The sequence below is a fragment of the Ruegeria sp. D4 genome (genome assembly GCF_056534475.1).
Genome location: NZ_JBQFPJ010000014.1, coordinates 1 through 57,671, shown reverse-complemented (window position 1 = coordinate 57,671; position 57,671 = coordinate 1). Strand labels below are relative to the sequence as shown.

General features: G+C 58.0%; 48 protein-coding genes and 1 pseudogene. 21 read left to right on the top strand and 28 right to left on the bottom strand.

The window, feature by feature from the left end; genetic code table 11:
- The first annotated feature begins 12 nt into the window (after positions 1–12).
- From ACR0MI_RS17350 to ACR0MI_RS17335, 4 genes are read left to right on the top strand one after another with little or no spacing between them, the layout of a single operon-like run.
- Positions 13–1,062, top strand: a complete 1,050-nt coding sequence (locus tag ACR0MI_RS17350) for an FHA domain-containing protein (protein ID WP_170611171.1) — start codon at positions 13–15, stop codon at positions 1,060–1,062.
- A gap of 3 nt (positions 1,063–1,065) precedes the next feature.
- Positions 1,066–1,851, top strand: a complete 786-nt coding sequence (locus ACR0MI_RS17345) for a PP2C family protein-serine/threonine phosphatase (RefSeq protein WP_170611173.1) — start codon at positions 1,066–1,068, stop codon at positions 1,849–1,851.
- A gap of 22 nt (positions 1,852–1,873) precedes the next feature.
- On the top strand, positions 1,874–3,136 hold the full coding sequence (locus tag ACR0MI_RS17340; RefSeq protein WP_170611176.1) for a transporter substrate-binding domain-containing protein: 1,263 nt from the start codon (positions 1,874–1,876) through the stop codon (positions 3,134–3,136).
- A 45-nt stretch (positions 3,137–3,181) separates the two neighbouring features.
- Positions 3,182–4,291 (top strand): transporter substrate-binding domain-containing protein, encoded by a 1,110-nt coding sequence (locus tag ACR0MI_RS17335; RefSeq protein ID WP_170611179.1) that lies wholly within the window; start codon positions 3,182–3,184, stop codon positions 4,289–4,291.
- Between the two features lie 470 nt (positions 4,292–4,761).
- Here ACR0MI_RS17335 and ACR0MI_RS17330 read toward each other — a convergent pair whose 3' ends face one another.
- The 7 genes from ACR0MI_RS17330 to ACR0MI_RS17300 all read right to left on the bottom strand — a co-directional run bounded on the left by ACR0MI_RS17330 (position 4,762) and on the right by ACR0MI_RS17300 (position 13,397).
- The gene (locus ACR0MI_RS17330; RefSeq protein ID WP_480855009.1) at positions 4,762–6,975 is read right to left on the bottom strand and encodes an NADP-dependent isocitrate dehydrogenase; all 2,214 of its coding nucleotides are present in this window, start codon (positions 6,973–6,975) and stop codon (positions 4,762–4,764) included.
- Positions 6,976–7,206: 231 nt separating this feature from the next.
- Positions 7,207–8,232, bottom strand: coding sequence for a trans-3-hydroxy-L-proline dehydratase (locus ACR0MI_RS17325; protein ID WP_170611185.1), 1,026 nt, complete (start codon positions 8,230–8,232; stop codon positions 7,207–7,209).
- Between the two features lie 9 nt (positions 8,233–8,241).
- Positions 8,242–9,483 (bottom strand): NAD(P)/FAD-dependent oxidoreductase, encoded by a 1,242-nt coding sequence (locus tag ACR0MI_RS17320; protein WP_170611188.1) that lies wholly within the window; start codon positions 9,481–9,483, stop codon positions 8,242–8,244.
- The gene (locus ACR0MI_RS17315) at positions 9,480–10,412 is read right to left on the bottom strand and encodes a 4-hydroxyproline epimerase (RefSeq protein WP_170611191.1); all 933 of its coding nucleotides are present in this window, start codon (positions 10,410–10,412) and stop codon (positions 9,480–9,482) included. Before ACR0MI_RS17315 ends, ACR0MI_RS17320 begins: the two co-directional genes overlap by 4 nt.
- A complete protein-coding gene (locus ACR0MI_RS17310; protein WP_170611194.1) occupies positions 10,403–11,362 on the bottom strand; it encodes a dihydrodipicolinate synthase family protein in 960 nt (319 codons plus the stop codon). The genes ACR0MI_RS17315 and ACR0MI_RS17310 overlap by 10 nt, the downstream gene beginning before the upstream one ends.
- Before the next feature lie 173 nt (positions 11,363–11,535).
- Positions 11,536–12,594 carry a sn-glycerol-3-phosphate ABC transporter ATP-binding protein UgpC gene (locus ACR0MI_RS17305; RefSeq protein WP_170611197.1) on the bottom strand — a complete coding sequence of 353 codons (1,059 nt, stop codon included), beginning with the start codon at positions 12,592–12,594 and terminating at the stop codon, positions 11,536–11,538.
- Positions 12,591–13,397 (bottom strand): IclR family transcriptional regulator, encoded by an 807-nt coding sequence (locus tag ACR0MI_RS17300; RefSeq protein WP_170611200.1) that lies wholly within the window; start codon positions 13,395–13,397, stop codon positions 12,591–12,593. The genes ACR0MI_RS17305 and ACR0MI_RS17300 overlap by 4 nt, the downstream gene beginning before the upstream one ends.
- Positions 13,398–13,537: 140 nt before the next feature.
- Between ACR0MI_RS17300 and ACR0MI_RS17295 the strand changes: the two genes are divergently transcribed.
- The 10 genes from ACR0MI_RS17295 (at position 13,538) to ACR0MI_RS17250 (ending at position 24,810) form a co-directional block, all read left to right on the top strand.
- Positions 13,538–14,797: an ABC transporter substrate-binding protein gene (locus ACR0MI_RS17295; protein ID WP_170611203.1), complete on the top strand. Its 1,260-nt coding sequence runs from the start codon at positions 13,538–13,540 to the stop codon at positions 14,795–14,797.
- Between the two features lie 97 nt (positions 14,798–14,894).
- Positions 14,895–15,818 carry a carbohydrate ABC transporter permease gene (locus tag ACR0MI_RS17290; protein WP_170611206.1) on the top strand — a complete coding sequence of 308 codons (924 nt, stop codon included), beginning with the start codon at positions 14,895–14,897 and terminating at the stop codon, positions 15,816–15,818.
- Position 15,819: 1 nt separating this feature from the next.
- Positions 15,820–16,668 (top strand): carbohydrate ABC transporter permease, encoded by an 849-nt coding sequence (locus ACR0MI_RS17285; RefSeq protein WP_170619379.1) that lies wholly within the window; start codon positions 15,820–15,822, stop codon positions 16,666–16,668.
- Positions 16,665–18,005, top strand: a complete 1,341-nt coding sequence (melA, locus tag ACR0MI_RS17280) for an alpha-glucosidase/alpha-galactosidase (protein ID WP_170611212.1) — start codon at positions 16,665–16,667, stop codon at positions 18,003–18,005. The genes ACR0MI_RS17285 and melA overlap by 4 nt, the downstream gene beginning before the upstream one ends.
- Before the next feature lie 58 nt (positions 18,006–18,063).
- Positions 18,064–19,770 carry an IlvD/Edd family dehydratase gene (locus ACR0MI_RS17275; RefSeq protein WP_170619381.1) on the top strand — a complete coding sequence of 569 codons (1,707 nt, stop codon included), beginning with the start codon at positions 18,064–18,066 and terminating at the stop codon, positions 19,768–19,770.
- Positions 19,770–20,537 carry an SDR family oxidoreductase gene (locus ACR0MI_RS17270; protein WP_170611218.1) on the top strand — a complete coding sequence of 256 codons (768 nt, stop codon included), beginning with the start codon at positions 19,770–19,772 and terminating at the stop codon, positions 20,535–20,537. The genes ACR0MI_RS17275 and ACR0MI_RS17270 overlap by 1 nt, the downstream gene beginning before the upstream one ends.
- Before the next feature lie 4 nt (positions 20,538–20,541).
- Complete coding sequence (locus ACR0MI_RS17265; protein WP_170611221.1) at positions 20,542–21,435, top strand: 2-dehydro-3-deoxygalactonokinase; 894 nt, start codon at positions 20,542–20,544, stop codon at positions 21,433–21,435.
- Positions 21,432–22,037, top strand: coding sequence for a 2-dehydro-3-deoxy-6-phosphogalactonate aldolase (locus ACR0MI_RS17260; RefSeq protein ID WP_170611223.1), 606 nt, complete (start codon positions 21,432–21,434; stop codon positions 22,035–22,037). Before ACR0MI_RS17265 ends, ACR0MI_RS17260 begins: the two co-directional genes overlap by 4 nt.
- Positions 22,034–22,894, top strand: coding sequence for an SMP-30/gluconolactonase/LRE family protein (locus tag ACR0MI_RS17255; protein WP_170611226.1), 861 nt, complete (start codon positions 22,034–22,036; stop codon positions 22,892–22,894). The genes ACR0MI_RS17260 and ACR0MI_RS17255 overlap by 4 nt, the downstream gene beginning before the upstream one ends.
- The gene (locus ACR0MI_RS17250) at positions 22,891–24,810 is read left to right on the top strand and encodes a beta-galactosidase (RefSeq protein ID WP_170815945.1); all 1,920 of its coding nucleotides are present in this window, start codon (positions 22,891–22,893) and stop codon (positions 24,808–24,810) included. The genes ACR0MI_RS17255 and ACR0MI_RS17250 overlap by 4 nt, the downstream gene beginning before the upstream one ends.
- A 38-nt stretch (positions 24,811–24,848) precedes the next feature.
- Here ACR0MI_RS17250 and ACR0MI_RS17245 read toward each other — a convergent pair whose 3' ends face one another.
- From ACR0MI_RS17245 to ACR0MI_RS17205, 9 genes are all read right to left on the bottom strand, one after another.
- The gene (locus tag ACR0MI_RS17245; protein WP_170611232.1) at positions 24,849–26,126 is read right to left on the bottom strand and encodes an ABC transporter permease subunit; all 1,278 of its coding nucleotides are present in this window, start codon (positions 26,124–26,126) and stop codon (positions 24,849–24,851) included.
- Entirely contained in the window at positions 26,123–27,043 is a 921-nt protein-coding gene (locus ACR0MI_RS17240) for an ABC transporter permease (protein ID WP_170611235.1), read from the bottom strand. The genes ACR0MI_RS17245 and ACR0MI_RS17240 overlap by 4 nt, the downstream gene beginning before the upstream one ends.
- Positions 27,044–27,055: 12 nt before the next feature.
- On the bottom strand, positions 27,056–28,168 hold the full coding sequence (locus tag ACR0MI_RS17235) for an ABC transporter ATP-binding protein (RefSeq protein ID WP_170611238.1): 1,113 nt from the start codon (positions 28,166–28,168) through the stop codon (positions 27,056–27,058).
- Positions 28,169–28,284: 116 nt separating this feature from the next.
- Positions 28,285–29,409, bottom strand: a complete 1,125-nt coding sequence (locus ACR0MI_RS17230; protein ID WP_170611241.1) for an extracellular solute-binding protein — start codon at positions 29,407–29,409, stop codon at positions 28,285–28,287.
- Positions 29,410–29,551: 142 nt separating this feature from the next.
- A complete protein-coding gene (locus tag ACR0MI_RS17225; protein WP_480441565.1) occupies positions 29,552–31,525 on the bottom strand; it encodes a beta-galactosidase in 1,974 nt (657 codons plus the stop codon).
- Positions 31,522–33,168: an amino acid ABC transporter permease gene (locus tag ACR0MI_RS17220; protein WP_170611248.1), complete on the bottom strand. Its 1,647-nt coding sequence runs from the start codon at positions 33,166–33,168 to the stop codon at positions 31,522–31,524. Before ACR0MI_RS17220 ends, ACR0MI_RS17225 begins: the two co-directional genes overlap by 4 nt.
- Positions 33,169–33,242: 74 nt before the next feature.
- Positions 33,243–33,992, bottom strand: a complete 750-nt coding sequence (locus tag ACR0MI_RS17215; protein ID WP_170611251.1) for a basic amino acid ABC transporter substrate-binding protein — start codon at positions 33,990–33,992, stop codon at positions 33,243–33,245.
- Between the two features lie 22 nt (positions 33,993–34,014).
- Positions 34,015–35,061, bottom strand: coding sequence for a LacI family transcriptional regulator (locus tag ACR0MI_RS17210; RefSeq protein WP_170611254.1), 1,047 nt, complete (start codon positions 35,059–35,061; stop codon positions 34,015–34,017).
- The gene (locus ACR0MI_RS17205; protein ID WP_170611257.1) at positions 35,061–35,813 is read right to left on the bottom strand and encodes a sugar phosphate isomerase/epimerase family protein; all 753 of its coding nucleotides are present in this window, start codon (positions 35,811–35,813) and stop codon (positions 35,061–35,063) included. The genes ACR0MI_RS17210 and ACR0MI_RS17205 overlap by 1 nt, the downstream gene beginning before the upstream one ends.
- 213 nt (positions 35,814–36,026) lie before the next feature.
- Between ACR0MI_RS17205 and ACR0MI_RS17200 the strand changes: the two genes are divergently transcribed.
- The 3 genes from ACR0MI_RS17200 to ACR0MI_RS17190 are packed head-to-tail and all read left to right on the top strand — an operon-like array spanning position 36,027 to position 39,860.
- Complete coding sequence (locus ACR0MI_RS17200; protein WP_170611260.1) at positions 36,027–38,225, top strand: family 1 glycosylhydrolase; 2,199 nt, start codon at positions 36,027–36,029, stop codon at positions 38,223–38,225.
- Between the two features lie 25 nt (positions 38,226–38,250).
- On the top strand, positions 38,251–39,177 hold the full coding sequence (locus ACR0MI_RS17195; RefSeq protein WP_170611263.1) for a carbohydrate kinase family protein: 927 nt from the start codon (positions 38,251–38,253) through the stop codon (positions 39,175–39,177).
- Between the two features lie 17 nt (positions 39,178–39,194).
- Positions 39,195–39,860, top strand: coding sequence for a D-lyxose/D-mannose family sugar isomerase (locus ACR0MI_RS17190; RefSeq protein WP_170611266.1), 666 nt, complete (start codon positions 39,195–39,197; stop codon positions 39,858–39,860).
- A gap of 1 nt (position 39,861) precedes the next feature.
- Here the strand turns inward: ACR0MI_RS17190 and ACR0MI_RS17185 are convergent, their stop codons facing one another.
- The gene (locus ACR0MI_RS17185; protein ID WP_170816903.1) at positions 39,862–41,571 is read right to left on the bottom strand and encodes a hypothetical protein; all 1,710 of its coding nucleotides are present in this window, start codon (positions 41,569–41,571) and stop codon (positions 39,862–39,864) included.
- A gap of 252 nt (positions 41,572–41,823) precedes the next feature.
- Between ACR0MI_RS17185 and ACR0MI_RS17180 the strand changes: the two genes are divergently transcribed.
- Positions 41,824–43,878 (top strand): alkyl sulfatase dimerization domain-containing protein, encoded by a 2,055-nt coding sequence (locus tag ACR0MI_RS17180; protein WP_170619386.1) that lies wholly within the window; start codon positions 41,824–41,826, stop codon positions 43,876–43,878.
- A 255-nt stretch (positions 43,879–44,133) separates the two neighbouring features.
- Here ACR0MI_RS17180 and ACR0MI_RS17175 read toward each other — a convergent pair whose 3' ends face one another.
- On the bottom strand, positions 44,134–45,186 hold the full coding sequence (locus ACR0MI_RS17175) for a Hint domain-containing protein (RefSeq protein ID WP_170611272.1): 1,053 nt from the start codon (positions 45,184–45,186) through the stop codon (positions 44,134–44,136).
- Between the two features lie 216 nt (positions 45,187–45,402).
- Between ACR0MI_RS17175 and ACR0MI_RS17170 the strand changes: the two genes are divergently transcribed.
- Both ACR0MI_RS17170 and ACR0MI_RS17165 read left to right on the top strand, forming a co-directional pair.
- Entirely contained in the window at positions 45,403–45,681 is a 279-nt protein-coding gene (locus ACR0MI_RS17170; RefSeq protein WP_170611274.1) for a hypothetical protein, read from the top strand.
- 9 nt (positions 45,682–45,690) lie between these two features.
- Complete coding sequence (locus ACR0MI_RS17165) at positions 45,691–46,197, top strand: phage holin family protein (protein ID WP_170816902.1); 507 nt, start codon at positions 45,691–45,693, stop codon at positions 46,195–46,197.
- 131 nt (positions 46,198–46,328) lie between these two features.
- Here the strand turns inward: ACR0MI_RS17165 and ACR0MI_RS17160 are convergent, their stop codons facing one another.
- The 9 genes from ACR0MI_RS17160 to ACR0MI_RS17120 all read right to left on the bottom strand — a co-directional run bounded on the left by ACR0MI_RS17160 (position 46,329) and on the right by ACR0MI_RS17120 (position 56,822).
- Positions 46,329–47,576: a Tm-1-like ATP-binding domain-containing protein gene (locus tag ACR0MI_RS17160; protein ID WP_170611277.1), complete on the bottom strand. Its 1,248-nt coding sequence runs from the start codon at positions 47,574–47,576 to the stop codon at positions 46,329–46,331.
- Positions 47,577–47,654: 78 nt separating this feature from the next.
- On the bottom strand, positions 47,655–50,117 hold the full coding sequence (locus tag ACR0MI_RS17155) for an FAD-dependent oxidoreductase (protein ID WP_170816901.1): 2,463 nt from the start codon (positions 50,115–50,117) through the stop codon (positions 47,655–47,657).
- Positions 50,118–50,289: 172 nt separating this feature from the next.
- Positions 50,290–51,042, bottom strand: a complete 753-nt coding sequence (locus ACR0MI_RS17150) for an IclR family transcriptional regulator (RefSeq protein WP_170611280.1) — start codon at positions 51,040–51,042, stop codon at positions 50,290–50,292.
- Between the two features lie 81 nt (positions 51,043–51,123).
- Positions 51,124–52,179, bottom strand: a complete 1,056-nt coding sequence (locus ACR0MI_RS17145) for an aldolase/citrate lyase family protein (protein WP_170816900.1) — start codon at positions 52,177–52,179, stop codon at positions 51,124–51,126.
- Positions 52,180–52,191: 12 nt separating this feature from the next.
- Complete coding sequence (gene hpaH, locus ACR0MI_RS17140; protein WP_170611284.1) at positions 52,192–52,992, bottom strand: 2-oxo-hept-4-ene-1,7-dioate hydratase; 801 nt, start codon at positions 52,990–52,992, stop codon at positions 52,192–52,194.
- On the bottom strand, positions 52,989–53,843 hold the full coding sequence (locus ACR0MI_RS17135) for a fumarylacetoacetate hydrolase family protein (protein WP_170611286.1): 855 nt from the start codon (positions 53,841–53,843) through the stop codon (positions 52,989–52,991). The genes hpaH and ACR0MI_RS17135 overlap by 4 nt, the downstream gene beginning before the upstream one ends.
- Positions 53,844–53,912: 69 nt before the next feature.
- On the bottom strand, positions 53,913–54,755 hold the full coding sequence (hpaD, locus tag ACR0MI_RS17130) for a 3,4-dihydroxyphenylacetate 2,3-dioxygenase (protein ID WP_170611288.1): 843 nt from the start codon (positions 54,753–54,755) through the stop codon (positions 53,913–53,915).
- A gap of 141 nt (positions 54,756–54,896) precedes the next feature.
- Positions 54,897–56,405 carry a 5-carboxymethyl-2-hydroxymuconate semialdehyde dehydrogenase gene (hpaE, locus tag ACR0MI_RS17125; RefSeq protein WP_170611290.1) on the bottom strand — a complete coding sequence of 503 codons (1,509 nt, stop codon included), beginning with the start codon at positions 56,403–56,405 and terminating at the stop codon, positions 54,897–54,899.
- Between the two features lie 3 nt (positions 56,406–56,408).
- Positions 56,409–56,822 carry a 5-carboxymethyl-2-hydroxymuconate Delta-isomerase gene (locus ACR0MI_RS17120; RefSeq protein ID WP_170619387.1) on the bottom strand — a complete coding sequence of 138 codons (414 nt, stop codon included), beginning with the start codon at positions 56,820–56,822 and terminating at the stop codon, positions 56,409–56,411.
- Between the two features lie 109 nt (positions 56,823–56,931).
- Here ACR0MI_RS17120 and hpaR point away from each other — a divergent pair, with 109 nt between their 5' ends.
- On the top strand, positions 56,932–57,372 hold the full coding sequence (gene hpaR, locus ACR0MI_RS17115) for a homoprotocatechuate degradation operon regulator HpaR (RefSeq protein ID WP_170611294.1): 441 nt from the start codon (positions 56,932–56,934) through the stop codon (positions 57,370–57,372).
- Positions 57,373–57,405: 33 nt separating this feature from the next.
- On the opposite strand, the pseudogene ACR0MI_RS17110 reads toward hpaR, so the two are convergent.
- Positions 57,406–57,671: pseudogene (locus ACR0MI_RS17110) on the bottom strand (aminotransferase class III-fold pyridoxal phosphate-dependent enzyme); the annotation flags it as partial.

Here is a 57,671-nt window from a genome sequence, read left to right as displayed (position 1 = left end):
GGTGTCGACACCATGTTCAAATATAAAAGCCCTCTCAGCCGGCTTCTCGAAGGTGCCGGCAAAGCAAGAGAAACCGAAACCGAAGACGTTGCCGCCCCGGCGGAAGAAAGCCCGGAAAACAAGCAGCCGATCGCGGACTTCAACGCACTGCGCGCAGCGTTGGGCGGTGGAAACCTCTCGGCCGAAAGCTACGAAGAAGCCGACGAACTGATCCCTGAAGAAAAAATGCCAGACTTCGCTGAAGGCGAAACTGAAGTGGACTCCTCGGATGACGAAGCGCAGGTCGAAGTAGAAGACGCGGTAGCAGAACCGGAAGCCCCACAGCCCGAAGAGACACAGGATGATCAAGTTGTAACTCTGCACTTGACGACTGAAGTTACCAAAGTTGAGGCGGTTGAAGAAACCCCTGAGGCCGACGAAGCCGCAGTTGAAGTAATCGAAGACCCTGAAGAGCCGGAAACTCAGCCGGAACCGGAAGCCGTGCAGTCACACGAACCTCAAGTGATGCAGGTCGCCGAACCGGAAATCGTCCAGGTGCCTGAAACGGAAGTTGCACAGGCCCCGGAGGTCGAGGAAACCCCGGCAGCGCCCGTTGCCGCCGATGATCGCCGCAGCCGCGTGAAGACAACCTTCCTGGGGTTTGAGCGTGCCGACACACATGTGCAGGATCTGATGGAAACGGCCGAACCGGTCGCCAAATCCGAAGCTGCACAGGAGACCTTTCCTGTTGGCTGGCTGGTTGTCACATCCGGCCCAGGTCGTGGTGCGTGCATCACGCTGACTGAAGGCCTGATGCAGATCGGCCGCAATGACGATCAGGCCATTCAGCTGGACTTCGGCGACACAGGTATTTCGCGCAGCAACCACGCCGTGATCGCCTATGACCCCGAAGATCGCAAATGCTACCTGGGGCACGGCGGCAAGGCCAATCTTGTGCGCCTGAACGGCAAGCCGGTGCTCAGCACTGTGGCTCTGTCCAGCGGCGACCTGATCCGGATCAGCGAAACTTCGATCCGTTTCGCTGCTTTCTGTGATGACGGCTTTGACTGGCGGGATTCCTGATAGATGCTGGCGACCCCGGCATATGATATTGCACTGATCCTGGATCAGGGTCAGCGCGACACGCAGGAAGATGCGATTGCATCGCGCATGTTTGACGCGTGCAACGCAGGTTACGTGATCGTGGCCGACGGAATGGGCGGTCACGCTGCAGGTGAAATAGCTTCGGAGTTGGTGATCGCCGCCTGGCGCGGGGCACTGGACGCCGAGCTTGAGGCGGACACTCCAAGCGAAGCTGACCTGATCGACGCCCTGCCTCTGGCCGCCATGCAGGCCAATGCCGCTATCGCCAACCACAGCGAAGAACAGGGCGACGGATTCAACATGGGCTCGACCCTGCTTGGTCTTCTGCTGCTGGGCCAACGCGCGTTCTGGATTTCGATCGGTGACAGTCCGCTTTATTTGTTCCGGAATGGCCAGCTGACCCAGATAAATGAAGATCACTCGATGGCGCCCGTGATTGACGCACAAGCTGCCGAAGGTGCTCTGACCCTGGCCGAAGCGCAGGCTCACCCTGACCGCAATCAACTGACTTCGGTGGTCATGGGCGCCGCTATTCCCAAAGTCGATTGCCCTGAACAGCCTTTGAAGCTGGAAGCCGCTGATATCCTGATATTGGGCAGCGATGGGCTGCAATACCTCAACGACGCGGAAATTCGGTCCATCGTGACCGACAATGCGCAGGCCTTGGCACAGGATCTGGCGGATGCGTTGCTTCGCGCCCTGCAAGCCAAAAACGACCCCGATCAGGACAACGTATCAATCGCCGTGGTGAAACCGGCAATACCCTAACACAGGCAAAGCAACAGGACCCATGAGAAACCATCTGATCATATCAAGCCTGGCTCTCGCAGCCGCGACGGGCGCGGCCTCGGCGCAAGAGGCGTGCAGTACCTACGAGATTCAGCGAGGCGACAGCCTGCGGGAACTAGCGATACAGGTCTATTCGACTGAAGACTATCGGTTTATCTACGACGCGAACCGGGATGTCATCGGCTCGAACCCGAACATCATTCGGGTCGGCGATATTCTGACTTTCCCCTGCCTTGAAGAGGTCGGACGCGAGGCAGCAGTGCCGGATACCGAAGCCGGACGCATCGCCGCGGAAATGGCTGCCGAGTTGGTGAAAGCCGCAGAAGAGCGGGCCGAAAAAGCCATTGCCGACGCCGAAGCCCGCGTTGCAGCAGCCGAAGCCGAGGCCAAGAAGGCCAGCGAAGACGCTGTGATCGAGGCCAAAGCGGCGGCCAAAGAAGAAATTGAAGCCGCACGCGCCGAAGCTGCAGCGCTGATCCGCAACGCAGGCGACAATGAGCGGCCCGAGGTTCGGGATCGCCAGATTTTGCTGATCACCGGCGGAAATTATGCACCCTTCACGGATGAGGCACTGCCGAACCGAGGGTTATATACCTATCTGGTCGAAACCGCGATGCTGCGGGCCGCGCCCGAGCAATCCTACAAGATCCAGTTCGTCAACGACTGGTCGTCGCATCTGGATCTGCTGATGCCGACGCTGGCGTTCGACGCGACATTCCCCTGGTCGCGCCCCAATTGCGAAGAGGCCGAAGCCCTTTCGGACAAGGACCGTTCGCGGTGTGAGACCTACAATTTTTCCAACCCATTCTACGAGGTTGTTGACACCTTCTTTGCCCGCGAAGGTTCGGGCTATGAACAGACACTGACCTACGCGGATTTCGCGGGCACCACGATCTGCCGCCCCGAAGGCTGGTCTCTGTCGCACATGGATACGGTCGGCCTTTACGAGCCGGCGATCAAGTTGATGCGTCCGGTTTCGCCGGATGACTGCTTTCACGCCGTCATGGAAGGCACCGCCGACATCGTCGCCATCGAGGCACACCTGGCGGTCGAGGCAATCGGTCGGCTGGGTTACGAACACCGCATCATCGAAAACCCCAATCTGGCGGCGATCAAGTCGCTTAACATCATGACCCACAAGGACAATCCTGACGGGGAGGCAATCCTTGAGACGCTGAACCAGGGTCTGGCAATCATGCAGCAATCGGGCGAATGGCGCGACATCGTGTCGACCGCCCTGCGTCACCAAATGGAAAATGGCTAAGGCCGCAATCGGCCTGACACACAAGAAAGTCTGGAGGAAGTGGACATGTTTAATATTGATCTGAAGAAAGTGGTAATGTCGGCCACCGCCGTCACAGCACTGAGCGCAACCGCGGCGGCGGCACAGGAAGCCTGTACCAACTACACCGTCGAGGATGGCGATACGATGGCAACCATCGCCATCGCGGCTTATGGAACGTCGAACTATCAGCCGATCTTCAACGCGAACCGCAACGTCATTACGAACCCGAACGCACTGGAACCGGGCCTGGTTCTGGCCCTGCCCTGTGAGGACGGCAGCCTGCCCAACGGTCAGACCGCACAGGAAATCATCGCGGCGGAAGAACAGCGCGCGGCCAGCGTCAAGCGGTCGAGCGTCTACCAACCGCCGATCAAACTGGTCACCGGCAATGGCTGGGCACCGTTTGCCGATGAATCGCTGAACGGCGGCGGTGCAATCACCCGCCTGGGCACCACTGCCCTGCAGCGTGGCGGCAACGCCCGCGACTATTCGGTCAGCTTCGTGGACGACTGGAACTCGCACCTGGAAACGCTGCTGCCTTTGGGGGCATTTGACGTATCCATGGCGTGGAACATGCCCGACTGCACCAACCGCACCTACGAATGGTCGTGGGAAACTGAAGTGCGCTGCACCCAGTTCGACTCGTCCGTTCCGGTTTATGACATCGTGGTCGGGTTCTACACCCTGCCGGAAAGCAGCTATGCAAGCGCGACAACTTTCGAAGAGCTGAAAGGGTCCACCATCTGCCGCATGGACGGCTGGTTCATCCACGATCTGGAACAGGAAGGCCTGCACAACGGCGAATCCATGACCCTGATGCAACCCATCACCGCGCGCGAATGCCTCGACGCTGTTCTGACAGGTACCGCCGACGTCGCGACGTTCGAAGTTCAGTTGTTCTCGGACACCATGGTCGAAATGGGCCTGAACCAGAACGACATGGTGGAAAACCCCTTCGTGACCTCGCTGTCTTCGCTGCGCTTCATCAGCCACCGGAGCAACCCGTTCGGCAAGCAGTATCTGGCGATGCTGAACAAGGGCCTGAACGAAATGCGTGAATCCGGCGAATGGTACGCCATCGTTTCTGACACGCTGCGCGAGCACAACGAGAAACTTATGGCAGCTTCGAACTGATCCCTCGGTTCAGCTGATACACTGGGGCCGGTTCCGCAACCGGCCCCTTTTTTGTTCGTGATAACCCAGTGCCCTGGCCTGGACATGGTGGTTGGGCGCCGCATCACGGAACTGAAAGAAGCCTAAGCTGATCGCCTTTTTGTCCTTTGTATCCGGGATTATTCTGGACACGGTGACCGTCGGACGGCGGGAAATGAAGCGGCTGCATTATCTCAGCCTGCCAGCGCCAATATCCAAATAACGGCACTCGGTCTGCTTTCGGACGGGCAAAAAACACCCCAACTACGGGAAACCCCCAATATCGGAAGCTGCCGGGTTTGATATTCTGACCCCAACAGCACCGGTGAGGCCTGAGCCTCTCCACTCACTTGAAAAGGGACTGACTTTGGGGGTCAGTCCCTTTTTACTTGGCTCATTGGATATTTACTATCCGTAAAGGGCCGCACAGGTACGCGCGGCCCTGGATAGTTTTACCCGATAATGGCGTTCAACGTCGCGCTGGGGCGCATGACCGCGGCTGCCTTCGTCGGATCTGCGTGATAGTATCCACCCAGATCGGCGGGCGCGCCTTGCGCCGCAGCCAGTTCGGACAGGATTTGCTCTTCCTTGTCGGCAAGTTCTTTGGCAACCGGGGCAAATTCGGCGGCCAGATCGGCGTCATCGGATTGCGCAGCCAGCGCCTCGGCCCAATATCGTGCAAACCAGTAGTGGCTGTCGCGGTTGTCGGGCTGGCCAACCTTGCGGCTGGGCGATTTGTTGTTGTCCAGAATGCCTTGCGTCGCGGCTTCGGCTGCAGCACCCAGAACCCCGGCCTTAGTATTGCCCTTGCTGTCGGCCAGGAAGTTCAGCGATTCACCCAGCGCACAGAACTCACCCATCGAGTCCCAGCGCAGGTGGTTTTCCTCCACCAACTGCTGCACGTGTTTGGGCGCCGAGCCACCCGCACCGGTCTCAAACAGACCGCCGCCATTCATCAGTTTGACGATCGACAGCATCTTGGCCGACGTGCCCAGTTCAAGGATCGGGAACAGGTCGGTCAGGTAGTCACGCAGGACGTTGCCGGTGATCGCGATGCTATCCTTGCCTGCTGTAATGGTCTCCAGCGACTGACGGGTCGCCTCACGCGGGGCCATGATCAGGAACTTGTCCGCGACGCCAGCCGCCTCAAGCGCCGGTTTGACGTATTTGATCAGCTCTGCGTCATGGGCGCGGTTTGCGTCCAGCCAGAAGATCGCCTCGGAACCGGTCAGGCGCTGACGATCCTTCGCCAGCTCAATCCAGTTTTCGATCGGAGCCATTTTGACGGTGCAGGACCGCCACATATCGCCCTTTTCGACCTCATGCGAATGCAGCGTCTCACCATTGGCCAATACGATACGGATCGTGCCATCGGCGGGTGCTTGGAAGGTGGTCGGGTGCGAGCCGTATTCTTCCGCCTTCTGCGCCATCAAGCCCACATTGGCCACGGCACCGGCAGTTGCCGGGTTCAGCGCGCCGTTGGCTTTGAAGAAGTTGATGGCCTCATCATAGACGGGCGCATAACAGCGGTCGGGAATCACGCAGTTGGTGTCACCCTTCGCGCCGGTTTCGTCCCAGCCCTTGCCGCCTGCACGGATCACGGCGGGCATCGACGCGTCGATAATCACGTCCGACGGGACGTGCAAGTTGGTGATGCCCTTGTCGCTATCGACCATGTACATCGACGGACGGTCCGCCTTGATCGCGTCGATCGCGGCCATGATGTCGGCGTTGCCCTTCACGCGATCCAGAAGATCACCCAGACCAGAGTTCGGGTTCACGCCCAAAGCGTCCAGTTCCGCGCCAAACATCTCGAACACCGGTGCCAGCCATGCCGTGACCGCATAGCCGAAGATGATCGGGTCCGAGACCTTCATCATCGTCGCCTTCATGTGCAGCGAGAACATGGTGCCATCTTTTTTAGTGTCCTCGATGGCGTCCGCCAGGAACGAAGACAGTGCCTTGACCGACATGAAGGTCGCGTCGGCAACAGTGCCTTCGGCCAGAGGCCAGGCATCTTTCAGAACGGTCACGCTGCCGTCCTTGCCAACAAATTCGATCTTGGCATCACCCGCCTGAGCAGCCGTGATGGTGGCTGATTTCTCATTGGCATAGAAATCGTTGCCAGACATGGAAGACACTTTGGTTTTGCTGTCCGACACCCACTCACCCATCGAATGCGGGTTCTTCTGAGCGTAGTTCTTGACCGCACGGGCCGCGCGACGATCCGAGTTGCCCTCACGCAGAACCGGGTTAACAGCCGAACCTTTGATGGCATCATAACGTGCGCGGATCGCCTTTTCCTCGTCAGTCGAAGGCTCTTCCGGGTAGTCCGGAATATTGTAGCCCTGCGATTGCAGCTCTTCGATGGCTGCAACCAGCTGCGGGACCGACGCCGAGATATTCGGCAGCTTGATCACATTGGCATCCGGCGTCTTCACCAGCTCACCCAGTGCGGCCAGATCGTCTGTGATGCGCTGATCTTCGGTCAGGTTCTCGGGGAAGGTTGCCAGAATGCGGCCCGCCAGCGAAATATCCTTGGTGCCGACACTCACGCCAGCGGCCGAAGCGAACTTGCGAATGATGGGCAGGAACGATGCGCTCGCCAGCTCCGGCGCTTCGTCTACAATGGTATACAATATATCGAAGTTCGATTTTTCTGCCATATTCCCTTACCTTTTTTAAGCCTTTCAGGGGCGTGCGATCCAAGAGTTGATGCCACATCAACGTGGCGCGGCAGGGGCACGATCAGGATGCTGCCCCTTGGTTACTCTGATTTGACAGGGCCTCCCATAAAACAGGATGGCCCCGGGATCAATCACCGGAACGCGCGCAAATTGACACGGGGTTGGGTGAACCAGATGAAACGGCGCAGAAAAAGGGTCGGCCTTGCTGCCTCAGACGCCCCAGGTGTCGCTCAGACGATAGCCGCCCGGCCAAGGGTCATCGGGATCCAGCATGTGTTGGTGAATGCCGGTAATCCAGCCCTGGCCGCTGATCTCCGGGACAATAGCCGCGCGATCGCCCAGCCGTGTTGCCTCGACGATTCGACCGGTAAAACGCGAACCGATGATGGAAATGGCTTCGAACGTTTGGCCGACCTGCATCTGTCCTTTGGCGGCCATCAACGCCATGCGTGCCGAGACCGCCGTGCCGGTGGGTGAGCGATCGACTTTACCCGGTTGAATGGCCACGGCGGACTTGCCGCGCACCCCTTCGGGAGCTTCCTCCAAAGGACCGCAGAAGGCACAGAAGGAGATGTGATCCCAATCCGGGTTTTCGGGATGGGAAAAACCAATCTGTTCATTCGCCGCATTTGTGATTGCAACACCCATACGCGCGATATCACGCGCCTCATCTTCGGTGATCTCAAAGCCCAGAGCGGCGGTATCGACGACAACGAAACTGTCGCCTCCAAAGGCCGTATCGACCTGCAACGTTCCGACGCCCGGAACTTCGAGTGGAACGCCGAGCTTGTCGGCAAAGCTGGGCAGGTTCTGCACAAAGATACGTCTGGCCTTGCCGCCCTCGCACTCGGCCCGGACACGGACCAGGCCGCCGGGCGCCTCCAGCGTCAGATGGGTTTCGGGCTCCTGCATCGGGATGATGCCGCCATCCAGCAACACGGTCGATACGCAGATCGAATTCGATCCGGACATCGGCGGCGTATCTTCAGGTTCCATGATGATAAAACCCGCATCAGCGTCAGGATGTTTGGGCGGCACCAGCAGGTTTACATGCCGAAATACTCCGCCCCGCGGTTCGTTCAGGACAAAATTTCGTAAGGTCTGATCATTTGCGATGAATGAACGCTGGTCCCACAGCGTGTCGCCCGGGGGCGGCGCGACACCGCCAACGATCACATCCCCGACCTCGCCTTCGGCATGGGCTGAAATCACATGAATTGTCTTCACGCTGCGCATGAGGGCTCCTTAAAACCGGGTGGCAGAAAAGGGATCAGGGGAAATCTCAGGAGTATTATCGACAAGGATGTCGGCAACCATTTCAGCGGTCCCTGCTGACTGGGTCAAACCCAGATGACCATGGCCAAACGCATAGATCACATTGCGTGAACGGCGTGCAGGGCCAATCACCGGAATACTGTCGGGCAGCGACGGGCGGAATCCCATCCATTGCGTGCCACCTTCGGTCCTGAGCCCCGGCAGAAACTGCGTCGCCTTTTGCAAAAGGGTGTCCGCCCGCCGGAAGTTCGGAGGCAGCTTCAGCCCACCAAGCTCGACAGCACCCCCGATGCGCACGCCGCCGTTGATGCGACTGGCCACGAATCCGTGGCGGGAAAAGGTCAGATGCATCCGCAGATCGAAGGCGCCTTCTGGCAAGGTCGTGTTATAGCCGCGCTCGGTCTCCAGCGGGATGTGATCGCCCAGAGTGCGCGCCAGTTCATGCGACCACGCACCGGAAGCGACGACAACTTTGTCGGCCTCAACCGTTCCACCGGCATGGCTCAAGTGCACCGATGTGTCCCGGGGAGTAACGGCGCGAATTTCCATTTGCTCGATCCGGCCGCCGCGATCCAGAAACGCTTGCGCCAGATGGCCTACCCAAGTTTTTGGATCGACCGTGTTCATCCAACCCGGTGTGAAACCGGCATGAGTAAAGCGGGGGCTGAGACCAGGCTGCAACTCGGCAATGGCTTCACGGTTTTCCAGCAGTTCAAACGCGATCCCGTGACGGCGGCGTGTTTCCCATCCGGGCAGGCTGGCACGAAACTCTGCCTCGCCTTCATAAAGCTGCATCTGACCATCCCGCTGAATCAGCGCGTCGCCATCGACGTCCGAAATCAGACGCTCCAGCGCAGCGCCCGACAGGCGCATGAGGCCCGCCTGTGCGGCCAGAAGCTCGTGATACCGGCGCGGACGGCTGGCCTGCCAGAACCGCATCATCCAGGGCGTGATCTTCAGGGCATATGCAGGGGGAATTGACAAAGGCCCCAGCGGATCCAGCAACCATTTGGGTGCCTTGCGCATGATGCCCGGCGTCGCCAGCGGCTCGACCTCGGTCAGGGCAAACGCTCCGGCATTGCCGGCAGAAGCCTGCGCCGCGACGCCTTCGCGGTCCAGCACGCGAACATTATGACCCCGACGCTGCAGCTCAAGCGCAGTTGTTATGCCGATGACACCGGCACCGATTATCACAACATCCGAATGCTTCACGTCGCAATCCCGGCTTTGAACCGATCATTTTCGGCAAAGATCAGCTTCGCCTCGGCCATGACATGGGCCTGCCCGGTAATCGAGGGTATGACACCTCCATTCGGGCCCGGCTGATAAGACAGGCGATAGGTGCTTCCGATCACAGATTCCTGCACGATCTCCTCGCCCGGGGCCAGTTTTCCATCCGCCGCCAAACAGGCCAGCCGTGCCGAACTACCGGTGCCGCAGGGCGAGCGGTCGTAATTGTCATCCGGACACAGAACAAAGTTGCGGCTATGAACGCCATCCGTCGAAGACGTTCCCTGAAAGATCACATGATCAACCGGTTCACCCTGTTCGCCGCCAATACCCTGCGCGATCGAGGCTTCGCGGATGGCCACGGCCATATTCGTCAGCTTTGCGATATTCCCGACACAAACCGGAATTGGACTGGGATCGACAATAAAGAACCAGTTGCCACCATAAGCCAGATCGCCCGTCACCGGCCCGTACGCTGGCACGTCCAGGGTGACAGAGCGCTGTACCCGGCGGCTTTCGATGTTTGTCACGGTCACTGTGTTTGCGTCATGCAATTCGACCGTCACCACCCCCGCAGGAGTTTCGATGCGATGGGTGCCCTGCCCGATCCGACCCAAGTGGGCCAATGTCACGGTCAGACCAATGGTGCCATGACCACACATGCCAAGCACTGCGTCTACGTCAAAATAGATCACGCCGGTCACACAAGTCGGATCAACCGGTTCGACCAGCAATGCGCCGACCATGGCCGGTTGCCCGCGCGGCTCGAGCATGATGGAGCGGTAAAACTCCTCATGCTCGGTTGCCAGTCGCCGGGCTCGTTCGGCCATGGGGCCATTGCCCAGATCAGGTGCGCCATCCAGGATAACCCGCGTGGGCTCGCCCCCGGTATGGCTGTCGATCACATGCATTCAGCGATCACCCCGCCCTGCGCTGACCAGTCGGCGAACCAGCTTTTGAACAGTTCATACTGCTGTTCACAATAGTTGCGCTGTGCATCATTCAACTCATCGCTTTCGTTAAAGTGCAGGCGGTATTCCGGTTCACCGTTCAGCACTAACAGATGCTTGTAATAGAGCACCAGATCGGGGCCTTCGTCAAAGCTGGAAAGAACATGGAACGCCTCGGTCAATTCCTGAGCGCGCAAACGGGCCTCGGCGCTTCCGGTGGCGGCTTTTTGCGACAACGCCGCCAGCAACAGCGCCTCGCGCGGCAGCGCATTGCCGATTCCGGTGATCGAACCGGTCGCGCCGCAGTTTACAAAGCCATGAAAGACTTCGGTATCGACGCCTACCATCAGGGTCACGTTGTCATCCTGACTGGTGATGTTCTCTGCTGCGTAGCGCAGATCGTCCTTGCCACCGAATTCCTTGAATCCGATCAGATTGGAGTGTTCGGCCCGCAGCGCAAAGAACAACTCGGCGCGGGTGGCGAATCCGTAATAGGGGCTGTTGTAGATCACGGCAGGAATGTCGGGCGCCGCAGTCAGAATATCCCTGAAATGGTTCTTCTGCGCCGCCGGCGAACTGCCACGTGACAGAACGCGCGGGATCACCATCAGGCCGGCGGCGCCCACTTTTTGCGCGTGGGCGGCATGGGCCACGGCGGATTTTGTGTTAATGGCCCCGGTGCCCACGACAACCGGAAGGCCGGCGGCTACCAGACGCTCGACCCCCTCCACCCGCTGTTCGTCGGTCAGCAGGGGCCAATCCCCCATCGAACCGCAATAGACAACCGCCGACATCCCTGCATCGATCATCTCCTGACCCTTGCGGACCAGTGCGTCATAATCCGGTTTGCGGTCCGGTGTGCAGGGCGTCATGAGGGCGGGCATGGTGCCGGTGAAGACATTTTTGGGCATGGGGCAAGTCCTTTGGAAGCAGCGTTTCGTACGGCAGGAGGAAATCAGGTCAGAGCCGTTTCGAATCGGAATAACGGATATTGGATACAAAATCCATAAAAATTCTGCGCCAAAGCAAAACGCGCCGAACCGGTGACTCGACGCGCTGTTTGATCAGGGTTCAGGTGTCAGATTCAGCGCAGGCGCTGCCCGGTTTCGGGGTCGAACAGTAATGCGCGGTCAGGTCGGACCGAAATGCCAATTCGCTCGCCCTGCGTGCTGCGTTGATCGTCGCGTTCTTCGACAATCATCCGGTCGTCATTCGGCGTTACCAGGTAAGAATACGACACCCCGCCAAGCGCTTCGGTCAGGTCAACGGTGCAGGTCTCGCTGCCGCGATCAATCTGGATATGCTCTGGCCGAATGCCCAGCGTGACCTTGTTGGCCCCCGAAGGCACGGACGCCGTAACCGGAATCGACTGATTGAGTGCAGGATGACTGACCTGACCATCAACGACATCGCATTCCAGAAAATTCATCGCGGGCGAGCCAATGAAACCGGCCACAAACCGATTGTCCGGATCACGGTACAAATCCATCGGAGCGCCGACCTGTTCGATCCGCCCGTCCCGCAGCACAACGATCTTGTCGGCCATGGTCATCGCTTCGACCTGATCGTGCGTGACATAAATCATCGTCGCGCCGATTTCGTTGTGCAGTCGCGCAATCTCGACCCGCATCTCGACCCGCAACTCGGCATCGAGGTTCGAAAGCGGCTCATCAAACAGGAACACTTCGGGCCCGCGAACGATGGCGCGCCCGATGGCCACCCTTTGCCTCTGGCCACCCGACAAAGCCTTCGGCTTGCGTTTCAGGTACTGGTCCAGCTTCAGAATTTCCGATGCTTCGTGCACCTTCTTGTCGATTTCGGTTTTCGAGACGCCATTCATGCGCAAACCAAAGCCCATGTTCTCCGCCACCGACATGTGCGGGTAGAGAGCATAGGTCTGAAACACCATTGCCACGCCACGTTTGGCCGGGTCCATATGGGTTACATCCCGCGAACCGATGTTGATTTGCCCTTCGGTCGTTTCCTCAAGCCCGGCGATCATGCGAAGAAGGGTGGACTTGCCGCAACCTGACGGACCCACAAATACGCAGAATTCACCATCTTCGATCTCAAGATCTATGCCGTGAATGACCTGTGTCTGGCCGTACCGCTTGATCGCGCCGTTTAGTGTAACTCCGGTCATGTCGCATGCATCCTGTCTTTGCGGGTGGTCCTACGGGATTCTGGGAATTGCCATGCCTGAGCTTCGGCACCGATCTGATCGGCCACATGGCGGACACGGGGAATCCAGGCTTCGAGCTGGGTGAAATCCATCCGTTCCGTGAAGCCGGTTACGGAAATTGCGCCCAACATGCGCCCGCCCGAAGTCAGGATCGGGCATGCGATGCAGATGATGCCGGGCTCGTGCTCTTCATCGTCGATCGCATATCCGCGCTGCCGGATCAGTTCCAGATCCGCGCGTAGCGCCTGTTCCGAGGTAAGTGTCTTGTCGGTAAACCGGTGATAGCTTTGTTGCGACACCGCCTTGGTCAACGCCTCGTCATCCAGATGCGCCAACATCGCCTTGCCGACGCCTGTGCAGTATGCGGGGCCGACTTTGCCAGCTTGCGAGAACATCTCGACCGGCTGCGCTGCGTTACGTTTGTCGACATACAAAACCTGACTGGAATCAAGCTGTGCAAGGTGAACTGTTTCCCCTGTTTCCTGACTTAGCGCGTCGAGAAACGGGCGGGCAATCGGGGCCAGTGAGCTTTGGGTCCAGGCATCATGCGCCAACCGCACCAACCTCAGGCCAGGTGCATAGGTCTGACGGTCGGGATCGTAGGACAACATCCTTTGGTGGGTCAGCGATTGCAGAAACCGGTACAACGTCGCCTTGGGGAAACTGCTGTTGTCCAGCAGCTCCGCGAAACGGACCGGGCGTCCGAATGCAGCCACCTGATCCAGCACATCGCATGCTTTCCCAATTGTTCCTTCACCTGCCACGGGCGCTTTTCTCCTCCGTTTGCCCACGGCCGACAGCACGTGGGTCTTGACAAGACTAACCGAGTCGATGTGTAGTTTTCAATATATAAAACTAAGTTTCACTATGTGGAACCTAAATGTGGAAGCTAAGGGAGGAAACCATGCATTCCATCTACAAGCGCACAACGGCCGCGCTGGCCATGAGCGTTGCACTTGCCGTTCCGGCCTATGCCGAACTCACTGGTGAGCTGCGGATTTTCCTGGACACATCCAACCCGGCGCCGCGCGCGACGATGGAAGCGATGATCGGCCGCTTCGCTGAAAAGCACCCGGGGCTGGAAATCGAAACCACAGTGATCGACCGCGAGGCGTATAAGACGCAAATCCGCAACTTCCTGACCGCCGACACACCGGACGTTGCCACGTGGTATGCCGCCAACCGCATGAAGCCTTATGTCGAAGCAGGCCTGTTCGAGGATGTTTCGGACCTGTGGGCCGAGCCTGAGATTGCTGAAAACCTCGCCTCGACCAAGGGCGCGATGACCATCGATGACAAGCAATGGGGTGTACCCTACACCTACTACCAGTGGGGAGTTTATTACCGCAAAGACATCTTTGATGAGTTGGGCCTTAGCGAACCCACCACCTGGGAAGAGGAACTGGCCAACTGCCAGAAAATCGTCGACTCAGGCCGCGCCTGCTATACCATCGGCACCAAATTCCTGTGGACCGCAGGCGGCTGGTTCGACTACCTGAATATGCGCACCAACGGCTTCGACTTCCACAACCAGCTTGCCAATGGCGAAATCAGCTGGGAAGACGACCGGGTCAAGCAAACCTTCGCCAACTGGAAACAGTTGATCGACATGGGCGCATTCATCGACAATCACCAGACCTATAGCTGGCAAGAAGCTCTTCCCTTCATGGTCAACGGCGAAGCGGCTGCATATCTGATGGGGAATTTCGCTGTCGCGCCGCTAAGGGATGGCGGCTTGACCGACGATCAGCTGGACTTCTACCAGTTCGTGTCCATCAACCCTGATGTCGAAATGGCTGAAGATGCCCCGACAGATACATTCCACATTCCTGCGAACGCATCGAACAAGGAAGCAGCGCGCGAGTTCCTGCGCTTTGTGGTCTCTGCGGAAGAGCAGACCGAAATCAACAATGGCTCGAACCTTGGGCAATTGCCGGTGAACGCACAATCCTCGGTGGATGATGACAAGTTCCTCCAGCAGGGCTTCCAGATGTTGTCGTCGAACAGCCCGGGCGGCGTGGCGCAATTCTGGGACCGGGATGCACCGGCGGAAATGGCAAAAGTGTCTATGGAAGGCTTCCAGGAATTCATGGTCAAACCGGACAATCTGGACCGTATCCTGGCCAAGCTGGAACGCGCACGTGAGCGCATTTACGAAAACTAATCCGGTTGGGCCGGGCACACGCCCGGCCTGCACCTGAACCTGTGTAAGGCGGGTGCCAACCTGCCTTGCTCCTTCCACCTAAACCATGAGTATCCGCATGTCTGCCGTCGACGTCCCCGAACAGGAAAGCTGGTTTCACAGAAATCAGCAGCGCATCGCGCCCTGGCTGTTTCTGGCCCCCGGCCTGCTGTTCTTTATGGTCTATGTGATCATTCCGGTGTTTCAGTCCTTTAACCTGTCGCTTTATGAATGGGACGGTCTTGGTGCGGCTGAATATGTCGGGTTCCGCAACTACGAGGATTTGTACTGGGAATGGGTTGATCGGGATGCATTTTACATCTCTCTCAAAAACAACCTGATCTGGCTGATCCTGTATCTGGCTGCGATTCCCGCCGGCTTGTTCATTGCGCTGTTCCTGAACCAAACGGTCTGGGGCATTCGCCTCTACAAGTCGCTTTTCTTCTTCCCGTTCGTCATCTCTCAGGTCGTTGTGGGCCTCGTCTTCACATGGTTCTACGATCCGACTTTCGGACTTCTCAACGAGTTCCTGGGTTTTTTTGGCGCCGGACCGCTGAATGTCCTAGGAGACGAACGTTTTGTCACCTATGGCATCATCTTGGCGGGCCTCTGGCCTCAAACCGCGTATTGCATGATCTTGTACCTCACCGGTTTGAATGCCGTTGACCCCGAACAGATCGAAGCTGGGCGTCTTGATGGGGCCAAAGGCATGCGGATGCTCTGGCACATCATCCTGCCGCAACTGCGCCCGGCCACTTTCATCGCCTTCGTTGTCACCATCATCGGTGCTCTGCGCAGCTTTGACCTTATCTCAATCATGACGCAGGGCGGCCCCTTCGGTTCCTCCCGCGTCTTGGCTTACTACATGTTCGAGGTCGCCCTGTCCGAATACGGCTTCCGCATGGGGTACGGCGCGGCCATCGCGGTCATCCTGTTCCTGATCATGCTGTGCTTCATCGCTTATTTCCTCTGGTCAATGTACCGCGAAGAGAAGGGGCACTGAGATGTTTCCCAAACCCATCGAAAAACAACCCCGCTCGGCGCAGATTACCTATCAGGCCATGCTGCCACTGGCGCTGCTTCTGTGGTTGGGACCATTGCTGGCCGTCGCGCTGTTCTCTGTCAAACCGGCAGCGGATTTCACCAATGCAAACTACTGGGGCATGCCCTCCAGCTTTGAAGGCGCGTTCAACTACGGTCAGGTATTCTTCAACTCGGACATGCCGCGCTATCTGCTGAACTCGTTCATGATCACCATCCCAACGGTGATCGGAGCGGTCGCGCTCAGCTGCATGACGGGGTTTGCGCTGGGGATCTACAAATTCAAGTCAAACATCTGGATCTTCTTCATGTTCGTGGCGGGCAACTTCGTGCCGTTCCAGATCCTGATGGTTCCCGTGCGCGACCTGACGCTGCAACTGGGTCTCTACAATACAAAAACAGGGCTGGTCCTGTTCCACATCGCCTTCCAGACCGGGTTCTGCACCCTGTTCATGCGCAACTTCATCCGCGCCCTGCCCTTTGAACTGATCGAGGCCGCCCGGGTCGAAGGCATCAGCGAGTGGCGTATCTTCTGGTATGTCGTTCTGCCGCTTATGAAGCCTGCAATCGCTGCCCTCAGCGTCCTTATCTTCACGTTCATCTGGAACGACTACTTCTGGGCCGTGGTTCTGACCCAAGGCGCAGAAAGCCAGCCCGTGACAGCCGGTATCACAAGTTTCAACGCTCAGTTCCGGGCCGCCTACCAGTTAATGAGCGCAGGCTCGATCGTCGCCGCTTTGCCGCCTGTGGCCATGTTCTTTCTCATGCAGAAACACTTCATCGCGGGTCTGACCCTCGGAGCAGTCAAATGACCAAAATCACCTTTATCGGTGCGGGTTCCACGATCTTCATGCAGAACATAGTGGGCGACGCGCTGCTGACCCCCGCGCTTGCCGACAGCCATTTTGCACTGATGGATATCAACCCGGTGCGCCTGGCGGAAAGCGAGGCCGTAGCAAGGGCGATGATCCGTTCGGTTGGAACCGGCGCGACCGTGTCCACCCACACCGACCGTCGGTCAGCATTGGATGGGGCGGACTTCGTAATCACCGCGTTCCAGGTCGGGGGATACCAGCCCTGCACTGTCACCGATTTCGAGATCCCCAAGCAATATGGCTTGCGTCAGACCATCGCCGACACGCTGGGGGTTGGCGGCATCATGCGCGGGTTACGGACCGTTCCGGTTCTCTGGGACGTGGCGCAGGACATGATGCAGCTTTGTCCCGACGCGACGCTGCTGCAATACGTCAACCCGATGGCCATCAATACATGGGCCCTGGCGGAAAGATTCCCGTCGCTGAAACACGTGGGCCTCTGCCATTCGGTCCAGAACACGGTCGAGGAACTGGCCCACGATCTGGACTTGCCCAAAAGCGATATCCGCTACCGGGTGGCCGGCGTCAATCACGTCGCCTTCTTCCTTCGACTCGAGCACGCGGGGCGCGATCTCTACCCAGCCCTGCGGCAAGGCTACGCCACCGGGAAGCTTCCCAAAGCCCCTCTTTTGATGCCGCGTTGCCCCAACAAGGTGCGCTACGAGGTGATGGACCATTTGGGCTATTTCTGCACGGAAAGCTCCGAGCATCTGGCCGAATACGTTCCGTGGTTCATCAAGGACGGGCGCGATGATCTGATCGAGCAGTTCTCGATTCCGCTGGACGAGTACCCGACCCGGTGCGAGGAACAGATCGCCGACTGGCAGCAGAAGGCAAAAACTCTGACTGATGGGGGCAACATAGACGTGATCCGCAGTCACGAATTCGCCGCCGACCTCATGAACGCCATCATCACAGACGAACCTTATACGGCCTACGGCAACTTGCCAAACACCGGCCAGATTCCGCAACTTCCATTGGGCGCTGCGGTGGAAACGCCATGTCTGGTGGACAGCAACGGTGTTCAGCCTTCGATTGTGGCTGATGTTCCGCCACAACTGATCGCCCTGATGCGCACTCAGATCAACGTGCAGGAATTGACCGTCCGCGCCCTGACCGAGCAGAACCCGGAGCATATCTATCACGCGGCCATGATGGACCCACACACCGCAGCGGAACTGGACCTGCGGCAGATCCGAGGCCTGGTTACCGATCTGCTGACTGCCCATTCCGACTGGCTTCCCGATTGGTGCCGCCCGGCCCGCGCGGCCTGACCTTCATCTTTTCACAAATACTCAAACCCAACCCGAACCACGAAAAGCAAAACAAGAAATGAAAAAGCGCCGCTCACAACACTGGTACGGAAAACTCGACAAAGATGGGTTCATCCATCGCTCCTGGATGAAAAACCAGGGATTTCCTGATCATGCCTTTGACGGGCGCCCAATCATCGGCATTTGCAACACCTGGTCTGAATTGACACCCTGCAATTCAGGCCTGCGCGATCTGGCCGAGGGCGTGAAACGCGGCGTTTGGGAGGCCGGTGGCTTTCCCGTCGAATTCCCGGTGATGTCGCTGGGCGAAACCCAGATGAAGCCCACCGCCATGCTGTTCCGCAATCTGCTGGCGATGGATGTCGAGGAATCTATCCGCGCCTATGGCATCGACGGCGTCGTGTTGCTGGGCGGTTGCGACAAGACCACGCCGGGCCAGTTGATGGGTGCGGCCTCGGTTGATCTGCCCTCGATCGTCGTCAGCTCGGGCCCGATGCTGAACGGCAAGTATCGCGGGCAGGATATCGGTTCCGGCACCGACGTGTGGAAATTCTCCGAGGCTATACGCGCGGGGGAAATGACCCTGCAGGATTTCATGAACGCAGAATCCGGCATGTCCCGCAGCGCAGGTGTTTGCATGACGATGGGCACGGCCTCGACCATGGCGTCTCTGGTCGAGGCGATGGGCATGAGCCTGCCGACCAACGCTGCCCTGCCCGCTGTCGACGCCCGCCGCATGGCGCTGGCGCATATGACCGGCAAGCGGATTGTCGAGATGGTCGACGAAGACCTCAAACCCTCGGACATCCTGACCAAAGAAGCTTTCGAGAACGCCATCCTCGCCAATGCCGCCGTCGGTGGTTCGACCAATGCGGTTGTCCACCTGCTGGCTCTGGCCGGTCGTGTTGGCGTGGATCTGACACTCAAGGATTTCGAGATCGGGTCCGAAATTCCCCTGCTGGTCAACTGCATGCCTTCGGGAAAGTACTTGATGGAGGATTTCTGTTACGCAGGCGGCGTTCCGGTTGTTCTGAACGAGCTCAAACCCTTTCTGCGCCCGGCCAGAACAGTTTTGAACAAGGATATTTCCGCCCATTACGAGGGTGCCGAATGCTTCAACACAGACGTCATCCGTCCCTTTGCCGATCCGGTGAAACCCGCCGCGGGCCTGCGGGTTCTTCGCGGCAATCTTGCACCCAACGGTGCCATCGTGAAACCTTCGGCGGCCACGGACGCTCTGCTTGAAACCGAAGGCGAGGCATATGTTTTCGAGAGTATCGAAGACCTAAAGGCCAATATCGACCGCGACGATCTGCCGGTGACGCCCGAAACTATTCTGGTCCTCAAAGGATGCGGCCCCAAAGGTTATCCGGGGATGCCCGAGGTCGGCAACATGCCGATCCCCGCCAGGCTGGTGAAAGAGGGCGTGCGCGACATGATCCGCATTTCCGACGCCCGTATGTCCGGCACCGCATATGGCACTGTCATCCTGCATGTCAGCCCCGAGGCGCAGGCCGGTGGCACGCTGGGCTTGGTCAAAACCGGTGATCGCATCCGGGTTTCCGCCAGCAAGGGCGAACTGGAACTGTTGGTCGATGAAAAGGAGCTGGACGCCCGCCGCGCCGCGTGGCAACCGGACGACCCCCATTATTCCCGCGGCTACGCGAAACTCTATATCGACCACGTGCTACAGGCCGATCAGGGAGCAGACCTTGATTTCCTTGTCGGCAAAGACACCCGCCTTGTGACCCGAGAGAGCCACTGATGTCCCAAACCGCCACATTCCACGACCTCAACGGCGCGTCCGTTTTCATCACCGGCGGCGGATCGGGCGTCGGAGCGTCCCTGACCGACGGGTTCCTCGCACAGGGCGCAAATGTTGCCTTCATTGGCCGCTCGGACGCCAGCGCTTTTGTCGACGAGATGCACGAGAAGCACGGGCGCGCACCGCTGTTTTTGCAAGGTGACATCACCGATACCGAATTGCTGCATGCGACAATGGCAAAAGCCGCCGAGGCTTACGGGCCGATCAAAGTGCTGGTCAACAACGCCGCGAACGACAAACGGCACGGATTGTCCGAAACCACCACGGAATTCTGGGACTGGATGATCGAGGTGAACCTCAAGGCTTATTACTTCGCCTGTCAGGAGGCCGCGCGGCAAATGCAGGATGCCGGTGGGTCGATCATCAACTTCTCTTCAATCAGCTACATGATGGGCAACGCGGGATATCCGATCTACACCACATCGAACGCCGGGATCACCGGGATGACAAGGTCGCTTGCGCGCGAGTTGGGTCCGCAGAAAATCCGGGTCAATGCCCTGGCGCCTGGATGGGTTCTGACGCAGAAACAGCTGGACATGTGGGCAACGCCCGAGGATTTGGCGGCACATATGGAACGACAGTGTCTGAAAGAGCATCTGAAACCGGAAGACATGATTGCGCCGACACTGTTTCTGGCTTCGGACGCCAGCCGCGCGATGACGGGGCAGTGCATGGTGGTCGATGGCGGCGTCGTTGCTACGGGGTGAGAACATGAACACAGAATGGATCGCGGTTGATTGGGGAACCTCCCATCTGCGCGCCTGGGCAATGCAAGGCGATTCCGTGCTGGATCACGCCCAATCTGACCGAGGCATATCACGTGTTGCGGGGCGCGATTTTCAGCAGGTCCTGCTGGACCTGATTGGAGGCTGGCTTGGCGCCGGCCCGACCGATGTGGTTGCCTGCGGCATGGTTGGCGCCCGGCAGGGTTGGGTCGAAGCCCCCTACTCTGCGGTTCCGTCCGCGCCGCTTCCGGAAATGCCAATCCGTGTGCCGGGCACTGATCCGAGTATTCGCGCGTTTGTGGTGCCGGGACTAAAACAGAACGATCCCGCCGATGTCATGCGCGGCGAAGAAACCCAGATCGCAGGATTTCTGGCAACACGTCCAAACTGGGACGGTGTGATCTGCCTGCCCGGGACACACACGAAATGGGTTCAGGTCAGCGCTGGCGAGGTCGTCAGTTTCCGCACGTTCATGACCGGCGAAATGTTTGATCTGTTTCAGGGGCAATCGGTCCTGCAACACTCGGTTGGCACCGGCTGGGATGAGGCCGCTTTTGCGGAAGCCGTGGCAGACACCCTTTCAAAGCCGGAACAGTTGGCGGCCCGACTGTTCGGCTTGCGCGCAGCCGACCTGCTGCATGGCCAGGGCAAGGACGTGGCGCGTGCGCGCTTGTCCGGTCTGCTGATTGGTGCGGAACTAGCAGCCACGCGCCCCTACTGGCTGGGTCAGCAACTGGCCATCATTGGCGCGGAAGGACCATCAGAGGTTTACGCCAAGGCGCTACAGCTACAAGGTGCGTTTGTGGAAACGGCGGATGCCACTTTGGTAACACTGGCAGGTCTGGCTCAAGCGCGACAACTCACAAGGCAAACCGCATGAGCCGTCCGATCATAGCCATTTTGCGCGGATTGCGCCCGGATGAGGCAGCCCCAGTTGGTCGAGCGCTGCTTGAGGCCGGTATCGACCGGATCGAAGTCCCCCTGAACTCTCCCGACCCGCTGGAGAGCATCCGCATTTTGTCCGCCACCTTCGGCGATCGCGCCCTTATCGGTGCAGGAACCGTGCTGACACCAGAACAGGCCGAGGCGGTTGCAGCCGCAGGCGGGAAACTGATCGTTTCCCCGAATTGCGATGTGGATGTCATCAGCAAATCCGTTGCGCTGAACATGCAAAGCTGGCCGGGCGTCTACACACCAACCGAGGCATTCGCTGCACTTCGCGCCGGCGCCACCGGGTTGAAACTTTTTCCCGGCATTCTTGCCGGTCCGACAGGACTGGCAGCGTTGCGCCCTGTCCTTCCCGACGGAACACTGGTGTTTGCTGTCGGCGGAGCGGGCCCGGACAACTTCCGGGACTGGATCAGGGCAGGCGCGGATGGTTTCGGAATCGGATCAGCCCTGTTCAAACCCGGAATGAGTGTCACGGACATTGCAGACCGCGCCGGAAAGATCGTGGCGGCGTATGATGAGGCCATGGAATGACCGAAATCTATGACGAGCGTCCCTGCGCGTTGGGCGAAGGGCCGCTCTGGCATCCGGAACGGCAGCAGTTGTTCTGGTTTGACATCCTGAACCGGTGCCTGATGACAAGGGATCAATCCGGGCAAAAAAGCTGGGATCTTGCCGAACTTGTTTCTGCAGCTGGCTGGGTGGATCACGATACGTTGCTGATTGCGTCGGAAACAGGATTGTGGCGCTATGGCCTGAGCAATGGCAGAAAGGAACTGGTCACACCGCTTGAAGCCGATAACCGGGTGACACGTTCGAATGACGGGCGGGCTGACCCTTGGGGCGGGTTCTGGATCGGGACCATGGGCAAACAGGCTGAACCTGGCGCCGGGGCGATCTACCGATATTGGCGGGGTGAATTGCGGCAACTGGTCCCGGACGTGACAATCTCGAACGCGATTTGCTTCGCACCTGACAGGTCCTGCGCGTATTTCGCGGACACCGCTGCCGGGCAGGCCCGGCGTTGGGCGCTGGAAGGCAAAACCGGGTGGCCCATTGGCGACAGCTCGGTGTTTCTGGACTTTCGCGAAGCCGGGCTGAACCCTGACGGAGCCGTAACGGATGCCGCAGGCAACATCTGGATCGCGCAATGGGGGGCTGGCCGTGTCGCTGTTTACAGTCCCGAGGGCAGTTTTCTCCGCGCGGTTTCCGTTCCGGCCGCCCACACCTCGTGCCCCGCATTCGGTGGTGAAGACCTGACCACTTTGTTCTGCACAACGGCCCGCCAGGGTCTGGATGCGGACGTAATCGAAGCACAACCCACCAATGGCATGACCTTCGCCGCCCGCGGCGCTGGTCAGGGTAGGGCAGAATATCGGGTCATCCTATGAAGCCGGAATTGGGCGTTTGCTATTATCCCGAACATTGGCCCGAGGAAATGTGGGAAAATGACGCCAGAAGCATGATCGAGGCCGGCCTGCATTGGGTTCGGATCGGGGAATTTGCCTGGAGCCGGATGGAACCGCAACCGGGAGAATTGCAGTTCGACTGGCTGGACCGGGCGATTGAAACGCTTGGCTCGGCCGGTCTTAAGATTGTTCTGGGTACGCCAACGGCAACACCACCACGCTGGATGATGGACCGCCATCCGCACATGCTGGCAGTGGACGCTGTGGGGAACCCTCGAAAGTTTGGATCAAGGCGTCACTATTGCTTCAGTCACAAGGGTTACGCGAACGAATGCGGCCGCATCGCCCGGATCATGGGTGAGCGGTACGGGCGCAATCCTCATATCGTGGCCTGGCAAATCGACAACGAATACGGCTGTCATGACACCACAATCAGTTACAGTCCGGCGGCCTTGCAGGCTTTCCGCCTTTGGCTCGCCGCCGAATACACGAGCATAGACGCGCTGAATGAAGCCTGGGGTAACGTGTTCTGGTCAATGGAATACAGTGAATTCGACCAGATCGACCTTCCAAACCTGACGGTGACCGAGCCGAACCCGGCGCATGTCCTGGCCTTTCGTCGCTTCAGTTCTGATCAGGTCGCGGCTTTCAATAAGGTGCAGGTAGATGAACTGCGTCCGCTGACGGATGCACCATTGCTGCACAACTACATGGGCCGCGTGTTGGAATTCGACCATTTCGCGGTGGGCAAAGACCTCGATATCGCCACGTGGGACAGCTATCCCATCGGTTTTCTGTCTGACAGGCTTGAAGCGGATGAGGATCATAAATCTGCGTTTCTGCAGCAGGGTGATCCGGACATGCAGGCCTTTCACCATGATCTTTATCGTGCAGTTGGTCACGGGCGCTGGTGGGTGATGGAACAACAGCCCGGACCGGTGAACTGGGCCCCCTATAACCCAGCCCCCCTGCCCGGAATGGTTCGGCTTTGGTCCCTTGAGGCCGTTGCCCATGGTGCCGAGGTGATCAGCTACTTTCGTTGGCGGCAGGCCCCGTTCGGGCAGGAACAGATGCATGCCGGTCTGTTGACACCGGACAATCGCCCCGCTCCCGCATTGGATGAGGTCAGGCAGACCGCAGACGTTCTGACCGGATTGGGGGAAGTGAGGCCATCGCGTGCTCCAGTTGCAATCGTGTTCGACTACGCCTCGGACTGGGCTTGGAGAACACAGCCGCAAGGTGCCGGTTTCGATTACTTTCGGCTGGTTTTTTCGGCCTATTGCGCCCTTCGCCGTGCTGGGTTGTCTGTTGATTTCGTAACTTCAGCGGACAAGTCCGCGGAAAAGTACAGGCTGATCCTTGCCCCCGGTCTGGCAACGCTGGATGACGGGTTTGAAAGCAGGCTGTCGGAAAGCTGTGATCTTGCCATCCTCGGGCCCCGAACAGGGGCAATCACATCTGAATTTCAAATACCCCAGACAGGCCGTCCCGGCCTGAAGGCACTTAGTTGCAATGTTGACCTTGTGGAAACGCTACCCCCCAACGTTGACCGCGCGGTCGTCGGCGGCGGAGCTGCGAAACACTGGGTCGACCGCGTGTCAGGGGACGCCCCCAATCTGCTTCTGTTTCAGGACAAGTCCCCGGCGCTGAAAGGCGCTGATGGGCTTTGGTATCTGGCGGGGTTTCCGGACGAGGCCCTTTGGGACCGCGTGATTGCTTTGGCCGCTCAAGAGATTGGCCTGTCCTTGCAACCAATGCCACGTGGCCTGCGCCGCCGCGAAACTGCGGATCACGAGATCCTGATTAACTACAACGCTGATCCCGTGGAATGGAACGGCCATGTAATTGATGGATGCGATGTGATCATCCTAAATCGCAAACCGCCCGAACAAGACTGACTTGTCCGGGCGGTGGTCTGGTGTTGGGCGAGTTACGTCTAGTCGCCGCTGTTCAGGCTGTTGGGGTCAAATGCCCCGCCGAAACCCCCGCTTCCACCGTTCGAATCCGAGGGCTGTTCTTCGGGTTCCGAAGCACCGTCGCTCTCCTCTCCGCCCAGTGTATTTGGCGCGAACACGTTTCCAAAGCCGCTGTTGTTCGACGGTTTCGGAGCCGATTGCTGGGCGTCGCCCTGTTCGGCCTGTTCCGCCTCGCGCTTTTTGCGCTGTTCTTCGCGCTGCTTGCGCAGCTCCTGAATCCGCTGTTCTGCCTCTAGGCGCTTCTCTTCTTTCACATTGGCAATGCACTGCGCGGGGTTATAGGCCGTAGCAGTACCCACAACGGTGATCGTTGCGACCGAGAAGATAACCAGCAATACGGCGGCGGTGTTGCCTGAAAAGAAGCTGGGCAGTTTGATCTTGCCAGCCAATTCCTCAACTGTGGCCTGTTTGCGGGCCGCCGCGACCAGTTCCTGACGTTTCAGCTTTGCCTCGTTCAGCAAGGCAAAAAACACGGTCAGCGCCACGATGATGAAGGCCAGGGCCGAGATCGCAGGCGTGATACCATAGCGGACCTTCTGCGCCAGTTCGATTGTCAGGGTCGGGTATTCACCGAAGGTGAAGGTGGTCGTGTTGTAGTTCTCGAACGAAGCGAGGAACGCCAACACTGCCGCCGACGCAATCGCAGGGCGCATGAAGGGCAACAGAATCTTGCGGAACGCCTGGGCATGGCTTGCCCCGAGATCCAGCGCCGCTTCGGTCAATGCCACATCATAGCGCTGCAGACGCGCTACCAGCACCAGCATGCAATAGCTGGCAATAAAGGTGGACTGGCCGATCACCGTCAGGAAGATACCGTTGGACAGGAAGCTGTCAGCCCCCAGGCCCAGAAACCGGTTGATCCTGTCCCAAAAGACCAGGGTCGAGATACCCAGAACAACACCTGGGATCAGGATCGGCGCGATGATGACGGTGTAGTAGGTCGCCCGAAGCTTGGGCCAGATCTGGGTCAGCATCAGCGCCCCGGCCAGACCCATCGCCACCGACAGAACAACCGTTCCGGCACCGATGATTAGCGAGTTCTTGATGCCATTCAGAATACGCTGATCCTGAAACAGCTCGCCGAACCACTGGAAGGTTAGGCATTCCCACGGACTCATCCTCGGGAACCCGGACGAGTTGAAAGCGGTAATCGACATGATCACCAGCGGGCCCAGCAGGTACAGGAAAAAGATGACCAGATAGACCCAGATGCTTATGCGGAGGAAGGAATTATTCATTTCCCGATGTCCCCCATGTTCACTTTGAACACACGCATCATCGCCAGAACGAACAGGATACAGGTCACCAGCAGCACGATGGCGTAGGCGGCCCCCTGCGGCCAGTCATTGTTGTCGTTGAACTGCTGATAGATCAGCTGCGTGAACCACAGCGACGATGGACCGCCCAGAATCTGTGGCGCGGCCAGCGCACCGGCGGACAGCATGAACACCATGGTACAGCCAGAACTGATACCCGGCTTGGCATATGGAATGACCACGCGCCAGTGAATCCGCCACCAGGGCGCACCCAGATCCCGCGCCGCTTCGATCTGGTTTTTGTCCAGACTTTCAATGACGTTATACATCGGGAAGATCATCAGCAGGATGTAGGCATAGCCCAGACCCGCATAAAGCGCGATATCGTTGCGGATGAAGTCGAACGGCGTATCCCAGATCCCCAGTCCCACGAACAGCGTATTCAGAACACCGGTCTCGCCAAAGATAATCCGCAGGGCAAAGGCGCGCAGGATTTCATTGATCCAGTATGGAATGATCAACATGATCGCGAAAATACGGATTTGATTGCCCTCGGTCTGGCCGAGGTAATAGGCAATCGGATAACAGATGATCAGGTTGAAGATCGTCACACAGACCGCCGCGACAAGCGTTCGAAAGAACACCCGCAGATCGACCACGTTATAATCCTGACTACCACCTTCGGGGCCATAGATCAGGTATTTGTAGTTCTCCAGCGTATAAACGTCCTTGGGCCCGCCGATTTCAGGCGGCGGAAGGTTTGGACGGAAAGAGAAGTCCAACATCGACAGCTGAGGCAAAATGATCAGGCCAATGGTCCAGAAGACCACCAAACCCAAAATTGCCAGTCCCATGCCGGTGCCGTTGCGATTGAAAAATTCTTTCAGAAACCGGGGCATAAGTTCTTCCCCTTATTCCGCTGCCAGCTCACCAGCAGGAACCAGAACCGCGTTGCGGGTCTCGTATTCCAGCGTGATGTTCCGACCGGTGTGATCCTCGAAAGACTGTCCGTTGTTCGGGATCGACACTTTGATCTCTTTGCCGCCTTCACCTTCGGTGAAAATGTTAAAGACGTTGCCCTCGAATTCTTCGTGGTTGACGCGGGCAGTGACGAAATGATTGCCCGTTGCACTGTCCGGCGCTATGGCGAAGGCTTCGGGACGAATGAACATCATCGCGTCGTCGCCTTCCTTCATCTTGCCCTGATTGGCGGTCGAAATCCGTGCAACCAGCTCACCCGAGCGGTTGGTCGAAATCAGGGCCTCATTGCCCATCACCTGCTTGATCTTGCCGCGGAAGACGTTGTTTTCGCCCACGAAAGAGGCTGCAAAAGCCGTATTGGGATCGTTGTAAATGGTTTTACCGTCGGCGATCTGGTCGATGACACCTGCTCGCATCACGGCGATGTTGTCCGACATGGTCAGCGCCTCACCCTGATCGTGCGTGATGTAGATGAACGTGATGCCCACACGCTGTTGAATTTCTCGCAGTTCGGTCCGCATGTGCTGGCGCAGCTTGAGGTCCAGGGCGGACAGTGGTTCGTCCAGCAACAGCACATCGGGTTCGGCACACAGGGCACGTGCGATTGCCACACGCTGACGCTGACCGCCCGACAATTCGCTGGGCAGTTTGTCGCCCTGCCCCGGCAGCGCGATCATGTCCAGCAGTTCGTCCGCACGTTTGCGACGTTCGGCAGCGCTGGCGCCCTTGATTTCCATCGAGAAGGTGATGTTTTCCCAGACCTTCATCAGCGGAAACAGGGCCAGGTTTTGAAAGATCAGCGCAGTAGGACGCTTGTTGGGCCCGATCCCCCGCATATTGTTGCCGCCGATCAGGACGTTCCCTTCACTCGGCTCCAGAAAACCCGACACAGCGCGCAGGATGGTTGTCTTGCCGCAGCCCGAGGGGCCGAGGAACGAAAAGAAGTCGCCCCCGTTGATATTTACGTTTGCATCTCGCACGGCGACAAAATCACCGAAACGGATCCACAGGTTTTCCAGATCGACTCCGACCCCTGCACTCATTTTTGGTATCTCCCTGGAGCACGGCCCGCGACCGTGTCACATTTCAGTCCGTCGCACCGGGGCGGCGTACGGAAACAGCCCCCCGCGCCAGCGCGAGGGGCCAGATTTCAAGGCGATCAGGCGCTCTTGAACTTGTTGACGAACTCGGTCCGGGTTTCCGCGTACCAAGGTGCTTCGGCCGGCCACGGATTGAGGTTGGCCAGCGAGTCGCCTGGATAGGCCTCGGCGAAGTTCTTCTTGTAGGTGTCGCCCGAATATTGGTCGGCACCCAGCACCGGCGAGTTGTAGCCGTGGCTGTCAATTGCAACACCGGCAGGCTTGGCCTGATAGGCAAAGTCGATGAATGCATAGACCTGGTCGATATTCGCCGCACCTGACGGCATCGAAATACCGTCAACCCAGGCCATCGCACCTTCAACAGGCGCCTGATAGTGCACAGGCTCACCGGCAGATTTCAGGGCCAGCGGCGGGCCGTCCCATGTTTGGCCGACAACAACGCCTTCATTCAAAAGACCGTTCTTCTGTGTGTCCGCGTCGTTCCAGATCAGCTTGATCCGGTCCTTGCGCGCGATACACCAGTCGGCGATCTGACCCCAGACTTTGCGCATGGTCTCTTCGTCGCCATATGCGGCCCAGACCGAACCCGGCTCCATCTCACCGGAACGCTCCATATAAAGACCGGCGCCCAGCATCATCGAGTGCGCGCGGCCCATGGTCTTGCCGGCGTTTTCCTCGGACCAGACGTCGCCATAAGACGGTGCGTCGCCTTCAGGCAGCCACAGATCGGTGCGATATGCGATGCCTTCGGTGCCCCAGATATGCGGCAGCCAGTGCGCGCCACTATCGCCGAAGTTCCAGGCATCCGTGCCGATCTTCGCCATCGCCGGGTTCACCAGATCAATCGGAACCTTGTTCATGTCAAACGGCTGCAGCAGTTCCAGCGGCTCCCACTGGAGCGAGCGGTTGTTGGTGGGCGAGATGATGTCAAAGCCCTGGCCTTTGGTGGCCTTCATCTTGTTGATGATTTCTTCGTTCGACCCGATACCGGTGTAGTTGACCTTGATACCAGTCAGGGTCTCGAACTCTTCGATGAAGGACGGCGGCAGGTAATCCGACCACATCAGGATGTTGATCTCACCCGAAGATGCCAAAGCGGACTTGCTGTATAGTGGCGCTGCCAGCGCCGCTGCACCGGCCCCTTTAAGGACTGTACGACGTGTTACAGTTTTACGGTTTTCCATTGAGTGTACTCCCATTGTTGAAACGTCTTGTTTTTGTTTTGTAGTCGCAGGCTAGAACTTTGCGGCAAGCCTGTCAGGCCAAAAGTGACAGTTGACAAAAATAATAGGTCCAGATCGTCGGCCAACCGATTGGAAAACCTGGTTAAGCCACTGAGCCATCACGCCAGATGGCCAGGTCACACGGGCCAATACTGGCTCGTCCGACCAAAAATCGGCGGCTTTTGTCTTCAGGCAATGTTACTGCGACGTCACCAAAATTGAATGCGAATGTCAGGTCGCCACGGCGGGTGATGCGCACGTCAGGCCCAAGATCACTGCCAATTACTCCTGCCCAGTCCAAAGTTTCGGCGACAATCGCGTGCAGCAGCCCTTTTCGCGGAATCATCGCCAGGTAAGTGGCACGCGCCGAACGCACGGCCGCCGGGCTTCCATCGCGGTAGGGGCTTTCGAATCGCGCGATAACGTCCTGATCCGTCTCCACGATCTCGCGCCAGCCTGTGAACCCATGCGTCTCTCCATTAGTCAGGCGAACGCGTTCTGCCGCCAAATCCGGCAGCGACTCCACCCGCAGGACACGCAGTCCGGTCAAATCTGACAAAAGTCCGGGTGCCAGCCCCTCGGGGGTATGCATGTCGGGCGTTTTGCTGCCAGACCGTGCGCCGATCAGCAATTTTGCCGTGCAGTTCTTCAGCTTCTCGGCAAGATCGGGTGTGATGATCATGCTTTGCGGCAATGCAACCAGCGCATAGCCTGACAAATCGCTGTCCGGCCCCACGAAATCCAGATCCACCCCATACCGCCGGAATGCGGCATACCATTCACGCACGATCTGCGCGTTTGGAAACGCATCGTCATGCGGAAGGATGTCCGCAGCCCAAATCGACTCGTAATCCAGCAGCATGGCGACCTGCGCCCTGTCACAGACTTGTTCCGGCAGGTTATCGCGTTCCGCTGCAACCTGCGCCAGCTCGACCGATGCCTGATCCGGGCTGCCATCCGATCTCAGCAACGCAGTATGGAATTGTTCCTGAGCGAACTTGGCCTGGCGCCACCGAAAAAACATCACTGCCTGAGCGCCATGCGCATAGGCCGCCCACGTCCATAGCCGCACCATTCCATCCGCTGGCGAGGGGTTTTTCTCTGCCCAATCTACCGGACCTGGCTGCTGTTCCAGCACCCACATCCGGCCATTTCCCTGACTTCGGCACAGATCGCAATGAAACCCCTGATAATCCGGTGCCCCGGTGCGTAGGTACCGGTGCTTTTCCTCGTCCGTCAGCGTCGAACCCAGCATGTTTCCCAGCGGGTAACTGTCGAAACCCACGATATCCAGATCAGCACCAACGGCGTGATGATCAAACTCGAAACTGCCCGCCATGAAGTTATGCGTGATGTCCCGGCCCGGTGAAAACTGCCGCAGGATATCCACCTGGGTCCGATTGAACAGCCGCACCCGGTCCGAAGAATACCGCGCGAAATCAAGCGAATGGGTCGGGTTGGGCATGGCAACCAAACCATTCGGCAGCCCGATCTGATCAAAGTCCGAATAGACCGTGCTCCAGAAAACCGTTCCCCAAATCCGGTTCAGGTTTTCAATCGTCGCGTACCGCTCGGCCAGCCAGCGCTGAAAACCGCGGCGCGCCGCGTCCGAATAGCTGAGAACGGTATCGTGGTCATTGTATTCATTGTCGATCTGCCAGGCGTGAACATGGGGGTTCTGCCCGTAACGGCGGGCATATTCGGTGGCGATCCGGCTGGCTTCAGCCAGGTAAATATCGCTGGAGAAACAGTAATGCCTGCGCGATCCGAACCCGCGCACCCGGCCATCCGGACCCACAGGAAGGATCTCAGGATGCTGATCAATCAACCATTTCGGCGGCGCGGCAGTGGGCGTGGACATCATCACGCGCAAGCCAGCCTCGCCCAGAATGCCAATCACCTCGTCCAGCCAGCCCCATTTGAACCGCCCGCGCTCAGGCTCGATCAGACCCCACGTGAACTCGGCAATGCGCACCCAGTCCAGCCCCATGTCCGCCATCCGCGCAGCATCGTCACGCCACTGCGACGCGTCCCATTGTTCCGGGTAATAGCAGACCCCAAGTTCCAGTTTACTCATCTGTTTTCTCTTGCGGTCCGCCGCTCGATCCATTTCAGGAAACTGGCGCAGCCAAGGGTAATGACCACGTACAAAATGGCCGCAGTGTTGAACGGAGCGAAAGGCAGAAAGCTGGCGGCCTGAAATTCGCGCATGCGCTGAGTCATGTCGCGCACCGACAGAATTGACAGCAATGACGTATCTTTGATCATGGCGATGAATTCATTGCCCAATGGGGGGGTCACGATCCGCAGCGCTTGCGGCAGAATGATCAGCCGCGCAGTCTGCCAGCGCGACAGGCCCAATGATCCGCCCGCCTCGATCTGTCCTCGTGGGATGGCCTCGATGCCGGACCGGAAGATTTCGGCCATATAAGCCGAATAGCCCACCGAAATGGCGATGATACCTCGGGTCATATTGGTCATGTCGATGCCGCCGCCAGTGGCATCCTTTACCGCGCCCGCCAGCGGCAGACCGATGTAAAGGATGATCACCAGCATCGGTATGCCCCGGATCGTGTCCACAAAGAACTCGGCCCCGACCGCAAGAGGATGCAGTTTGTGCTGCGCCCCACCTATCGTCAGGGTCAGAAGCAGAAAGCCGAAAACCGCAAAGGCCAGCGCCGGGTTTCGGTATTTGTCGGGCAAAAAGCTGGTCTGCCAGATCACCGGGTACCCTTTGGTATTTGTCCCGGCGGGAACAAAGGCACCCGACACGCTGTCCACGGACTCGATCTGATCCAGCGCGCTGACGGCATCCGGTGCACTGCGAATGCGATATTGCTGACCTTCGCCGCCCTCGAATTCGCCAAACCGAATGATGTCTGCCTGCGCCTGCGGCGTACCGCGCACAATGGCAATGCGGGCCTCGGTTGTACCGATCAGTTCATAGCTGACCTGCGGCTGCATGAAGAAAAAGGCCGAGGCTGCCAGCAGGGCCAGACTGATCGAGCCATAGACCATCGTTGTTCTGGCCTTGGGCTTGAAAGACTGCAATCCGACCCAGATCAGCCCCAGGATCGCGGCAAAGATATAGGCAAATATTGCCGCCCGGAAGGTGATTGCGACACCGGTCGCAAACTGCCAGTGCGCCATGAACATCAGATAAAACAGTGCGGCACCGGTAAGAATCTCTAACCCCAACCGGACATAACCGCGCATGGCAGGTGGCAGGTTTGGCGAAATCAGGATCACGGCCACCAAAGCCGCATAGACGCAAAGCAGTACCTGCAAACCGCTCTGAACCTGTTGAACCACTTCCGGGAACAGTACCCATGTCTGTTCTGATCGGTCGATCAGTGCTGACGTGTTTTCGCTGAGTGAGTGAAAGAACACGGATTCGGCAAATGGCATCAAAATTTGTGGGGCCACGAAGCCCAGAACCGCCAGCGCTGCGGCCGCTGGCAATGCCGCCAAGGCCGCACCGCGCAACCACAAGGGCGCGACCGTCTGAAACCGGGCGTTGCGGGCGCAAAGATAACCCAGCGCGGCCACTGTCAGGATCAGCAGGAACCCGACAAAGATCGCGCCTGCATTGTTGCCAATACCCAGAATGGCAATCAGGGATCGCAGATATTTTGAAGACGTTGCAAAGAGATAGATGATAAACGGAGCCGCGGCGAGCAATACAAGATTGCTCGGCCGGATCGAGCTGAGGCGGGACATGGGATTTCTTCGACCTCTCTGCAGGGGTTGGATCCGGCGGTCAGAACCGCCGGACCATCTGTTCGTTCAGAAGATCACTCAGTACTCCAGTACTTGCCGACCAGGGCGTCCAGCGTGCCATCTTCCTTGATCGCCGCCAGCCCTTCGTTGATCGCGTCAACGGTGGCGTCACCTTCCTGAAACACGATGCCCAGCGGATCGGACTGCAGACCGGTGATGCCCACGGTCAGTTCACCTGCAAACTCCTGCTCGTAAGCCGCAGCCGAAGTTCCGTCGATGATGACGCCCTGCACATCGGCGTTCTGCAGTGCCAAAATGGCGGCCGAGAAATTATCATACAGGCTGACATTCTCACGCCCAACCAGTTCTTCGGCCAACTGTGCATTGGTGGTACCGGTTTGCGCCGCCAGTTTCTGGCCGCCAGCCTTGAAGTCATCCAGTGTCATGTCAGAGTTATCGACCTGCAGCAGGATGGCCTGGCTGACCACGATATAGGGGTCTGAGAAATCCATGGTTTCTTCGCGTTCCGGCGTGATCGACACGCCCGAGATCACCAGATCGAATTCGCCCTGTTGAAGCGCCGCAAAGATGCCGTCCCAGGCGGTGTTCACGAAGTTCGGAACGCAATTCACCTTTTCACAGATCGCGTTCATCACATCCACGTCAAAACCAACGATCTGGCCCGTGGATTCATCAACGGTTTCCATCGGTGGATAGGTGGCATCGGTTCCGATTTTGAGCACGCGCCCTTCCAGATCGGCGGCCATGGCCACGGGTGCGGTCAGCGCGGTCAGCGCCGCTGCGGCAAACAAGTTCTTGAACATTTTCGTCTACTCCTCTGTTGGTTCAGTTTGTGTGCGCCGTTTGCGGCGCGGCAGTGTCAGGTTGCCGCTCGATCAATCTGGCCCTGATCTTTTTTTGTGTCCTTGTGGGGTCAGCCCCCTCCAGCGTTTTCAGCATGTACTCGCCCAGCAATTGGCTGGTCTCTTCGATCGGCACATAATAGGTGCTGGGTGGCGGAACGAAGTACCGACTGAGTTGCAGGTCATCGGTCGAGATGACCACAAGATCCCGTCCAACCTTTACACCGGCGCGATGCGCGCCGGACAATACACCAAGCGTCATCGCTTCGTTTGCGCATATGCAGGCGCTGGGTCGGTTCGGCAGGCGCATCAGATCATCGAAAACCCGCTGCCCCGTTTTTGCAGTGACCGGACCGTTGAAGATCAGTTCCGGCTCTACCGGCAAGCCCCCGGCCAACAGCGCTGTGGCATAGCCTTGCTGTCGTTGCGTCGCATAAATCAGGTTCTTTGGCGGGTTGGCCAAGGCGATACGTCGGTGCCCAAGCCGGATCAGGCGCGCCGTTGCATCATGCGCTGCGGCCTGACTGTCCAGATCGACGTAGGCATGTGGGGCTTTGCTTTCGCTCATGCCCATGGTGACGAAGGGAAAGTCTTTTTTCTGCAGGAACGCGATGCGCGGATCGTCGTGTAATGTACCGGAAAAGATCACACCATCGGCCAGACCGTCCTGAACAATCCGGCCCAGTTTTGCCATCGCATCTGTGACGTCCGAGACGCTGAACACACTCAACTCATACCGCGACCCCTGAAGGGCACTGGAGATTCCAGCCACGATACGGGTGAATTCCACCCCTTCCCACTCATCGGCCGTGTCCGGGGATACGCTGACCAAAACCGCAATGCGATAGGATTTATTGGTGCGCAGTTTCAGCCCGTCCAGATTGACCCGATAGCCCATTTTGGCCGCGGCGGCCTGGATCACTTCGCGCGTTTCCGCCTTGACCGACGCCGCCCCGCGCAGCGCATTGGAAACGGTTCCCACCGAATAGCCGGTTTGTCTGGCTATCGACTTGATCGTCGCCCGCGCCATTACCCGACCCCGGCCAAAAACCGGTCGCGCAGGAAACGACGGCCAGAGTTCAGTATTTCTGAGTGGTTTTGCGTGTCGTCATGTTCAACAAAAATGTCAGTGCAGGCACTGTCGGCCAGGGCCTGCAACACCAGCGCCCAGTCGACCAGCCCCTGCCCCGGCGCACACCAGAGATCACCCTCGGGCCCGGCTCGGGGCTTCACGTCCTTTGCGTGCGCCGACGTTATCCGGTTGGAATATCGGTTCAGTAGATGGTGGGGTTCAGAAACGGCAGATGCCAGCCATCCGATATCCGGCTGCCAATACAACGCCTTTCTGGACAATATGATATCCAGCGGCGTTTCACCCCTGGGGCCGACCATTTCAAAGTCATGGTTGTGATACGCCAGACATATGCCGTGCTCAGCCAGACGCGCGGCCCAGTTTGCCAACTGGCCCGACACTACCCACCATCCCTGGGCAGTGTCGGGCCTGGCCTCGGGCGCCAGCCAAGGCATGACGGCCACTCGGCATTCCAAACCCTTCAGCAAGGTGATGATTTCTTCGAACCGGCTTTCGAAGTCTTCCCATTCAAAATGTGCCGACCGAACCTTCAATCCGGATTGCCCCACCTGCTTTGTCATTTCCGATACAGAGAGACCGTGAAACCCGACCGTCTCAACATCGGCAAATCCGCAGTGCGCGACCAGATCAAGCTGAGATCGTAAATCGCCAAGCTGGCGCACGGTATATAGCTGGGCTGATATCCGCATTTACACCGGTTTAAGTTCATTGAAACGTTTCAAACATCGTGAAACAACCCGCCATTCTTTGTCAAGCACCGAAAAAAGCTGATGTCCCGACCGGATTCCAAGACGGGTATTTGAGCAGAAGAAGTCATTTTTGACTGCGCATACATCTGGATTGCCGCAAAAGGACCTGATAAATGGTAGCGCAATCATTCCCGACCCCGGCAGGTTCCGAGCATGAATTTCAAACGCAGCGACTTTCCCAAAGATTTCCTCTTTGGCGTGGCGTCACCTGCCTGCCACGGCGAGGAAGCCAACAGGGATGATCCGCGTCTGGTCGGGCAAGAAACACTTCCGGCTTCGACCGAAAACTTGGCTGGTTCGGCGTATGGCCCCCTCAGCAAGCTGGAACAGTGGCTCGATCCGGTAAGCGAGGCCGGGTTTGACGGCTTGGCTTTCACGGTCAGCTGGACACGGGTGATGCCCGAAGGCCGCGGCGCGGCCAGTCCGGATGGTCTTGATTACTATGACCGGTTGGCAGACGCTTTGCTGGACCGTGGCATACGCCCCTGCGCCACCCTTTTTCACCAGGGTTTGCCCACGGCGCTTGCGGACCTGGGAGGTTGGCGAAATCGCGATGTTGCCGGCTGGTTCGCTGACTTCACGGAAGTCATAATGGGCCGTGTCGGCGACAGGATGTACAGTGTCGCCCCAATTTGCTCGCCACAGGACGTTATTGAATCAAATCGCCAAAGCCCTGGACAGCGCTTTACACGGACTACGGCGCGTACCATGCACCATCTGCTGTTGGCGCACGGGCAGTCGATCCAGTCCATGCGCGGACTGGGCATGACCAATCTTGGCGTCATGCTGGATGTCGATCAGGCTGAAATTGCGACTACTGATAACCAAGGAGAGCGCACAGTCGGGAATGGCTCCCGATCACACGTGCGCTATATCAACAACGCCCTGTTCCGCAAAACCTATTCCGCAGACGAACCGGACAAGTTGGAGCAACTGCTGCCACATGGCTGGCAGGATGATTTCGAAACGATTGGCGCGCCGATAGATTGGTGTGCCCTCAACTGTGTTTCGTGCGAAGTCGTCGATCCACCAGACGGGCTTGAACAGAAAATCAGCCCCGAACTGCCGAAGCTTCTGTTACACATACAACAGGAATACACCGGCGACCTGCCCATCTATGTCACCGACGGCATTCGGCGGAAGCTCGGTCAGCGCGCAGTTGAACAAGGGACCGAACGCCTGAACCAAGCTCTTGGAGCGGTTCAATCTGCAATGGGTCAAGGCGTGCCGGTCGAAGGGTTTTTCGCCCGAACCTTGCCTAGCGATGACAAGTTTGCAGAAAACGGATCCTTCGAAGCAACAAAGAACGCGTTGTCAAATGTAGAGGTTCTGGCGCGTCCCATGGCGCAGCCTGCCGGTCGCATGCACGAACATTGGAACCTGGTTGCCGATATCGGTGGGACCAACACCCGGCTCGGAGTGATTTCGAACGGGCAACTGACCGAATTGCGAAAACACCCGACCGGCAATCTTTCCCAATTGCTCACGGCCTTCCACGAGATGAGGGACGACATCGGAACCGACCCGCGCGCGGTGGTCGCGGCCGGGGCCGGGCCGGTAAAAAATGGAACGATCCGGTTGACCAACGCCCATCTGGACCTTTCCGAAACAGACATCGGGCGGGCAACGGGCGCGAAGAATACATTCGTCATTAACGACTTCACCGCGGCCGCCTGGTCGGTAGCGGAAATCTCATCAAGTGATGTCGATGTCCTGCAAGGGTCCGAAACACCTCCGCCCGGAACCCGGCTGGTGGTTGGACCGGGCACTGGTCTTGGCGTTGGCGCCTTGCTCTACTCGGAAGGGCGCTACCATACCGTGTCGGGCGAAGGCGGCCATATCGGCCTCTCTCCGCGCCATGATGACGAGGTCGAGGTCTTCCGCGCTGCCCGAAGCATCGCGCCCGATTGTTTCTTTGACGACAGTCTGGTGCTGGAAGCCGAGATGTTTCTGAGCGGCACCGGCCTGCCGGTTCTGTATCAGGCTATTGGCCTGGCCGCGGGTCATGCCGGCACGCCAAAACGCAACGCCCGGGACATCCTACAGGATGCACGTGCGCAAACTGATCCGTTCGCGGTGAAGGCGGCGCAAATGTTCACCACGCATCTTGGCGCCATGATGGGCGATCTGGCGGTGACCCTCATGCCATTAGGTGGCGTTTATCTGGTTGGCGGTGTGGCAGAAAAGAACCGCTGGCTGTTTCGTGACGCATTCTGTGCGGCCTTCAACGCAGGTGGCCGCTTCAGTGAGTTGCGCCGGTCGATGAACCTCTATGTTTCAGAGCAGGCTGAATTCGGCATAATCGGAGCAAACAACTTCTGCAAAAACGCCCTGCGCGACAAGGGCATCTGATCTCCAATCCGAAAGGACCCCTATCTTGATCCTGTGTTGTGGCGAAGCTTTGATTGATATGATTGCCTCTCCGACGCTGTCCGGGGAACAGGGGTTTGTGCCCCATTCCGGCGGTGCCGTTTTCAATACGGCCATTGCACTGGGTCGTCTTGGGGCGCCGGCCGCGATGCTGACAGGTTTGTCTACGGACATGTTTGGCCGACAACTGGAAAAGGCGCTCAACGACAGTCATGTCGATACCACGCATCTGATAACATCAGACCGCCCAACAACGCTGGCCTTTGTGCAATTGCAGAACGGGCAAGCCACATACAGTTTCGTTGACGAGAACACCGCAGGACGCATGCTGCGCCCGGAAGACATGCCAGAACAGCTGACAACGGTATCAGCAATGTATTTCGGCGGGATAAGTCTGGCGTGTGAGCCTTGTGCTGATGCGTATGCCGCGTTGCTTGACCGCCACGGATCGGATCGCGCTGTCATGCTGGATCCGAATATCCGCCCGGGCTTTATCAAGGAACCGACCAGATACCGCACCCGCCTGAACCGCATGATTTCGCAAACCGATATCCTCAAGGTTTCGGACGAAGATTTGAACTGGATCATACCGGGCCCGGAACTTTTGGAAGAAAAGGTTCCTTTGCTGCTGCAGGCCGGTCCTGCCGTGGTTTTGGTCACTCGGGGCAGCGACGGCGCTTCCGGGTATCTTGCTGATGGATCGAACGTCTCGGTGCCAGTGAAACCGGCAGAGGTGGTCGACACGGTAGGCGCCGGCGACACATTCAATGCAGGCGTGTTGGCCCAATTGAACGGGTCGGGTCACCTGACCAAACCGCGCTTGCGTAATCTGTCCGGCACCCAGTTGCGCGCGGCCCTCGAAATGGGGGCCGAAGTAGCTGCCGTTACCGTATCCCGCGCCGGGGCAAACCCGCCATGGCAGCACGAGCTATAAGAAAAGGAAGGTCTTTCGTGAAACGATCCGAAATCAATCGCATCAAGGCAGAAGCGCAGGCCTTCATCCAGTCTTTCGGGGCGGTTCTGCCACCCTTTGCGGACTGGTCGCCCGATAAAATCCGCAGCCCGCAAGCTGCAGGTATCCGCGAACGAGGGCTGGGCTGGGATATCACCGATTACGGACAAGGTCGGTTTGATGAACTGGGCCTGTTTCTGTTCACCCTGCGCAATGGCGACGTGACCCAACTAAATCAGGGGCGTGGCATGCTGTATGCCGAGAAACTGCTGATTTCGCGGGACAAACAGCTTTCGCCCATGCACCGGCATATCATCAAGGCTGAAGACATCATCAACCGTGGTGGTGGTGACCTGGTTATGGAAATCTATGGATCTGACGCCGGGGGCGGCATAGACCGCGATAATGCCGTGACCGTACCCAGCGACAGTTGCCCCGTGACAATCCAACCGGGCGAGCATCTGCGGCTGAAACCGGGCCAGAGTGTCACACTCATGCCCGGTATCTGGCATGCTTTCTGGGCGGAACAGGGCGATTGTCTGATTGGTGAGGTGTCCACGGTTAATGATGACCGTACCGACAACGTGTTCGAAGATCCCATTCCCCGCTTCGCCTCAATTGAGGAAGACGTGGCCCCCGACTTTTTGCTGGTTGCAGACTATTAAATCAGGTGTCGCCGGGCAGTCCGGCGTTGCTGAGACTGCGCAGCAGTTTCTGCTTGAATGCTTCATCCAGTTGCCAGATAGAGAGTGTTTTCAGCGCGTTGGCGGAAAACTCCGGCTGAAGTCTCAGCAGGTCACGGATTGCAGCCTTGGCGCGATCCGGCTGACCGGCTTCGTGACTGAGGGCGGCGCGCCACAGATGCGTCCAGAAAAAATCCGGCATCTCGATCTGGTTCAGCTCGGTCAGGGCCTGTTCGAATTCACCCTGATCAAACAGGTAGAAGACACGCGGGAACCGATACCAATGGGGGTAAACCGGATTCAGCGCAATCGCGCGATCCACCAGTGCCAACCCCTCATCCCAGTCTCCGCCGAAGGCCCGGCGCATACCATAATGTGCCAAGATGGCCGCATCATTTGGATTAAGGTCAATTGCTGCCGCACCCGACTTCCGGAAACCATCCATGTCACCCATGACAAACCTCAGGTTCGCCAGCATCAGATGAGCCGTCGGTAGGTTGGGATCGATCTGCAACGCCCGGCGCGCAGCCACGTTTGCAGATTGCAGTACCTGAGTGCGATCGCCACCCAGATTGAACCGGACCTGCTGCAGATAAAGGTTCGACAGAACCGCCCATGCCTCGGCGTAGTCAGGATTTTGGTCAACCGCTTTCAGAATGCAGGATTTGACCTCGGCGTGGCGACTGAGGTTTATGCGGATCTGATAGGCGTAATACTCGAGAACGCAGTCATAGGCGTCCCGGTTTCTGGGCGGTTTACGGGCTGCGGACCGCATCGCGTCATGTGTCAGCAATCCGTATTTGCCGGCCAACTGCCCGGTAACGTCCCGGACTATCTGATCCTGAGCACGATAGATCTCGGACGGGGACCGCCCGACAGAATAACTGCGCACCCAGACATACCGCGCCTCGGCCAGATTGATCAGCCGCGCTGACAAGCGCAGGGAATCTCTGGTTTCCAGAACGCTGCCTTCAAGCGCGTAGTCCGCTTTGAATTCAGTCCGGAGCGTCTGCGGGTCGGTGTCGCCGCCCCGAAAACGGCCAACCGTCCCCAGTGGCAGAACCCACAAATCGTTGAAACTGATCAGTTCGGTCGTCAGTTGTTGCGTAATGCCATCAGCCAGAACCAAGGACGCCTCGCCCAATGAGTCAAACGGCAAGACCGCAATGATTGGCCCCTTGGGCAACCCCGGGTCTCGTTCCGAGGGCGGGTCATACAAGACAGACCATCCCGCCCAGATCACTGCACATACCATCCCAAGGCACGACGCCAGAATTATTCTGGTGGATCGCGACCGGCCTTCCTTTTTCATAGGCTCTGATGCGGGTTGAACAGAACTGGGTTGGGCAAACGTCATCCGTTCGAACCGCGGCGCATAACCGCCCTTGGGAATGCTGAGACGTATCGGATCGTCGCGACCAGGACCGGCATAGAACCCATCGATGTCCTGACGTAGACGGCGCGCTTCAAGCCGGACAACCGGATCGGATTGCTGATCGAAACTGGCATCGCGGTCAAAGACCGACATGGCAATCGACACGCCCTTGATATGGCCGGCCCGGCCGGCCAGGTATTCGTCGACCACATACGCCAAAAAGGCCCTGCGCTGGGGCGTCGCTGAAAACTCTGGGTGGTCAAGAAGGCGCTGCAGCTGCGTGCGGATATCCCGCTCTGATATGGCCAAATCCGGCATCCAGTTCTGAAAAATGGTTTTGTTATCGGCTCTTATGGCAAATGTTTCGCCGCTTTTACGTCTACTACCGCCCAGGTAGCAACATGTTCGCACTTCACGAGCGCGCGCGAATGCATAACAGCCTTTGCTTCAACAGGAGTTGCTGCAGGTGATCGGTTTGTCTTTCCAAACTTCCACGAATGCGGAACGGAACATCTGAACACGCTCCTGAAAACCACGATCGAGCATTTATCAATTGGAGCTGCCCAACCTATGGCACGTCGACACATTCTGGCCCATTCCACCGCTTTGCCGACTGTCTCCGCCAGTCTTGTAGCCGCACAGGAGCATTTTGATCCCAAGGGCAAACTGCCCTCGGAGTTCACGGTCAAGTTTCAGGAAAAATTGCGCAACACCCTGCCGTTCGAGGATCAGCGGGATTTTGAAGAAAGCCGTAAAGGCCTGATCGCCCTTCCCGATTATCGCCAGATCACGACCGAGGACGGAACTGTGGCCTGGGATATCGGCAGCTATGACTTCCTGCTGGAAGACGGACAGGAGTTCGATTCGATCCACCCGTCGCTGCAACGTCAGGCAGTTTTGAACATGAACTACGGCCTGTTTGAAATTCTGGAAGGCCAGATCTATCAGGTGCGTGGCTTTGACCTGTCGAATATTTCCTTTATTCGCGGCGAAAACGGCTGGATCATCTTTGACCCGCTGGCGTCGAAGGAAACCGCCGCGGCCGCATTGAAACTGCTGAACGACACGGTGGGTGAGTTGCCGGTCAAAGCGGTGGTTTATTCACACTCTCACGCCGACCACTATGGCGGTGTGCGCGGTGTCATTACCGACGAAGATGTCGCCAATGGCGTTGAAGTCATCGCGCCTGCCGGTTTCATGGAACATGCTGTTTCCGAGAACGTTTACGCAGGCAATGTGATGAACCGCCGGCTGTTCTTCCAATACGGCGTTCTGCTGCCGCGAAATCCTTACGGCCATGTGGACCAGTCGATCGGCAAGAACATCTCGGCCGGAACCACCGGCCTGATTGAACCGACCCGCTATGTCTCGGATGACTATGAAGAGATCACCATCGACGGCGTGCGCATGATCTTCCAGAACACACCGGGTACCGAGGCCCCGGCGGAGATGAATACCTACTTCCCCGACCTCAAAGCATTCTGGGCGGCTGAAAACATCACCGGCACCATCCATAACATCTACACTCTGCGCGGTGCGCTGGTCCGTGATGCGCTGAGCTGGTCCAAGCATATCAACGATGCGCTTTACGAATTCGGGCAGGATGCCGAACTGATGTTCGCCTCGCACTCATGGCCGCGTTTCGGCAATGATCGTATTCAGGACGTGATGCGGGCACAGCGCGACACCTATGCCAACCTCAACAACGGGGTTCTGAACCTGGCCAACAAGGGCGTGACCATCAATCAGGTCCACAACGTCTATGAGGTGCCGCAGAGCCTTCAGGATCAATGGGCGGCACGCAGCTATCATGGCTCGGTCGAGCATAACAGCCGCGCAGTGATTAACCGCTATCTGGGTTATTGGGATGCCAACCCGACGACGCTGACGCCCCTTTCGCCCGAAGACAGCGCACCATTGTTTGTCGAGATGATGGGCGGCGCCGAGCTGATCATGGCAAAAGGTCAGGAACTGGTGGCTGCCGAGAGATATCTCGAAGCGACAGAGATCCTCAACAAACTTGTCTACGCCGAGCCGCAGAACCAGACCGCCAAGGACTTGCTGGCCGATGCCTTCGAACAGATTGAATATCAGAAGGAAAGCCCCTCGGTCCGCAACTCGTTTCTGGGGGCGGCCTATGAACTGCGCAATGGTATCCCTCAGGGCGCCACCATCGAAACCACCGGCCCGGATACGATCAAGGCCATGCCGACAAGCATGTGGTTGGACTTTCTTGGCATCCGCGTCAACAGCGCCAAAGCGGCAGGGATGGAGTTCACGATCAATCTGACGATCCCCGATCGGGACGAAAACATCGTGGTCGAGATGAGCAACGCCACGCTGACCCACATCGTGGGCCAAAAAGCTGATGACGCCGACCTTTCGATTGCTCTGAACCGTACCGACCTGGAACAGGTCATGACCGGAAAGCGGAAGCTGACAGATATGCTGGCGGACGGAACGGCGAAGTCCGAAGGCAATGCGGATCTGGTGGCGCAACTGGCCTCAACTCTGGACCAGATCGATCTGGGGTTTGAGCTGATGCCCGGGACCGGCGCGCAGGACCTGACGGCCCCTGCCAACGATTTTGCTCAGCCACCCCTTGCGAACTCCAACGGCGGCTGATTCCCCGATCAGCCAACCGGTTCCTTATCACACCGAACCGGCAACGTTGTGGAGGCAGGTTTGTCCTGCCGAAAGACGGGCTGCCCCAGCGGCCCGTCTTTTTCGCCTTTCTTGTGAGGCTAGAATGTCTTTTTTGCCGCCGAACGCCACCACAGGGACGTGCGTGAAATCAGACCTCATCCGCAAAACAATGGCGCTTCGTGAGCCTTCAGGCCCCCGCAATCAACGATCTTCAGGTTGGTTCCAGTCCGGAAGTCAGCCCACCATGATGCTGGCTTCGTGTTTTTTCAGAACCCGCGCCGCCGTCGGGCCGTAGTTCCTACAAACGCCATCGGCAATCTCGGGAAAAATCTCGACGATCTCGTTCCAGGACTCCTCTGAGAAGCCTCGCGCGGCGATGTCACCGGGATAAAGGCTTTCAGAAAACGCGCCATTTGAATGCACGATTTCATGCCTGTCGAAGATGAAATGGAAATAGGTTACCTGCGACACGTCCGCCGCGACTGACACGCCGGGTAAGCCCAGCAAATGCTTGGCCGCGACCAGCACCGCCTGGTCACCAAAGTGGATTTCATTGACAGGCTTCGTCACCAGCATCCGGTGGTTTGGCGATACCATCAGATCCGACGACGGAGAGTTCGGCGCGAGTGCCCCTTGCGCTATCCGGATCGGTGTCAGATGCCGCTGCGCGGACAAATCCAGGGTGCGTGATCCGATCCATCGAATTTTCCTGGCCTGCCCGTCCGCTGTATCAACCAGATCTCCGGCCATCAGGCTTTCGACAGGCCTTGAACCGTCTGGTGTGCCGATCAGGGTACCTTTCACGAAACAGGGTACATCGACAATTGCGTCGGGGTCAGTGGTATCCGGCGCGTTTCCTGGCGTTACATTTGAGATTGAGAACGGGTAGTTGGTGCCCGGAACAAGCGGTTCGGACGTGATATAACCGGCCAAGGTGCCGTCGACCTCGACCCGGAACACGTCGATCGTTCCGCCGCCCGGTTTGAAAAGCTGATAGGATTCTTCGAGGTAGATATTGCCACTCAGGAACGTGACAGACCCGTCCAGACTGGTCACGTCGCCTGTCTGCGTCAGGTCATCGCCAACTTCGTTGTTGAATCTGTCACCGTTGAAATCCGTGCCATTGTCCGGCGCGCCATTGACCAGCGTCCCTCCAGCGCCGTCAACCACCGAAAACAACACCCGGTCCGCATTCGGGTCATACGTATTGGACAGCGTGACACCGCCGCCAAAAAACGAGACGGTTATTACGCTGGGATCATACCCGATATACGAATAATTCGCCATAAAGTGACCTCACGCTCGCGAAACACGCTTCATTTGTTATACTGAGTTAAGTTGGGCTTAAATAAGGAACTTTTGTGCAGCAGAACCGATCACACATGTCCACGAAGTTGCTACCTTGCACGCCAATCAATTAATTCTTGATGAACAGAGACCCCGGACACCAACCGCGAGGCTCAGGTAGCCAAACAGAACACCGGGGCAGAAGGGTCCAAAGGGATGGTCACAAAAGCAGAGCTTGAACAGCAGGTTGCTGAGTTAAAGCGCCAATTGGCGGAGTATTCCCGCAACGAGAAGCCGATTGAACATCGCGAAACCAATGACCCACAGACACCTGATCACGAGATAATATCAGAAGCTTGGGCCGAAAATCTGCGACATCTTCCCGGGCAGATCGAAGATGTGCTGACCGAACTGGAAGATTTGCCCCACAAAAAGCCGATCCTGTTTGCCCTTGGTGTCTTTGCCCTTGGGTATTTGATTGGCCGGTCTCGGTAGGAGCGTATCATGAGCCGTATTTCCAGAAACTTGTCGATCGTCCTACGTTCAGAACGGCTGATTGCCCAGCGGCAATTTACCATCGCGGCGCGCCGAACCGGGCTTTATGCTGCGGCCGGTCTGGCCGTGGGGCTGGCTGTGATCATGCTGAATGTCGCAGGCTATTTCGCATTGTCAGAAACACTATCGAAACCGCTGTCGGCGCTTCTGGTTGCCGCAGCGAACCTTGTGTTGGCGGTTTTGCTGGCCCTCTTTGCCAAATCAATGTCCTCGCAGTCCGACAGTGAAACAGTGACTGAATTGCGCGACATGGCGCTGGCAGACATCGAAGAAGAAATCCGCGACGGGCTGACACAGGCGCAGGACGCGATTACGCATGTCAAAAAGATGTCACGGGACCCTTTTGGGACAATCGCGCCCGAACTGGCCGCCGTAATTGTGAAGATACTGGCGCGACGCGCTTCCGATCGCTCAAAAACGGACCAGAAAGCCTCAGAGTCCAAGACTGACGCCTAATCTAACTAAACGAACGGCCGCTACAGAGGTCGAAATGTCCTTCGCCGATGCCCTCGCGCCTACAGGCATGCGAGGGTCACAGTCGAATGGCCAAAGGTTCCCAAGCGCACTCCGGACGGAAGCAGCGCGCTTTAGGCTGCAGGTTCACTGGCAGGAACAATGCCCTGCGCGACCCATAGGTCGAATATCTCCAGGGCGGTGATGCAGAATTCCGGGTCATTGATATGGGCGTCCAGTGCGGTTGCCTGAACCGAAGGTGCGACGGTAGTTGTCAGAGCCTCAATAAACGCGCTCAGGCCATCTGGGTCGTGACAATCTCCACCCGGGCGGTCCCATTCCTCGATGCCGCCGCGCGGTATGATCAGATGGGTGGGCGCGGGACTTTCGCCAAGGCGCTTGTTCAGTTCGTGGGCAATTTCGCGCCGCTCGTCAGCAGTGTAGTAGGTGTTCTTGACCAATTTGTTGTGGGTGTGGATCGGACGGTTCAAAAACCGTTCCGGGATGTCTTGCCAGCCCGCAAAATCGATCAGGTCCATGCAGCCCGGGGCCACGATCTGCGGAATGCCGGCCCGCCCTGCCCCGCGATGCCGGTCCTTGCCTGCGTTCACAACGGAACCGGCCAGCAGATTGCCCAATTCGCACCCGGCAAAGTCCATAACGCAGACAAAGCCGTTTTGGCCTGCGATCTGTTCAAAGGCCATGCCGCCCATGCCCATGGCATGAAATACGGCAACTTCATAACCGCGCTCTTCCAACGCAGGTTTGAGTGTCTTGATGTATTTGAGGCATGAGGTCCCCAATGAGGTGACACCCACCATCGGACGCCCGCTTTTGGCCGGTTCTGCCGCGCGCGCGGCCCCCAAAACGGCGCCTGCCGCCTGTGACAGCGACGATTTGCAGATCGCATTCAACCCATACAACCCCCCGGCCCAAAGGATCATCTGGATGTCCGGCGAAAGACGCTCGGCCGGGATCAGGGCCGAGAAGGACACGGTCGAGACGACGTATTTGGGCACTCCGATGGGCAACGATTGACAGACATCCAGCGCAAGATCGGTACCCATGGTGCCGCCCAGTATGATCACACCGTCAATCAGGCCCTGATCGTGCAAGCGGCGGGTCAGGACACAGGCCCCGGCGGACATGATCTGCATAGCCACATGTTCGCTGCCGCTGTCTATGGCAGCCTGAATCGAGCTACCACCCGCCTTGGCCACATCATGTTTCGAATAGTCGGTGGGATTGGCGGGGTCGCCCAGAACACTGACGTCCAGGGTCAGCACACCACCGCCCAAGGAACGGATCTTTGCCGCCATGAACTCCAACTCGTCGTTTTTGGTGTCATATGTCCCAACGACAAGGATCGTCTTGTCCGCCATGAGGTCCTCCGCTGAATTTTAATTAACATATTAAGAACTGGGCTGCGCAATTGTCAATTGAGCTTCCCTGGTCTGGTGTCAGCCCCGCATCAACTCTCCTTTGGGGTCGTAGTACGGCGCAAACTGAACCCTTAGCGGGTACATTTCCCCGGCGATTTGAACGTCAAAGCCGCCCTCGTCGATCCAGGCCTTTGTGACACCTTCCTCATGGTGCAGGCTGGCCAAACCGACCATCGCCTGCAACCGGAAGCCCCAGTCGCCCGAGGTGACATGCCCCACAATCCTGCCGTTCTTCCACACAGGCTCGTTGTGAATCAGATACGGACCGGTTTCAGCATCCAGGTCGTCAACTTTGCAGGATACGGTGCGGTGCGCAGTCGCGGCACCGCCAGCCTTCTGTTCAGTCAGAACGTCCATGCCAAGGAAGTCTTCCTCTTTGTCCAAAGCCACCGCAAACCCCAGCCCGGTTTCATAAGGCGTGTCATCCTCGGCGATATCATGCCCGAAATGTCGGAAGCCCTTCTCGAGCCTACACGCGTTCATGGCGAACATTCCCATATGGAGCATTCCGTGCGGTTTGCCCGCCGCAATCAGCGCTTCATAGACACCAGCGACGAACTCGGTGGGTATCATCAGCTCGTACCCGAGTTCACCAATGAACGAGCGCCGAATAGCCCACCCTCGGGCATAAGCCATGTCGATTTCTCGCGCCGCGCCAAAGGGGAAGGCCTCGTTCGACAGGTCATCGCCCGAGATGGCAGACAGAATGTCGCGCGATCTTGGACCGTGGATCGTGATCAGGCCATAGCCCGAGGTCGCGTCGAGCTCCTCGAACCGCCAGCCCGGTTCGGCGTGATCCTTGATCCATGCCTGATCGCGCATCTGGCTGGGATGGCCTGTAATCACCATGAAACAGTTCTGTGCAGTTCTGGTCACGGTCACATCGGCCTCGATCCCGCCGCGCGCGTTCAGGAACTGGGTGTAGACCGAGGTGCCGACCGCGACATCCATCTGCGCGCCGCAGACCTTGTTCAGCGCTTTGACAGCGTCCGGACCCTGCACCTGAATTTTCGAATACATTGATTGATCGATCAGCACAGCAGCATCCCGGGCGGCCAGACATTCGGCGCTGACGTGCGGTGCCCAGTCTTTGCGCCGCAGACTCGGTTCTTCGTTCCAACCCTTTTTTTCGGGGTCGTAGTACATCGGCACCTCCCAGCCGATCCGCTCGGCAAATGTCGCGCCTGCCTCTTTCAGCCGATCATGCAACGGCACCCGACGCACGCCGCGGGCCGAATGGACCTGCCGTCCGACCCAGTTGACGCCATAATGGAAGCCCACTGACTCGGCGCTGCGGTCATGATTGTATTTGGTATTGCGCTGGAATGGGTGCGCCCGGCGGGCCAGCATCGGGCCCATGCCCCGCGACGGAGCGCCGTCGGTCATCCATTCCGCCATTGTCAGACCAACACCACCCGAGTTAAGGATTCCGTTCGAGTTCATGCCGGCGGCGACAAACAGTCCTTTGATTTCGCTGGTCGGACCCAGATAGGGACATCCATCGGGTGTAAAACTCTCGGGCCCGTTGAAAAATGTCTGTATGCCCATCTCGCCCAGTGCAGGCATGCGTTCGAACATCTTCTCAAGATTCGGTTCGACGTGTTCCATGTCAAACGGCAGCTCGTCGAATTCGAAGTCTTCGGGGATGCCGTTCCTGCCATAGGGCTTGCCATGCTTTTCGAATGACCCGATCAGCAGCTTGCCAGTGTCTTCTTTCCAATAGGTCCGCTCTTCGGCGATGTTCAAAATCGGCTGGGTCCTGAGCAGGCCGTCCACAAGTTCGGTGACAATATAGAAATGTTCAGTCGCGTGCAGCGGCACGGTTACTCCGTGTGCCTTGGCAAACAGGTGGCTCCACATGCCGCCCGCCAGCAACACCTTGTTGGTCGCAATCACGCCCCATTCTGTGTCGACACCAACCACCTTGCCATCCCGGATGACAAGACGATCAACCCTGGTGTTTTCGAACACCTGTGCCCCCATGGCCCGCGCGCCCTTGCTAAGCGCGACCGTGACGTCAAGCGGGTTCACCTGGCCATTCGACGGAACAAAGAATGCGGATTTCACGTCATCGGTTTCGATCCATGGCCATTTCTCTTTCAACTCGTCGCGGGACAGCATGAAGGTCTCGATCCCCATGCGGGCTGCGTGGTCGTGGCTGCGCAGCAGTTGTTCGTGGCGCACATCGCCGATTGCCAGATTGATCGTGCCGTTTGGCTTGTAGCCGGTCGCCTGTCCGGTTTCGATTTCCAGATCGCTGAAAAGGCGCGCTGTATATTTGCCCAGCTCGGTCTGTGCCGTGCTGTCGCGTAACTGCCCGACGATCCCGGCTGCATGCCAGGTTGTTCCGCTGGCGATCTTCCGCCGCTCGACCAGAACTGCGGGAACGCCGCGCTTTGCCAGATGATACAGGGTCGAGATGCCGATGATACCACCACCGATGATCACTACAGGCGCTTGTTCAGGAAAAGGGTCGGGCATCAAAACAATCCTTCAGTCTGCAAAGCAGCCGATCTTCGGGGTTTCGGATCACGAACGCCGTGGGGTCAGGCTTTGCCGGATCCACCCCGCGCTATCGGGTCTTGTGTGCCAAAGAATGGTCAGGAATCACAATTGTTCGCACCGTTGGTGCGAATAACGCACCATTCCTTCATCAGGGCCTTGGTGCGCCAGTCAGTGCGATTTCAAGCTTTTCCACTGCGGTTTGGAGAAGCACGGCAAGTTCCTCTGTTCGGGCTTCATCCAAACTCGCTTCGGGAACGGCAATGGCAACGGTACCTGCAGGATCTTTGCCATCGGTGAAAAACGGCATCGCTACGCTGGCAACGCCGATGTCAACTGCATTGCGACTGCAGGCAAACCCTCGGGCTCGGGTCTCCGAGATCAGCTTCCTGAGCGTCTCCAAATCCGTCACGGTGTACGGCGTCAGCTTTTCCCGTTTGAGTGCCAACAATTGCTCGCGCGTCTGATCCGAACAGAACGACAAATACGCAAGACCCGAAGACGACGAATGAAATGGGTAGGAATCCGCGGGCCGCAGGTTGATCACATTCCCACGCGGCGGCAATGTGAAGGCCGCGGTCGCCATCCCCTTGTCGCCGGGAATACCGACATGCACTGTTTCATTTGCCTGGGCGGACAACCATTGAGATACGATTTGCGTTGCTTTCACCATCGGAACGGTGGCCTCTCTCAACCTGGCCAGCGAGAGAAATCCGTGGCCCAAACGGTATTTTCGGTTCTCAGGGTTCTGTTCGATGAACCCATGACTGATGAGTGAGACCAGCAGCCTGCGCGTGACCGCCTTGTCTTGCCCTGTTGCCCGCGCCAGGTCGTTCAGACCGATTTCGAGGCTTTCCAAAGAAAACTGGCGCAGCAGCAGCATGGCTTTGTCGACAGTTTTCATTTCGATCTCCTCTCAAAGGCATAATCCAGAAATGACAAGACAATCATGCCACCGCACCCTCGTCTGCATGTCAGAACGTGACTAAGACGCCCAGTCGATGCTGAACTCCTCACGAAAAGCAAACCGCGCCAGGTGGGCTTCGATCACCTCTTGCCACCGGGCAAGGTCGCCCCGGGGTCCGGTTGCGGCCGAGATGGTCAGGCTGTTTTCGTCCGCCGTCAGCGTGACAGCATTGCCGCTCGCAAAGGCCACACTCCCTTGGGTGTCGTCAAAGAAAACTTCGGCCTTGTGGGACCAATGCTTGCACAGCTGCTGTAGATATTTGCTGCCAGCACTTGTCTGTGCAACGCCCGTGACACTTTGGTCCGGCAACAACGCCAGCGCCGCGTCGGCAGCGCCGCGTATAGCCGAGGCAAACAGGGTTACATCAATACTTGTCGCCAGAAAGGTCACGCCCAGATCCAGGCATTGGCGTTGCATTCCGGGGTCGAGTGTCAGGATACCCGCAGCCTTGCCAGCGGCGGTGATCCGCGTCAGGGCATCAAAAATCGCCTCGACCACATCGGGATGACTGGCGTTATCCAGGTGGCCCATATCCGCGGCAAGATCGGCAGGGCCAATAAAAACACCGTCCACATCCGTTGTCAGTATGTCATCCAGAGCGGCCATGCCCAGTCGGTTCTCAACCTGAACCAGCAGGCACACCTGTTCGTCCGCTGTTGTAAGGTAGTCCGGAATTGCGCCAAATCGCGAAGCCCGCGCCATTGATGATCCAACCCCCCGGACACCTTGCGGTGGGTATTGCACAGCCCGAACCAGTTGCCGCGCCTGATCGCCGCTTTCGACCATCGGCACAAGAATGGTCTGCACCCCGGCATCGAGATATTGCTTGATCATCCAGGTCTCGCCAATCGGCAACCGGGCCACCGGATGGCTGCCCGAACCGTCGATAACGCGCACTTGCTCCAATACCGTGCGCAGGTCGTTGGGCGCATGCTCACCATCCACCAATAGCCAGTCGAACCGTGATGTGGCCGCTATTTCAGCGGCATAGGCATCGGCCATGCCCAACCAGCAACCGATCTGAGGTTGCCCGGCCTTCAGTGCGGCTTTGAACGGGTTCTGTGGCGCGGGCATTCTGAGCCTCCTTTAAGCGAATTGTATGTCGACCGAGCCGAACGAGCCGAAATCGGCGTGGATTTCGGTGCCCGAAGGACATTCGACAGGGCGAATGAAGCTACCCGACAGGATCACCTGGCCCGGCTCGATGCTCTGACCATATTGTGCCATGCGCCGGGCAAGCCAGACAACGCTTTCGACAGGATCATTCAGAACACCTGCACCCAGGCCGGTTTCTTCGATTTCGCCATTGCGGAATGTCAGTGCGCCAACCCAGCGCAGATCGAAAGTGTCGATGGCGTGACGTTCTGCACCCAGTACGATGCCGGCATTGGCGGCGTTGTCGCTGATCGTGTCAAATACGGTGCGTGCCTTGCTGGTCTTTGGATCGACCCGCTGAATACGAGTGTCGAGGATTTCGATAGACGGCGCGACATAATCAGTCGCAGCGATGACATCCGCGCGGGAGACATGTTCCCCAGCCAAGGCGGTTTTCATGACAAAGGCGATCTCGGCCTCGATTCGAGGCTGGATGAAACGGCCCGCAGGCACTGTGCCACCATTTTCAAAGGCCATGTCATCGAACAGGATGCCACTGTCGGGAATGTCGATATTCAGCGCGTATTGCATCGCCTTAGAGGTCAGCCCGATCTTCCAGCCAATCACCTTGCGCCCTTCGGCCAGTTTGGCGCGATGGACGGCGTTCTGCACCGCATAGGCATCGTCGATTCCCATGTCGGGATGCCGCAGTGTCAGCAGACCGATCTGTTCGCGCGTCTGCTCGGCCCGCAACAGATCGGCGGCCGCGCGAGCGTAATCTTCAGGGGTCATACCTGTTCATCCTCGACGGTGTTGCGCAGTGTGCCGATGCCGTCGACAGAAACCTCGACCACATCGCCGGGGGCCAGGTATTTCGGCGGGTCAAACCGTGCACCTGCGCCGGTTGGCGTCCCGGTGACGATGATATCGCCGGGCTGTAGCGTCATGAAGGTCGAGATGTACTCGATCTCGCGCCGGATCGGGAACATCATCCGACTCAACTTATCGTCCTGACGCAACTCGCCGTTGACATGCGTCTGAATGCGGGCGTCGTCCAACTGGGCCGCGTCGGTGAAAGGCACCAGCCAAGGGCCGATCGCGCCGGTTCTGTCCCAGTTCTTGCCCTGTGTGACGTTGAACTTGGCGTGGCGCACCCAATCGCGGATCGTACCCTCATTGCAAAGCGTGAGTGCCGCGATGTGATCATATGCGTCGTCTTGCGAAATCCTGCGGCCCGCCTTGCCAATCACGATGGCCACCTCGCCTTCGTAATCCAGCGTGTGGTTTTCCGGCGGGCGGATCAGAGGGCGGTCATGTCCCGTAAAACCGCTGGCAAAACGCGGGAACAAAGACATGTATTTCGGTTGCGCGCTGCCATCCTGGTATTCCGCGTTACGGTCCGGGAAGTTCACGCCGACACAGAGGATACGGCGGGCGTCGGGCATCACCATTTCATAGGTGAAATCTTCGTGAGTTACGGGTTTGCCGTCCGCTTTTTCAACCAGTTGGTCAAACGCTCCGGCGGCGATGACCTCGAACAAACTGCTGTGGTTTGGAAATTCGCCATTCAGCGCAATTGCGCCGTCCTTGGTAATGGCACCGAAAAAGGTTGCGCCATTGGCGGTGTAAGTTGCAAAGCGCATCAGGCCTCCTCGGCGGCCTTGCTGCCACCCATGCAGAGAAAACATACCATACGAACCCGCGTCCCGACCTCAGACCGAGAAGCTGATGTTGGCCTGCCCCGTGCCGGAGCTTCCGAAATACGGTGTGTAAATGTCGATCTGGCCCTTGTAGCTGCCCCAACCCAGCGCGCCGAACAGCAAGGCGGTGTCGTTCATCGCGCACTCACCCGTGCATTTCCTGGCGTAGTCGGGAAGCATTTCCAAAAACTCTTCAAACCGACCCTGTTCCCACAGCTCCAGTACACGCATATCCATCTGACGATTGAACTCGCCATTCACGGCGTTCAGCCCTTCGACCGAGCGCTCGTTGGGCGTAAAGTCATGGCTCAGCGAACCAGATGCGAGAATTGACACATTGCGGTCGGAACGGCGGATACCTTCGGCGATGGCCTCGCCCCAGACACGGTTTTCGGCAATCGACGAGAACTGATTGACGGCGACGGGTAGCACCCGCGCATTTACACCGTCATTGATGAAATGCATGGGCAAAAGGGTGCCGTATTCCATGCCCATATCGGGATGTGAATGGCCAAGGGCCCTCTCCCCCCGCTCACGCAAGACGTCAAGGATGGTTTCCCCCAATTCGTGATCCCCGCGATAGTCAAACTCCATGTCCGCCAGCATGTGCGGCAACTCGTGGCTGATGAAACGGCCTTTGTGGTGCTCTTTCGTGTTCAGATGGAATCCCTGATTGGTGATCCAGTGGGTGTCGAACACAACAAACGTATCCACCTTGCGGTCAATTGCATCCTGACGCAGGCGTGCGTATCCGTCGATGGCGGGTTGCCGGATGCCTTTGTATTTCGGCATCGTGTGGGACATCCAGATGCTGGGCACATGCGTGATTTTCGCGGCCTGTACTATCTTTCCCATGACGGTTCCTCCTTATGATCGTGACGTAAGGCCTGACAGCCAGAATGTCCTATGGTCCGAGCGTTTGATGGACCAATGATGCGCACTTCCTGATTCAACTATAGTCAGCCAACCCCTGCCAAGGGATCAGGCTGCACGATATTATTTCCCAAGTTGCATGATCTTGTGCTGACCGGTGGCAAAGCCAACATGCTTCTGTTCCATGTAGAACTCAAAGCTCCAGTCGCCGCCGTCCCGGCCGATACCCGAAGCCTTGACGCCGCCGAAGGGCGTGGGCAGGTGGCGCACATTTTCCGAGTTCACCCAGATCATACCTGCTTCCAGTTTGTCCGTGAACCGCAGGGCACGCGTCAGGTCGTTGGTCCAGACGTAACCGGTAAGGCCGTAAGGCGTGTCATTTGCGATCTGTAGCGCCTCTTCTTCGGTCGAGAATGGGATGGACGTCAGAACCGGACCAAATACTTCCTCGCGCGCGATGCGCATCTGGTTGTTGGCATTTGTAAACAAGGTTGGCCGCACGAAATACCCTTCGTCCCCCACTTTGACGCCGCCGGCTGCGATAGTCGCGCCATCGTCTTTGGCGATGTCGAAATACGAGGTGACTTTATTGTAGTGCTCTTCCGTTACCAGCGGGCCGATCTCGGTCGCCGGGTCCAGTGGGTGACCGACCTTGATGCTGTTCACGCGTTCTACCAGCTTGGCCTCGAACTCGTTTTTGATGGTGTCTTGTACCAGCAAACGCGAAGACGATGTGCAACGTTCCCCATTGATCGAGTAGATCATGAAAATCACGGCATCCAGCGCGCGGTCCAGGTCGGCGTCATCGAAGACAATCACCGGGTTCTTGCCGCCCAGTTCCAGATGCATCCGCTTGAGCGTATCCGCGCCCTGCTTTGTGATTATGCTGCCGGTGCGGCTTTCTCCGACAAAAGCAATGGCCTTGATCAGCGGATGTTCGGTCAACGCCTTACCGGCATTCGGTCCAAAACCGTTCACGGTGTTCAGAACACCCTTGGGCAGACCAGCCTCTTCCGCGATTTCGACCAGTAAACGCGCCGACAGCGGTGAATCTTCGGCCGGTTTGTGAACGACGGTACAACCCGCTGCCAGTGCCGGTGCGATCTTCCAGGTCGACAGCATGAACGGCGTGTTCCACGGAGTAATGACACCCACCGGGCCAATTGGAACGCGGGTGGTGATGTTCATCAAGGTCGGTGACTTAAGATGCTGTCCGTCCCTTGCCTGCACCACCTGATCAGCGAAATAACGGAAGTTCTCGGCACCGCGCAGCGCCGCCTTGGACATGAAACGCAGGGTTTGACCGGTGTCCCAGCACTCACACAGGGCAATTTCCTCGGCACGCGCCTCGATCGCGTCGGCCACGTGCAGCAGGATACGGCGGCGTTCGGTGGCGGGCATATCGCGCCACGCGGCGAATGTTGAATGGGCTGCGTTGGCCGCCGCATCGATGTCATCCGCCGTCCCATGGGCCACATCGCAGATCACGGACTTGTCCACTGGCGAAGTGGATTGAAACACCCCCGCCGCCCCGTCGCGATCTTCGCCCGCAATGCGGTTCTTGATGCCTGCCTCTTTGAACCGGGCCAGAAACCCCGCCAATTTTTCGATATTGGTGTCCAAGGCGCTCATGGTTCAGGTCTCCTGCTGGGTTGCAGCCAATTGGTCCCGGCCCAGATGCTCTCTGATAGTGCCGGTCTTGGGCGAAAGGTCCGGATCGATGTCACGCATCTCAACCGACAGAGCGATGGAGTGCTTCGAAAGGGCCGGTTCAAGATACGCCCTTACCGCTTCGAATATGCGCTGCGTTGCGTCCTGCTTGACGTCTTCGGGGCGACCGGCGCGCAGTCGGATCGAAATATCGACAAAACCATGCGCCGGGTTCCCGTCGGCAATGGAATAGTGATCGACCCGCGTGGCGCGTACGCGAATACCTGCCACCGGAAACGTGTCAATTGCGGCGGCCGTTGCGCGCACACACTCGCACAAACCATCCATATCGACCCAGTCTTCAAGGTTGCCAGAGTAATCGATGTGGAAATGCGGCATGGTTCCCGTCCCCTTAATTAGTAAACATGTTTAGTATTTTCGTCACCACGTGTCAAGAACTTGACTTGTTAATCTTTGCAATTCCGGAAGCAGCGCTCTAGAAAACGGCATGACCACACAAAGCCACACCAAAAGCACTTCCCGCGCGCTTCCGATTGCGCTGCTGCGTGCCCGCGAAACAGTCATGGCGCCCATTCGGGACATGTTGAACAACATTCAGCTTACAGAACAGAAGTGGCGCATTCTTCGCGTTCTGGATGAGTTTGGTGAAATGGAACAAAGCGCCATCTCGAAAGAGGCCTGTCTTCTGTTGCCCAGCCTCACCCGCATTCTGCGCGCCATGGAAGCAGACGGCCAGATTACACGCCGCCAAGACAGTCAGGACAAGCGCCGGTCGATGGTGAAGATCACGGATACAGGTCGTGGAATCCTGACCGAGAATCTTCCGACATCCCTTGCAATTTATGATCGCATTGAAGAACAGATGGGTCAGGACAAGCTGGACGACCTTCTGGACCTGCTTGAGGAGTTGCAGGCCGTCAAGGTCTGACCCCGCCCAAACAGGACGGGGCCAGCCACGCATCTAAAGTGTCGACAAACCGGTATCCAGTGCCGACAGGATCTTAGCCACATCATCGGACGTAATGACCAGCGGCGGCGACAGAATGATGTTGTTGCCCGACACACGGACCATCACGCCATCTTCGTATGCCGCCTTCTGCACCTGCAAGGGCAGATGCTTGGCAATCGGCGCCTTGGTTGCACGATCAGATACCAGTTCCAGCGCACACATCAGGCCCTCTCCTCCGCGCACATCTCACATTGCGTCGTGTTTTTCAGCCAATTTTT

Coding starts and splice junctions, on each gene's coding strand:
- ACR0MI_RS17350 (WP_170611171.1), top strand. CDS start 13: ATGTTCAAATATAAAAGCCCTCTCAGCCGGCTTCTCGAAGGTGCCGGC.
- ACR0MI_RS17345 (WP_170611173.1), top strand. CDS start 1,066: ATGCTGGCGACCCCGGCATATGATATTGCACTGATCCTGGATCAGGGT.
- ACR0MI_RS17340 (WP_170611176.1), top strand. CDS start 1,874: ATGAGAAACCATCTGATCATATCAAGCCTGGCTCTCGCAGCCGCGACG.
- ACR0MI_RS17335 (WP_170611179.1), top strand. CDS start 3,182: ATGTTTAATATTGATCTGAAGAAAGTGGTAATGTCGGCCACCGCCGTC.
- ACR0MI_RS17330 (WP_480855009.1), bottom strand. CDS start 6,975: ATGGCAGAAAAATCGAACTTCGATATATTGTATACCATTGTAGACGAA.
- ACR0MI_RS17325 (WP_170611185.1), bottom strand. CDS start 8,232: ATGCGCAGCGTGAAGACAATTCATGTGATTTCAGCCCATGCCGAAGGC.
- ACR0MI_RS17315 (WP_170611191.1), bottom strand. CDS start 10,412: ATGCATGTGATCGACAGCCATACCGGGGGCGAGCCCACGCGGGTTATC.
- ACR0MI_RS17310 (WP_170611194.1), bottom strand. CDS start 11,362: ATGCCCAAAAATGTCTTCACCGGCACCATGCCCGCCCTCATGACGCCC.
- ACR0MI_RS17305 (WP_170611197.1), bottom strand. CDS start 12,594: ATGACCGGAGTTACACTAAACGGCGCGATCAAGCGGTACGGCCAGACA.
- ACR0MI_RS17295 (WP_170611203.1), top strand. CDS start 13,538: ATGCATTCCATCTACAAGCGCACAACGGCCGCGCTGGCCATGAGCGTT.
- ACR0MI_RS17290 (WP_170611206.1), top strand. CDS start 14,895: ATGTCTGCCGTCGACGTCCCCGAACAGGAAAGCTGGTTTCACAGAAAT.
- ACR0MI_RS17285 (WP_170619379.1), top strand. CDS start 15,820: ATGTTTCCCAAACCCATCGAAAAACAACCCCGCTCGGCGCAGATTACC.
- melA (WP_170611212.1), top strand. CDS start 16,665: ATGACCAAAATCACCTTTATCGGTGCGGGTTCCACGATCTTCATGCAG.
- ACR0MI_RS17275 (WP_170619381.1), top strand. CDS start 18,064: ATGAAAAAGCGCCGCTCACAACACTGGTACGGAAAACTCGACAAAGAT.
- ACR0MI_RS17270 (WP_170611218.1), top strand. CDS start 19,770: ATGTCCCAAACCGCCACATTCCACGACCTCAACGGCGCGTCCGTTTTC.
- ACR0MI_RS17265 (WP_170611221.1), top strand. CDS start 20,542: ATGAACACAGAATGGATCGCGGTTGATTGGGGAACCTCCCATCTGCGC.
- ACR0MI_RS17260 (WP_170611223.1), top strand. CDS start 21,432: ATGAGCCGTCCGATCATAGCCATTTTGCGCGGATTGCGCCCGGATGAG.
- ACR0MI_RS17255 (WP_170611226.1), top strand. CDS start 22,034: ATGACCGAAATCTATGACGAGCGTCCCTGCGCGTTGGGCGAAGGGCCG.
- ACR0MI_RS17250 (WP_170815945.1), top strand. CDS start 22,891: ATGAAGCCGGAATTGGGCGTTTGCTATTATCCCGAACATTGGCCCGAG.
- ACR0MI_RS17245 (WP_170611232.1), bottom strand. CDS start 26,126: ATGAATAATTCCTTCCTCCGCATAAGCATCTGGGTCTATCTGGTCATC.
- ACR0MI_RS17240 (WP_170611235.1), bottom strand. CDS start 27,043: ATGCCCCGGTTTCTGAAAGAATTTTTCAATCGCAACGGCACCGGCATG.
- ACR0MI_RS17235 (WP_170611238.1), bottom strand. CDS start 28,168: ATGAGTGCAGGGGTCGGAGTCGATCTGGAAAACCTGTGGATCCGTTTC.
- ACR0MI_RS17230 (WP_170611241.1), bottom strand. CDS start 29,409: ATGGAAAACCGTAAAACTGTAACACGTCGTACAGTCCTTAAAGGGGCC.
- ACR0MI_RS17225 (WP_480441565.1), bottom strand. CDS start 31,525: ATGAGTAAACTGGAACTTGGGGTCTGCTATTACCCGGAACAATGGGAC.
- ACR0MI_RS17220 (WP_170611248.1), bottom strand. CDS start 33,168: ATGTCCCGCCTCAGCTCGATCCGGCCGAGCAATCTTGTATTGCTCGCC.
- ACR0MI_RS17215 (WP_170611251.1), bottom strand. CDS start 33,992: ATGTTCAAGAACTTGTTTGCCGCAGCGGCGCTGACCGCGCTGACCGCA.
- ACR0MI_RS17210 (WP_170611254.1), bottom strand. CDS start 35,061: ATGGCGCGGGCGACGATCAAGTCGATAGCCAGACAAACCGGCTATTCG.
- ACR0MI_RS17205 (WP_170611257.1), bottom strand. CDS start 35,813: ATGCGGATATCAGCCCAGCTATATACCGTGCGCCAGCTTGGCGATTTA.
- ACR0MI_RS17200 (WP_170611260.1), top strand. CDS start 36,027: ATGAATTTCAAACGCAGCGACTTTCCCAAAGATTTCCTCTTTGGCGTG.
- ACR0MI_RS17185 (WP_170816903.1), bottom strand. CDS start 41,571: ATGCCGGATTTGGCCATATCAGAGCGGGATATCCGCACGCAGCTGCAG.
- ACR0MI_RS17180 (WP_170619386.1), top strand. CDS start 41,824: ATGGCACGTCGACACATTCTGGCCCATTCCACCGCTTTGCCGACTGTC.
- ACR0MI_RS17175 (WP_170611272.1), bottom strand. CDS start 45,186: ATGGCGAATTATTCGTATATCGGGTATGATCCCAGCGTAATAACCGTC.
- ACR0MI_RS17170 (WP_170611274.1), top strand. CDS start 45,403: ATGGTCACAAAAGCAGAGCTTGAACAGCAGGTTGCTGAGTTAAAGCGC.
- ACR0MI_RS17165 (WP_170816902.1), top strand. CDS start 45,691: ATGAGCCGTATTTCCAGAAACTTGTCGATCGTCCTACGTTCAGAACGG.
- ACR0MI_RS17160 (WP_170611277.1), bottom strand. CDS start 47,576: ATGGCGGACAAGACGATCCTTGTCGTTGGGACATATGACACCAAAAAC.
- ACR0MI_RS17155 (WP_170816901.1), bottom strand. CDS start 50,117: ATGCCCGACCCTTTTCCTGAACAAGCGCCTGTAGTGATCATCGGTGGT.
- ACR0MI_RS17150 (WP_170611280.1), bottom strand. CDS start 51,042: ATGAAAACTGTCGACAAAGCCATGCTGCTGCTGCGCCAGTTTTCTTTG.
- ACR0MI_RS17145 (WP_170816900.1), bottom strand. CDS start 52,179: ATGCCCGCGCCACAGAACCCGTTCAAAGCCGCACTGAAGGCCGGGCAA.
- hpaH (WP_170611284.1), bottom strand. CDS start 52,992: ATGACCCCTGAAGATTACGCTCGCGCGGCCGCCGATCTGTTGCGGGCC.
- ACR0MI_RS17135 (WP_170611286.1), bottom strand. CDS start 53,843: ATGCGCTTTGCAACTTACACCGCCAATGGCGCAACCTTTTTCGGTGCC.
- hpaD (WP_170611288.1), bottom strand. CDS start 54,755: ATGGGAAAGATAGTACAGGCCGCGAAAATCACGCATGTGCCCAGCATC.
- hpaE (WP_170611290.1), bottom strand. CDS start 56,405: ATGAGCGCCTTGGACACCAATATCGAAAAATTGGCGGGGTTTCTGGCC.
- ACR0MI_RS17120 (WP_170619387.1), bottom strand. CDS start 56,822: ATGCCGCATTTCCACATCGATTACTCTGGCAACCTTGAAGACTGGGTC.
- hpaR (WP_170611294.1), top strand. CDS start 56,932: ATGACCACACAAAGCCACACCAAAAGCACTTCCCGCGCGCTTCCGATT.